Raw genomic sequence first — 56,167 nt, forward strand, 5'->3', positions numbered from 1 at the left:
CAACGCACTCCGTCAATGCTGACTAACACCACTTTAGGTTCAGCCTTTAAGCTCAGTGGCAGTAGTAATACCAGCAATACCAGCCAGTTCAGTTTCATCATTTAGCCCCAACAGCTGTGGATTGAGGCAGATCCTGCCAGTGGAACATGACAACAAAGCTGAAAACTGATGGCAATTCGGTGACAAGGCGCTTAGCAAAGATAAAAAAGCTTGCGTTGGCCTTATTCTGCGATGAAGATAGCCTTCTATAAAAATAGCCGTCTGGAAGTATATCAGGCGATAAAAATAAAAACTCCAAGGTGCGTGTGTATGTCCGATTTTAGTTTTCAGCAGGCTTTTGAATGGTTGAGTTCTGCCATCGCCTCTGTGGTGTTTTATGCCATTCCTATTAATGGCGCTGCTTTGCCTGTCACAGTGCTTTGGCTGGTGCTGGGCGCTATTGTGTTTACCTGTTATTTAGGTTTTATCAATATTCGGGGTTTTCGCCATGCGATACGGGTGGTGCGTGGCGATTACGCCGATAAAACCGACAAAGGCGATATCACGCAGTTTCAGGCCTTGTCGGCGGCGTTATCCGGCACTGTGGGCACAGGCAATATTGCCGGTGTGGCTGTCGCTATCGCTTTGGGTGGGCCGGGCGCAACCTTCTGGATGATAGTGGCTGGCTTTTTGGGTATGACCACTAAATTTGTTGAATGTACGCTGGCGGTGAAATACCGGGTCTATAATGCCGATGGCAGCACTTCGGGTGGCCCTATGTATTACATCAAAGCCGCTCTAGATAAATATGGTTTGCCACGGTTAGGTAGCTTTTTAGCCGCCTTTTTTGCTATTGCCTGCGTGTTTGGTTCTGCGGGTTTTGTCCATGTCAATCAGGGTTTTTCTCAAGTCAAACTGGTGACAGGTTTTGATAATGCCTGGGTCTTTGGCCTGGTCTACTCGTTTTTAGTCGGCCTGGTGATCGTCGGTGGTATTCAAAGTATTGCCCGGGTCACCAGCAAATTAGTGCCTTTGATGTGTGCCATTTATTTGTCGGCCGCTTTTGTATTTCTGGCGATGCACTTCGACGCTATTCCTGCAGCCATCTGGACCATTTTGCACAGCGCTTTTGCGCCTGAAGCCGCTTATGGTGGTGTGATAGGTGTGATTATTCAGGGCTTTCGCCGCGCTGCTTATTCTAACGAGGCCGGTATTGGGTCATCGCCTATAGCGCATTCGGCGGCCCGGACTAAAGATCCTGTGTCTGAAGGTTTTGTTGGTTTACTGGAGCCATTTATCGACACAGTGGTAATTTGTACTATCTCTGCCTTGGTGATCGTGGTCAGTGGCGTTTACCTGCAGCCGGGTTTAGATGGTGTGCAAATGACCTCAGCCGCGTTTGGCTCAGTGTTTGACTGGTTCCCGCTGGTGCTGATGGTGGCATTGTTACTCTTTGGTTATTCCACAGTAGTGAGCTGGTCTTTTTATGGCTTAAAGTCCTGGACTTACTTATTTGGTCACAGCGATTTTACTCAGCGTAGTTTCAAAGTGCTGTTTTGTACCGTAGTGGCGATAGGGGCTGTGCCCAATATGCTGGCAGTATTTGATTTTATCGACTCGATGATCTTTTTAATGGCAGTGCCGAATATTCTTGCCTTGTATTTGTTATTGCCGGAAGTAAAGCAGGATTTAAAAGCTTACCTTTTGAAACATAAGGGCTAAGCAATAAAAAAGGCAGCAATCTCTTGCTGCCTTTTTATCTTGCAAAACAGATCATTTAGCCAGATATGCATAAGCGGTAATGAAGGCTGTTTCCTGAAAACCTTTTAGGCCTGTTTCTTTAAACACTATTGGCACAGGATGACGTGACAGCTGCTCTTTAATAAAAGCGCTGGTCAGAATTTCGGTTTTAACATTAGGCAACAATTGCAGTGCAGCCTCCATCTTAAAACCAACAGCACCTCCGGCAAACTTGCCTTTTTGTGGCCGTTCACGAATGACAAAAGCATCAATTTTGTAATCTTCTGCCAGCTTGGCAAATACAAACTGAAATTTCTTCATCTGCTCGCTGTCCTGATCTTTGAGCAGCGGCAAACGCACAGTACGGCAATCCGGAATATCAAACAGGCCGCTATCAATCGCCAATAAACACAAAATGGCTTCACTGCCTTTCATTTCAACACCACAAACGCGCATAGGATTCTCTCGCTAACTCAAGTTAGGCATATTATGACAGCTTAGCAGGGAAAAACGATAGCCAAATATGCCGCAGCCACATCCTATGCCCTCGCCTGCGTGGCGGCATGTACGGGCATAGATCCCTTAAGTAATTGCTGTCAACTGTAGGGGCGCGGGTTTATCCCCGGCCGTCCGGCGACAAGGGGTTGAGAGGCTGGGAGCATAGTCCACTATGCGACCTGGCCGAAAGCGCGTAGTCAACAAAGCTATGGCAGCACGTCGACGGGGAAAGCCCCTAAGTAATTGCGGTCAGAGCGAGGCGACAAGGGGTTGAGAGGCTGGGAGCATAGTCCACTATGCGACCTGACCGAAAGCGCGTAGTCAACAAAGCTATGGCGGCAAGTACGACGGGGATAAAGGGGAGAAGAAAAAAGCAGACAAACCTGACAGGGGGGGAGGTAGCTTGTCTGCTCACAGTGAGGTCAGATCTTAATTGCGTGCTGTGGCCGGGGAAGCCAGGCATCACTACAACAAGATCTTATTACTGCTGAAAATCTTCGTTTTCGATATCCCACTGGCTTACCGAAATCTGTCGGTAAAAAGACCAGTGCTGTAACAACCAATTTAACCAATGGTGGTGTACGTCGTGATCCTGCGGAATATGGAATGACATATCAATCTCCTGCTAAACCTGAGCGCTTCGACTAACGCGGCGCTCAGTCTAGTCTGCTTAGATGACAATACCTTTTCAGTTCGTCACATTTAAGGTTGAAGCTGTGTACACAGGGCTGAGTGCTTTCATCTTTTCATTTAAAAGCGCCAGGTTGTGCTGGTTGATCTCGCTTTGCTCAAGCATGGTGGCCTGTTGAAAATCAGCTAAAGCTGCAACAGGATCTTGCCCCAGCAAACGGGCTACACCGCGGTTGGTATGAGCAAAAGAGCGCATTTCACGTTTATAGCTGCTGTCGCTGCTTTCGGCGCGACGGGCGGCATAAATGGCTGCACTGCATGCTTGCTCTGCCTGTTTAAACTCTGCCATATGGGTGTATGCCACACATAAGCTCATATGTTTGCTGAATGAGTCTGCTTGCTTGTCTGTCGCTGCTGTTGCTTCAGCAACACCATCCTGATACAGACCGGCTTTAATTTTGCTCACACCTGGGGTGTCTTCAATCAACACCATTTTAAATCCGCTGGTGGCTGCGCTGGCGACAAAAGAACTTGAGGCCAACAGCATCACTGCTACTTTTTTGCCAAAGCTAAGGGATGTCGCTTTCATAATTTACTCTCCAGTACTCTTCAGTCATTTCATTTCAAAGTGCAGCTTCGTTACTGCACTGTGCTTACTTTAGAAAGTTCCTGAAGAACTGACAAAGGATATAAATCCAACTGATAGATGAAGGAAATTCATCTATGGCGCGGTAAAAATGTCATATTCAATTGATAGCTGAGGTTTGAGCTGCGGAGGTGGAACTATAAGTCTGGCTGCAGAGAAGAGAGCTCACCTACGTCCTTGTAGGTAAAAATAGTGGCTAAAATGCGCGTTGAAAGCTTTGTAAGATCCAATTTACCAGCAACTGAATTTGTGGTTTATTCGGGTCCGTTTCGTGTTGTACCAGATAATATTTATCACGGCTTTCCAGTTCTTCACTGAACAGACGTTTTAAGCTGCCGCTGGCAAACCAGGAATGACTGATAGGCCATGGCACCAAGGCTATACCTAAACCTTGCTGAGCAGCCCGGGCGACGCTAAACATGCTGTCGAGCTGGATCACTTGTTTGGGGGTGAATACTTCCAGTTCCAGTTGTTCTGCCCACTGATGCCAGGACCAGGGTCTGGCTTGATGCACCAGGCAAGGGACTTTGGTTAAAGCGTCAAAGCCTAAGCCATCCAGTTGCTGGTACAAGGCTGGATTGCAGGCTGGTACATAGCTGATCGGAAAAAGCTCATAAGCCACTCTGTCCGTAGGTTTACTGCTGGCCAATAATATTTGCAGATCGGTGTGTTTGGCCGGGTCCTGACGGGACTTAATAGTTTCAACTTTTAAGTTGATATCCGGATGTTGTTCCGACCAGCCCACCAGTTTAGGCACAAATAGTTCACTGGCAAAAAACTCTGGCATTGAAATACTGATTTCAGTTGGATTTTTTTGCTGGCTGAAGGTGCGCAAGGTTTGCTCCAGCTCACGCATCAGCGGCAACAACGCCTGATAAAAGGCTTTGCCTTGCGCTGTCAGTTCAACAGAGCGGGTTTGACGCAGAAATAAGTCCAGCCCGAGCTCAGATTCCAATTGTTTAATTTGGTGACTGACAGCCGAAGGAGTCAGATACAACTGACGCGCGGTTTCTTTAAAACTTAAACAGTCGGCGGCGACACAAAAACAGCGTAGGCCGCGCATCGAACTATGTATGGCCATATGAATTCACAGTAGTTACCAAAGACATATCACTTAAGCAAAAATAGAACCACATGTTCATGCTATTGAATATAAAGCAATTTATTATTGTTCGATAGCAGCATTGAACCGAGTCCGGTCAGTGTTGCCCCATTATAGGGCAATGGTGCCAAATGAAAGCAAGCGGCCTGAGTATAACCCCTGAATTATGAATTAAAATGACAACTTGCTTTGATCCGCTCCAGCTCACAGCCAATCAAAAATTGCCAGGTCTCCAGATGTCGTTTGGCGCTGTCGATACTGTCGCCCCAGACGTAAAGGCCATGGCCGCGAATTAACAAGGCATGGGGTAAAGTTTCCCGCTCAAAGCGTTGGTGTAATTCCTGCAACGTTAGTTCAGCATTTTGCGGATCTAAAATTGCCAGAGGGCAACAATTGCGTTGTGGCTCAGAAATAGCTACCAGATTTTGTAACTGATAACCGACAAATAAATGTTGGTCGGCTTTGATTAAACGTGAAAATACAGTAGCTTGCATACTGTGAGTTTGCAGCACTACTTTATGGTGCGGGTTGATTTGATATAAAAACTGATGAACAGCCGTAGCTGTGTCAGTCTGAGCGTGGCTTGTCCAGTGGTATGGCACCAGATCGGCAGGACTTAATTCGCCCTTATCTTTGTCTGTGCTGGTAAAAAGCGCGCTATGCTCAGCGGTGCGGACAGAAAAAAGGCCACTGCCAAAGGGTAGCCATTGGCGCTGTACTATCCAGCGACCTAAAGCGCAAAGCTGGATAGCATAAGGATTTAATTGATTCGTTTGGATAGCTTGATTCATCTTGATGTTTAGACGTCTACACATAAAACTGTCTGGATGATAGCATTCGTTGTTTTGCCAAGCCAGTCCGTTTCTACTGTTTTTGTACTGCTGTGAGATCCCATGATGAAGTTACAAAGCAAATTGCCTGCCTTAGGCACCACTATTTTTAGTCAGATGTCGCAATTGGCAGCAGAACACCAGGCCATTAACCTCTCTCAGGGGTTTCCTGACTTTCCATCCAATCCAAGATTGATTGAATTATTAAGCGAAGCAGCTCGCAGTGGCTTGAATCAGTATGCGCCTATGCCCGGTGTACTGGCGCTACGTCAACAAATTGCAGCTTTAGTGCAGAGTTGTTACCAGCGGCAGTTGTGCGCTGAACAACAGATCACAGTCAGCAGTGGTGCAACCGAAGCGCTTTTTGTAGCGATACAGGCTCTGGTTCGGCCAGGTGATGAAGTGATAGTCTTTGATCCGGCTTATGACAGCTATCAGCCCGCTGTGGAGCTGGCTGGCGGTTTTACTGTGCATGTGCCTTTGTTACCCCCTTTGTATCAAGTGGACTGGGCTCAGCTTGAAAAACAAATCAGTAAAAAAACACGGCTGATTATTGTCAACAGCCCACACAATCCAACAGGAGCTGTATTTAGTCATCAGGACTGGTTGTCGTTGCAGGCGTTGGTATTAAAGCATCGTTTGTATTGCATCAGCGACGAGGTCTACGAGCACCTGGTGTTTGATGGACAACCGCAGTTAAGTGCGAACCAATACCCTGAGCTGGCCGAGCGCAGCTATATTGTCTCCTCGTTTGGCAAGACCTTTCATGTCACGGGCTGGAAGTTGGGTTATGCCGTAGCCAGTGCTGAGCTGACTGCGGAATTTCGAAAAATACATCAGTATGTCACTTTCTCCAGCTTTACTCCGGCTCAGCATGCTATTACTCAGTTGTTGGCTGAGCAGCCGGAGGAAGTGAAACGTCTGGCCGCTTTTTATCAGCTAAAACGTGATCAATTTCGTTTGGGTTTAGCCGGGTCGGCCTGGTCTTTATTACCTTGTCGGGGCAGTTATTTCCAGCTGGCTGACTATAGTGCATTCAGTGATTTGGATGATGTGGCCTTTTGTCAGTGGTTAACCCGTGAACACAAAGTGGCGGCTATCCCGCTGTCGGTGTTTTACCGTCAGGCCCCCAGCCAACGTATCATTCGTTTTTGTTTTGCCAAAGAGCCAGAGACTCTGGCCAGAGCGACGGAGATTTTATGTCAGTTATCCGTGTTGCGTTAATTCAGTCCGAATTGGTCTGGCAGGATAGCCTGGCTAATCAGCGTTCTTTCGAACAGCAGTTCCGCCAGCATCCGGGAGTGCAGCTTTTTGTCTTGCCAGAGATGTTTAACTCGGGTTTTAGCATGGATTCGACGCGTATTGCTGAAACTATGGAAGGCCTTACAGTACAATGGATGCAACAGCAAGCTAAGCTTACAGGTGCTGCGCTTTGTGGTTCTGTCGCCATTGCGGATCAAGGGCAAATTTTTAACAGGTTACTCTTTGTAACTCCGGATGGAGTGGTGCAGTTTTACGATAAACGTCATTTGTTTCGAATGGGCGGCGAACAGCAGCATTATCAGGCAGGGTCTGAGCGGGTCATTGTCTCTTATCTCGGGTTCAGGTTTTGTTTGCAGGTCTGTTACGACTTACGCTTCCCGGTGTTTGCCCGTAACCAGCAGGATTACGATGTACTGATTTATGTTGCCAACTGGCCACAGCCCCGGCGTTTGGCTTGGCGCACTTTGTTACAGGCCCGTGCTATTGAGAATCAGGCTTATGTGTTGGGTTGTAATAGAATTGGCTCGGATGCGAACAGCCTGAACTATAGTGGAGATAGTCTGGTGGTGGATTATCTGGGGCAAATCTGCTCCGAACTGCCTGTTGGGCAGGCCGGGGTGTTAGTGGCTGAGCTGGATCTGGACGCTTTACAACAATTTAAACAAAAGTTTCCGGCTTATCTGGATGCCGATGCTTTTGTGTTAACGCCTTCATTTTAAGGAGAATCCATGTATCAGCGGCAAGTGACGATACTGGTATATTTAAGTTTTATGTTATTGGGTTTACTCAGTATTTTATGGGGTATTTTGCTGCCGGATATTATGGTGCAGTTGCAGATGTCACCCGCTGCCAGTGGTTTGTTTTTCGCCTGCTTGTCGCTGGGGTCTATTACCGGTGCCTTTTTAGGCGGAAAATATGTGCAGAAATTTGAATTTGTGCCCTTATTTGCAGTGTTACTGCTGACATTGGTTGTACTGATTATTGGTGCTTCTTTTGTACAGTTTTGGCCTTTGTTATTGTTTTTTGTGTTTGCTTTGGGCTTAACCTGTTCAGGTTTATTCACCATAGGCCACACGCTGATCGCCCGGCTTTATGTCGAAAAACGCGCCCGCATGATGGGATTTATGGACTTTATGTTCAGCTTAGGCACCTTAGCAGCACCTTTGTATGTGGTGGTGTTGTATTGGGGTGTTGAAGATTGGCGCTGGCCGCTGCGTATTCTGGCGATATTTTTGGCAGGAACCGCAGCTTTTGCCTGGTATCTGGGCCGCACTCATCAAAGCCCAGCTCATATGGCGCACGCTAAAGGTAGTTTGTCCTACCGTCAGGTGATGAAAAAGCCAGTGTTTTTTGCTTTGGCTTTGATGATGTTTGGTTATGGCGCTGTAGAGTGGGGCCATGGTAACTGGTTTGTGACTTATGCCAGTCAGGGCTTAGCCTTAAGTACTGAGCAATCCCGTTTAATTTTTGCCTTTTTCACTGGCGGTATGGTACTGAGCCGGTTAAGTTTTTCATTGTTTTTACGCTGGTTTACCAGCGCTCAGTTACTGATGATCCTGGTCACCTGTGCCTTTTTTGGTGCTGTGTTGGTAAAAGTCACTGCTGTACCAGCTTTGTTGCAGCTGGGTAATTTTGCTTTGGGTTTAGGTTTGGGCGCTATTTTTCCACTGATGCTGACTGCTGCTATGGATCTGGATAGTGCCAATGGCCCTGTGTTGTCCGGTCTTGCCAATATTGGTGGCTCTATAGGTTATCAGGCGGCGGCTTTAGGCACAGGGCTGGCGGCACAGCAAGTGGGTATTGCCACTGCCTATTGGCTGATCCCGATACTTGCCGTCTGGCTATTCGGTACCGTGAGTTATTTCAGTTATTTGTTGCATAAAAAACATACGCAAGCAGTACAAGTTTAACTTTTTTGCTGCATTTGTTGGTTTTATCGCCGGCTTGCTCTTGATTCTGAACGGCTTTAGGCGCATAACCTAAGGCCGTATGACCTGCAAGAAATCAGAGTATGACAACAAGTATCCAATGGGCAGAATTAGCCCGAGCTGCAAAGGCAGCATCCGAACAGGCCTATGCCCCTTACAGTAAATTCCCGGTAGGTGTCGCTGTTCAGGCCCAAAGTGGCAAAATTTATACTGGCTGCAATGTCGAAAACGCCTCTTATGGCGGCACCATTTGTGCCGAGCGTAACGCAATAGCTGCTGCTGTTGTCGCTGGTGAGCGCGAGTTTGTTGGCTTGATGGTGTACACCCCACAAGATCAGCTGACTCCACCTTGCGGTATCTGCCGTCAGGTGATTGCCGAGTTTTTTACACCGGACAGCCCGGTGCGCAGCTGCAATCATGCAGATCAACAACAAGAATGGACGCTGGAGCAGTTATTACCCAGCGCCTTCACGCCGTTGTTTCTGGCTAAGAGCAAAAAATTCTGAATCTGGAGTTCACAGTGTTATTACCTCAGGAAATCATTAAACAAAAACGTAATGGCGGATCATTAACCGAAGCCGCTATCCAGCAGTTTGTCCGTGGTTTAACGGACCAAAGTTTCAGCGAAGGCCAGACAGCGGCTCTGGCGATGGCTATTTACTTGAATGGTATGAGCACAGCAGAAACTGTGGCTTTGACCCGTGCTATGCAGCATTCAGGTGCTGTGATGAATTGGACTAATATGCTCGATGGTCCAGTGGTGGATAAACATAGTACAGGCGGAGTCGGGGATAAAGTCAGTTTAATGCTGGCCCCTATGATAGCGGCCTGTGGTGCTTATGTGCCGATGATTGCAGGCCGTGGTTTAGGTCATACAGGTGGCACTATCGACAAGCTGGAAGCTATTCCGGGTTATCAGTGTCAGCAGCCTTTGGATAAAATCCAGCAGTTAGTCAAACAACAAGGTTGTGTCATAGTCTCGCAAAGTGGTGAGCTGGCGCCGGCTGACCGACGTTTGTATTTAATCCGTGATGTCACTGCCACAGTTGAATCTATCCCGCTTATTACGGCTTCTATTTTGTCGAAAAAGCTGGCAGCTGGCCTGCAGGCTCTGACTATGGATGTAAAGATTGGCTCAGGCGCCATTATGAAAAATGTCGCAGACGCTTCAGCTTTGGCTAAAAGTATCGTCAACACGGCCAAAGGTGCAGGCGTGCCTACTCAGGCCTTGTTAACAGATATGAACCAGACCTTGGGTGCAACAGCGGGGAATGCACTGGAAATACTGGAGACTCTGGATTATTTAACGGGTAAATACCGTGAATCCCGTTTGCATCAGGTGACCCTGGAGCTAGGCGCCAGCATGTTACAGTTAGGTGGCTTATTTAACGACAAAGCCAGCGCTATTGCGGCTTTAGAGCAGAGCTTAACATCAGGTAAAGCGGCGGAAATTTTCAGTAAAATGGTGGCCGCTCAGGGTGGACCTGCGGACTTGCTGGAAAAACCTGAACTCTATCTGGCCAAAGCCAAAGTGGTGTTGGATATCAAAGCTCCGGTGGCTGGTTATCTGAATAAAGCCGATACCACTGCTATTGGTATGGCTGTGGTGCGTTTAGGTGGTGGTCGTGCGCACCCGGATCAGGTGATCAATATGGCGGTGGGTTTCAGCGATGTGAAAGCTTTGGGTGCCAAAGTGGCTGCAGGTGATCTGCTGGCACGGGTTCACGCTGATACCGCAGAAGCAGCAGAACATGCGAACGCAGAGTACCTGGCCGCTTTGAGTATAGAAGCTACAGCTGTAACTATCGATCCTATTATTCATTTAGTCATTGATTAACATTGAAAAACGCGCAAGTAAAAGCTACTGAGTCTGGCTTTTGCTTGCGACGAACGACCTTGTTGCTGTGAAAGGTATTTGTTACTGTACTGGCTTCTATGGATGGAGGCGGGATGAAAAGGTTAAGTTGTTGTATCACATTGATGTTATGGGCCTTTAGTGCGTCAGCTCAACCTGTGATGCAATGGTATACCAGCCATTGGCCGCCTTATCGGATCAGTGAAGGACCTTATGCTGGGCAAGGTTCCTTTGACTTGATGCTGGAGCAATTGATCAAAGCTTTACCTCAGTATAAACATCAGATCAATCAAATTCATCTGGCACGTATTGTCAAAGTGTCTGCGACAACCAATGAGAACCACTGCACCTTTGGTTTACGTTATACACCAGAGCGCGATAAGCGCACCTATTTCTCTCAACCTGCAGGCATGCTGCCTAATCTGGCGATCAATATTCTACCCAATCATAACAAACTTAATGCGCTGAACTCAGTTGAGGCTGTACAGATGAAAGAGCTGGTCAAGGATCCGGATTTACTTGGCTTGATTGAGAATGACAGAGCTTATCCTGCAGTGATTGCTGCTCAGATTAACAAAGCAGGTAGTAATTTGGGCAGTAGCTCTATGACGACTATGAATCCGGTGCAACTACTGGCAGCAAAACGGGTCGATTATGTGGTGGATTATCCGAATCGTTTACGCTATTTCGGTCTGGAAGCACGGCAAGAGGTGCAACTGGTGTTCAAGCCTATAGCTGAAATTCCGCATTTCTCTTATACCTATGTCAGTTGTTCAAAAACAGAGACGGGAAAAAACTGGATAAAAGATATTGATGCTGCTCTGAGTCAACTCAAGCAAAATCCAGATTACAAAAACGCTATGTACCGCTGGTTTTCAGAGCAGGAGCAACAACAACTGGAACCTCATTACAACGGATTTCAGCAGACCCGGCTTTTTGTACCAGAGCAGGCTGAAACCCGTTTTAGTGATTTGTAGCGGGCTGTTAATGCAGCTTTAAGCGTGGCCTGATGATTTTATTGATTTTACCTATCACTGAAATCACCACGGTACGGAACCAGCCGTGTAACGCCACCTGATGCATACGATAGAGTGATATATAAGCAAGACGAGCAATACGTCCCTCAATCATCATAGCGCCGCCGACCAGATTCCCCATCAGACTGCCGACAGTACCAAAGCGGCTCAACGAAATCAGCGAACCATGATCTTTATACTGATAAGCTGATTGTGGTTTACCGGCCAAAGCTGCTGTCAGATTTTTTGCCACATGACTGGCCATCTGATGTGCTGACTGAGCTCGGGGTGGCACCCACTTATTATCAGGTAGCGGGCAGCCGGCACAATCGCCAATCACATAAATCTGACTGTCGATACTGCTTTGCAGCGTAGGTAACACCATCAGTTGGTTAATGCGATTCGTTTCTAAACCATCTAAGTCTTTTAAGAAATCCGGTGCTTTAATACCTGCAGCCCAGACCATCAGTTCTGCCTGTAAATGTTCGTTACCTAGTTGCAAGCCATGTTCATCGGCCGCTGTGACTTTGGTGTTCACCCGCACATCTACGCCTAAATTTAACAGCTCTTTGTGGGCTGCAGCGGCGATACGCTCTGGTAAGGCAGGCAAAATACGTGGACCGGCCTCAATCACAGAGATTTTTAAGCGATCACGTTTCATGTCGTTAAAACCGTACAAATTCAGTTCTGCTGCGGCATGATGCAGCTCAGCAGCCAGTTCAACACCAGTCGCACCTGCGCCTACTATGGCGATATTCAGGTTCTCTTTTGGGTGTAAAGGCGAATTCAACTTTAAATAGGCTTCCAGCAAGCGACGATGGAAGCGATTTGCCTGAGCTGGACTATCGAGGAAAATACAATGTTCCTGCACGCCTGGTGTATTAAAGTGATTCGACACGCTACCAATAGCCAGTACCAGATAATCATAAGGAATGCGGCGTTCTTCCAGTACCACTTCACCTGTTTCGTCCAGTACAGGGGCAAGAGTTACCTGACGTTCTGTTCTGTTTAAACCGGTAAAGGTGCCTAATTGAAAGTCAAAACCATGGGCTCTGGCATGAGCTCGGTAAGTGACCTGGTCAATATCCACATCCAAAGTACCTGTTGCTACTTCATGCAACAATGGTTTCCAGATATGAGTCGGGTTTCGGTCAATCAGAGTAATAGCCGCTTTGCCCTTACGGCCAAATTTATTACCAAGGCGGGTTGCCAGTTCCAGTCCACCAGCGCCACCACCAATGACTACGATCTGCGGGGTTGTCATCTGTTTTTCTCACATAAAAAAAACCGGCAACAAGGCCGGTTTTGGGGGGTTAACTATTTTTTTGCCGTTTCATCGACTCAAAAAACTCGTCGTTGGTTTTGGTCATCGACAGTTTATCGATCAGGAACTCCATGCAATCTGTTTCATCCATTGGATGCAGAATTTTACGCAGGATCCACATTTTCTGTAATTCTTCCGGAGAGGCCAACAGCTCTTCACGACGGGTGCCTGAGCGGTTGAAATCAATAGCAGGGAATACACGGCGCTCAGCAATTTTACGCGACAGGTGTAATTCCATATTACCTGTACCTTTAAACTCTTCGTAAATCACTTCGTCCATCTTCGAGCCTGTGTCTACCAATGCTGTAGCGATAATAGTTAAGCTACCGCCTTCTTCAACATTACGGGCTGCACCAAAAAAGCGTTTTGGTTTGTGTAAAGCGTTGGCGTCCACACCACCTGTTAATACCTTGCCTGAGCTTGGAATTACAGTGTTATAGGCACGGGCCAAGCGAGTAATAGAGTCGAGTAAAATAATAACGTCTTTTTTGTGTTCAACTAAACGCTTGGCTTTTTCGATAACCATTTCAGCCACCTGAACGTGACGGCTGGCTGGTTCGTCGAAGGTAGAAGCGACGACTTCGCCTTTCACCAGACGTTGCATCTCGGTGACTTCTTCCGGACGTTCGTCAATCAGCAATACCATCAACACACATTCAGGGTGGTTTGCAGCAATAGACTGAGCAATGTTTTGCAGCAGTATAGTTTTACCGGCTTTTGGCGGTGCAACAATCAAACCACGCTGACCACGACCAATAGGAGAGGCCAGGTCCAACACGCGGGCTGTGATGTCTTCTTTACTGCCGTTACCACGTTCCATACGTAAGCGGGAGTTAGCGTGCAGTGGTGTTAAGTTTTCAAACAAAATTTTGTTACGGGCTTGCTCAGGACGACCGAAGTTGACTTCGTTCACTTTGAGCAAGGCAAAATAACGTTCGCCTTCTTTTGGCGGGCGAATTAAGCCAGAAATGGTGTCACCAGTACGCAGGTTAAAGCGTCTGATTTGGCTTGGTGAGACGTAAATGTCGTCCGGGCCAGCCAAATAGGAGCTGTCAGAAGAACGTAGGAAACCGAAGCCATCGGTCAGGATTTCAACAACGCCGTCACCAAAAATCTCTTCGCCATTTTTGGCGTGGGATTTTAAGATAGCGAAAATAATGTCTTGCTTACGTAAGCGGGCCATGTTTTCCAGGCCCATAGACTCGGCTAAATCAACCAGCTCGTTAATCGGCTTCAGTTTTAGTTCGGTTAAATGCATATGATGGGTTCTTGTTGGTCAAACAGAATTAAATTGCTTGCCGCTGATTAAAAGGAAGTAGGCTTAGGTTTAGTCAACGGAAAAGCGTGGTTACAGGGATTTGTTGCTGCGTTACACATTAGCAGGATAATTTTCAGTCGTCCAGCCGTAAAAAACAAAAAGGCGTATAAAAAATACGCCTTTTTATCGAGGACTTAGATATTGCTGTCTAAAAACTCTTTTAACTGAGTTTTAGATAAAGCGCCAACTTTAGTCGCTGCAACCTGACCGTTTTTGAATAACAGTAAGGTTGGGATGCCACGAATACCAAATTTTGGTGGAGTGCCAGGGTTATGGTCAATATTGACCTTAGCCACTGTGACTTTACCTGCGTATTCTTGCGCCACTTCGTTGAGGATAGGTGCAATCATTTTGCACGGACCACACCACTCAGCCCAAAAATCGACCAGGACAGGGGCAGCAGCTTTTAACACGTCGGCTTCGAAGCTGTCGTCTGACACCTGCAGAATATGTTCACTCATTGTATTCTCCGTTATTGCTGGGCAGTAGTGTAACTGCAAAAAAGTATTGTCAATTTTATCCGGACTGTTTCTTATTGCAAGCGTAACGGTTATGCTTAGCGTGTATGAATAAAACACACTTAACTCAGCATAAATTTGCCGATTTCGCATTGGCTCCACAGGTTCTTGCCGCTTTGGCCGCGCAAGGTTATGACCATTGTACCCCAATCCAGGCTCAATGTTTGCCTCTTGCGTTAGCTGGCAAAGATATTGCGGGCCAGGCACAAACAGGTACTGGTAAAACTCTCGCCTTTCTGACGGCAACTTTCCATCATTTGTTAACCCATGAGCCAAAGGCTAAAGGGCAACCTCGTGCCATCATTATGGCTCCTACGCGCGAACTGGCCGTTCAGATCCATCATGATGCTCTGGCATTGGCCAAAACATCGGGCTTAAAGCTTGCTTTGATTTATGGGGGCGAGGGTTACGATTCTCAACGCCAATTGTTGGAGCAGGGCGCAGATATTTTAATTGGCACCACAGGCCGCTTAATTGATTACCTGAAACAAGGCCTGTACGACCTGTCACAAATCCAGGTGGTGGTGCTGGATGAAGCCGATCGTATGTTCGATTTAGGTTTTATCAAAGACATCCGTTTTATGTTCCGTCGTATGCCACCAGTGACTGAACGTTTGAGTTTATTGTTCTCTGCCACTTTGTCTTACAAGGTGCAGGAACTGGCATTTGAGCAGATGAACCAGCCCGTGCATATTCACGTGGCGCCTGAACAAATGACCGGCTCACGTATTTCTGAAGAATTATTTTATCCGTCAGACGAACACAAAATGAAATTGTTGCTGACGCTGATGGAAGAGGAATGGCCGGATAAAGCCATAGTTTTTGCCAATACCAAACATTGCTGTGAAGATATTCACGCCTGGCTGGAAGCCGATGGTCACCGTGTTGGTTTGCTGACAGGGGATGTGATCCAGAAAAAACGTTTACGTATTCTGGAGGATTTCACCAGCGGTAAACTGGACATTCTGGTCGCGACTGACGTTGCCGCCCGTGGTTTACATATTCCTATGGTTAGTCACGTCTTTAACTACGACTTACCAGACGATTGTGAAGACTATGTACACCGTATTGGTCGTACTGGCCGTGCCGGTGAAAGTGGTAAAGCTATCAGTTTTGCCTGCGAGCGTTATGCACTGAACCTGACGGCTATTGAAGACTATATCCGTCATGCTATTCCTGTCACTCAATACGACACTACAGCGTTACTGGAAGATTTGACCGTGCCAAAACCACGGGTCAGACGTCGTCCTGGACAAGCGCGCAGTGGTGGACGACCTAACCCTAATGGGCCAAGAAACCCACGTAGCCGCCCGCGCTAAGTCGATGGACGGCGCAGGAAAACCGACACAGCATAATGATATTTATGCTGTGATCGATCTCGGCTCCAATAGCTTTCATATGTTGATGGTGAAAGTGGTTGGTGGCAGTGTTCAGGTGATAGGCCGGGTCAAACGTAAAGTGCGTTTGGCCGCAGGTTTAAACGACAGTTTAGTGCTTAGTAAACAAGCCATGACCCGGGGTTGGGAATGCCTGGCCTTGTTTGCTGAACGTCTGCAAGATATTCCTTCTGCAAATATACGTATTGTGGGTACTGCCACACTTCGATTAGCCCGTAACGTCAAGACTTTTTTGGTGGAAGCTGAGGCTATTTTAGGTCAGCCCATTCAGGTGATTTCTGGCGAAGAAGAAGCTCGTATTATTTATCTGGGCGTCGCTCATACCTCCAATTGTGATTCGAACCGTCTGGTGATCGATATAGGCGGCGCTTCCACCGAAATCATAGTGGGGCAGGGCTTTCAGCCGATTTTGTTGTCCAGTCTGAACATGGGCTGTGTGACTTTTCTTGAGCGTTATTTTGAAAATAATGAGTTAAGCGAAGCCAACTTTAATGCCGCTATTGCCGCCGCAGAACATGAAATCCGCACTATCAGCGAGCAGTATCTGACTCAGGGCTGGCAAAATGCCGTAGGCGCGTCCGGTACTGTACAGGCGATGCAGGAAATCTTAGTAGGTCAGGGCAAAGATGAAGTCATTACCTTGCCACGACTGGAAGCTATTATGCAGCAGGCTTTGGCCTGTGGTCATATGGATCAGCTGAATCTGCCTGGTTTAGCTCAGGAGCGTAAGCAGGTATTCCCTTCTGGCTTAGCGATTTTAATCGCCCTGTTTCGGGTGCTGAATATCAGCGGCATGACGTTATCCGGTGGGGCTTTGCGCGAGGGCGTGCTTTACAGCATGTTACCGCAGTTGCAGCATCAGGATGTACGTGCCCGCACTATGCAAAGTATGATGGTGCGTTATTACATCGACCAGCAGCATGCAGAGCGGGTGGCGGATATGGCCGCTACTTTGGCCTCCCAGCTGCATCAGCAATGGAATTTATCCAGTTTTGAAGGTCTGGCCATGTTGCGCTCAGGCGCTTTATTGCATGAGCTGGGCTTGTTGATTGAATACAAAAATCATCACCACCATGGCGCTTATATTATCAGCCATGCCGAACTACCGGGTTTTACCCGGGCGCAGCAACAGCTGCTGATGGCTTTGGTGTATAACCACAGGGCCGATATTCATAAAGAAATTCTGTCGAAACAAACCATGACTTCAGTGTTACTTGCTGTGCGTTTAACCCGCTTACTGCGCTTGTCGGTGATACTGTCAATGCGTCGTCGCTACGAGGTATTACCTGAAGTGCAGATCACAGCTCAAGCTGAAGCTCTGACTTTAACTTTGCCGCAAGGCTGGTTGGAGCATCATCCGCTGATGCGGGCTGAGCTGGAGCAGGAAGTGGAGTATCAGCAGCAGGCGGGTTGGCAACTAAGCATTGAATAAAGGGTCAGAGCTTTGGCTCTGACCCTGGTGTTTTATCTTTGTAGCCAGATCGCGGCTTTTTTCGCAAAGTAAGTCAGGATGCCATCGGCTCCAGCGCGTTTAAAGGCCAGCAAAGATTCCATTACTATAGCTTCTTCCGCCAGCCAGCCGTTTTGGATGGCAGCCATATGCATGGCGTATTCACCGCTGACCTGATAAGCAAAAGTAGGCACTCCGAATTCGTCTTTGACCCGGCGCACTATATCCAGATAAGGCATACCGGGTTTGACCATTACCATGTCCGCGCCTTCCTCCAAATCCAAAGCTACTTCACGTAAAGCCTCGTTGCTGTTGGCTGGGTCCATCTGATAGGACTTTTTATTGCCGCCTTTTAAATTGCCAGCTGAGCCTACTGCATCGCGGAAAGGCCCGTAATAAGCAGAAGCATACTTAGCTGAATACGCCATAATTTTGGTATTTACATAACCCTCTGCTTCCAAAGCAGAGCGGATAGCACCGATACGGCCATCCATCATGTCAGAAGGGGCTACTATGTCAGCGCCCGCTTCTGCATGAGACAAGGCCTGCTTCACTAAAATGTCTGTGGTAATGTCGTTCAGCACATAACCGTCGTCATCAATAATGCCGTCCTGACCGTGAGTAGTGAAAGGGTCGAGTGCAACATCAGTGATCACGCCTAATTCAGGCACATGTTGTTTTAACATCCGTACCGCACGTTGCGCTAAGGCGTCAGGGTTGTAAGCTTCCTCAGCTAACAGAGATTTTTTCTCTGCAGCGGTCACAGGGAATATCGCAATAGCTGGAATGCCCAAAGTGGCCAATTCTTTTGCTTCTTCCAGTAGCAAATCCAACGACAGACGCTCAATACCCGGCATAGAGGGAATGGATTGGCGCTGGTTTTCACCTTCGACAATAAACATGGGATAAATTAAGTCATCGACCGTCAGACGATTTTCGGCCATTAAGCGACGACTGAAATCAGACTGACGCATACGGCGTAAGCGGCTGGCAGGGAAATACTCGTTAAACTGACTCATCTGGAGTCTCCTGTACTGGGATCACAACCTCAGGGTTACAAACAACCCTGTTTCGACCTTCATTTTTCGCCCGATACAGAGCTATATCTGCGGCTTGAATATAATCAATGCTGACACTGTTGATTTCAGCTACGCCAGCATAACAACCAATACTGACACTGATAGACAGCTCCAGCTTTTCATGCTGAATACGCTGGTTTTCCAAACAAAGCCGTAGCTGCTCTGCTAACAGCATGGCACCTTCGGAATCCGTGTTCGGTAAAATGATGGCAAACTCTTCGCCACCGTATCTGCATAAATAATCGGTGCTGCGTTTGAGCTCTTGCTGGAGGCTTTGAGCAACTTCCTTAATGACTAAATCACCTACCAGATGGCCATGATTGTCATTAAAGGATTTGAAGTGATCTATATCGATCATTAATAGAGCCAAAGTGCTGCGTTCACGACGACTACGTTTAATTTCCGCACTGAGTTTCTGATCAAAAAAAGCCCTGTTTCGCACTCCGGTTAAGGCATCTATAGTACTTTGTTGCTCCAGCAGCTTGTTTTTTTCTGCCAGTTCAATCAGCGTGATCTGTAATTCGAGTGTACGTTGCTGAATACTATCCTCGAGTTGATCCGCAACCGTCATTTGCCATTTTTTTTGCTGCAGGTAAAACAGTAGCCAGGATGCTAAAGCAGTTAAAACTACGCCACTGCTGAATCCGATCAGTAACTGCTGCCAGTTCAGCTGTAGCCATTGCATCATAGAGGGTACTCATCTGCTGTAATTTGAAACAGCACCTGGCTGTTCTTTCTGCTGTATGCAGCGATATCATCGAGGCTGTAGCCAGTTAGACTGGCAAATTGTATTGCTATTTCTGACAGATAAGCGGGTTCATTCCGGCTTGATTTTGGTTTAGGAACCAATGTTTTTGGTAATAAAAAAGGTGCGTCTGTTTCCAGTATCAATCTGTCCAGTGGCAAATAGCGGACAGCTTCTCTCAAACTCTGACCACGTTTTTCGTCACATAACCAACCGGTAATACCAATATACAGGCCCAAATCCAGATAAGCTTTTAGTTGAGCTTTATCGCCTGTAAAACAATGAGCTACACCTGCCAGACCTTGATAACGCTGTAGCATCTGATATTGAGTCGTAAAGGCATCGCGCTCGTGCAGATAAATCGCTTTGTTATGTTCAGAGGCCAGTTGCAGTTGTGCTTCAAACACCTGTATTTGGTTTTGTGGTGTAGAAAAATTCCGATTGAAATCCAGTCCACATTCACCAACGGCAACCACTGAAGGGTGTTGCAGTAAACTGCTTAATCGGCAGATCCAGTCAGCTTGTACCTGGTCGGCCTGATGCGGGTGTACACCAGCAGTGCAATACAATCTTGGATCGGATAAAGCATAAGCTTGTTGCAGCTCAGACTCTTCAATGTCACTGCTAATCAACAACATACCAGATAAACCATGGTGCCAGGCATTGGCCAGTACCTGCTCCCTATCTAGCGAAAAGCGCGGGTTAAATAAATTAATCCCGGCATCAAACCAAGCTTTCATTTATTTGTCCCGACGGACTCTGGTTTTTTTAAACTGACCTTCTTTATTGATAAAAAACGAGTTAAATGCGCCACGCTGCAGTTGATAAGATTCTCCAATCGAAGCGGTGAATGCTTCTTTGATCACCTGGCGCCAGACCTGACCGTTTTCAAAAGTGAAAATCAGTTCTCCGTAAGGAGTTTTGCCGACCTTAGCTAAGGTTAACGTCAAACTTTCTTGTGGGGCTTCCTGCTGCACCCTTTTGTGTTCAAGACCAAACTCCTCAATCGCCTGAGAAGGTGCAGGAGCGGCTTCGGCTACCGTTGCTGTTGTTGCCACTGGCACAGCTGCTGCTACAGGTGCAGTCGCCACTGCAGATGAAGCTGATTCTGCTACCGCAGTGGCCACAGGCGTTGCTACTGGAGCTGCACTTTTTACTACGACTAACTCAATACGGTCAAAACAGGCCAGACGTTGTTCGTTTGACGTGATGCTTTGGCAGTTAATGATTTGATTCTCTAGCACTTGGGATGCATGCAGTGGTGCGATAAAACCCATTACCAATAAAGTCAGGTATTTGTTCATGAATTAGTCTCATCTGTCTCTGTAGAAGTAACATAAAACCGGCTCAGCCACAGACCCAATTCGTAGAGTAAACACATTGGGACTGCCAGCAATGTCTGGGATAATACATCAGGTGGTGTCAGCAACATACCGATAATAAAGGCAAATACAACAAAATAAGGACGTTTTTCAACCAACTGTTGCCTTGTTACTGCACCTGTCCATACTAATAACAACACAGCGACCGGAATTTCAAAAGATAAACCAAAAGCGAAAAAAAGTTTTAAAACGAAATCGAGGTAGCTGCTGATATCCGTCGCTATCGTAACTCCTTCAGGCGCGACACTGGTGAAAAAGCCAAAGACCAGGGGGAAAACCACGTAGTACGCAAAGGCGATGCCACAGTAAAACAGCAGAGTGCTGGAGATGATCAGAGGTGCCACCAGATGCTTTTCTTTTTGATAAAGAGCAGGGGCTACAAATAACCAGATTTGCCACAACATATAAGGCACAGTCAGGCATAAAGCGACAATGAAGGTCAGCTTAAAAGGGGCGAAAAATGGCGCAGCCACATCGGTGGCTATCATAGATGCGCCTGCCGGTAGCACAGCCATCAAAGGTGACGCCATCAGGTGGTAGATATCAGCGGCAAAATACGCCAAAGAGATAAACACCAGCAATACCGCCATCACTGTATTGAGCAGACGGCGGCGTAATTCAATCAGGTGGCCTAACAGGCTGTTAGGGTTTGTGGTTTTTGTCATCTGTTACTACTGGGTCCGATACAATCGAAGAAGGTGCAGCTGCAGGCTCTGCTGGCTGTGTTTGCGCAGAGTGAACCGTAGCCGGATAGGGATTGGTGACATCAGCTGCCGCTTGTCGTAGTTCAGTGATGGCCTGCATCTCTTCAGTGGTCAGGTTTAACAGGCCTTTTTCTTCGGCCTGCTTTAACTTGTCGTGTAGTTCCTGCACCCGTAATTCGTCATTTAATTCCGCCTGCATTTGCTGACCAAATTGTTTTACATTACGAATAAAGCCACTGACACTGCGGATAGCGCCTGGCAGTCGCTCCGGGCCTAACACCAACAGAGCAACTACGGCTATGACCACTAATTCCCAAAAGCTCATTTAGCGTTGTTCAGGAGTTTTAGGTTGTTCAGTGCTGGCAGGAGCTGTGTCTTTCGCTTCCGCCTTTAATTGCGGCTGTTGAGCCTGAACAACCGGTGCTGCCTGATCTGCAGTATCTTCCGGATCTTTGACCGAATTACGGAAACCTTTAATGGCAGAACCTAAATCTGAACCTATACCACGCAGACGCTTTGTGCCAAACAGCAGGACAATAATCACCAGGATGATCAATAACTGCCAAATACTAATGCCACCAAAACCCATGTTATTCTCCTTTCATATACAAACTCAAAACGAACCTGATGGCCCGTCTGTTAATTTTTAAAACAAAAAACCAGCGCAATCAGCGCTAGTCCCGCCGCTGTTATAGACCAGCCAGATGTCAGTAATAAGACAGCTGCTAATAAACTACAACCTGCCAGCACTGCGTTGGCCAGTTTTTTAGTCTGGTGTTGCTGTTGTGCCTGTACTTGCTGCAATTTCGCTAACAATTGAGCTTGTTGTTTGGGGCCTTGTTGCAAATACTGATGCAACAATCCCGGCATTTCCGGCATTTTTTCTGCCCAAAATGGTAAATTCGCTTTCACTTCGCGCCACAAGGCGGCAGGCCCCATCTGCTGTTTGACCCAGTTTTCCAGAAATGGTTTGGCTGTTTGCCATAAATCCAATTGTGGGTATAACTGACGCCCTAAACCTTCAATATACAGCAGGGTCTTTTGTAACAATACCAGTTGCGGTTGAACCTGCATATTAAAACGACGGGCTGTGTTAAACAGATTAAACAGCACCTGGCCAAAAGATATATCTTGTAGCGGTTTCTGGAAAATAGGCTCACAGACGGTGCGTATAGCACTTTCAAATTCTTCGACACTAGTGTCAGGGGGAACCCAGCCTGAATCCACGTGCAACTGCGCCACTTTTAAGTAATCGCGGTTGAAAAAGGCCACAAAATTTTCTGCCAGATAGCGTTTGTCTTCTTTATTTAACGTACCGACTATACCGCAGTCTATGCCGATATATTTTGGGTTGTGCGGTGTTTCAAAAGAGACAAAAATATTACCCGGATGCATATCGGCATGGAAAAAACTGTCGCGAAATACCTGAGTAAAGAACACCTCTACGCCACGTTTAGCCAGCAGTTCCAGATTGGTCCCCTGAGAGCGCAGTGCTTCTAAATCTGAGACCGGAATACCATAAATCCGTTCCATCACCATCACGCCTGGTCTGCTGTGATCGGCGTAAACATAAGGGACATAGAGTGAGTCTGAACCCTCAAAGTTCCGTTTCAATTGAATGGCATTGGCGGCTTCGCGTTGTAAGTCCAGCTCATCCAGAATAGTTTTGCGATACTCCGCCACCACTTCTTTAGGGCGTAATCTTTTGCCATCCGGCAGATAACGGGCCACTAAATCAGCTAAAGCGTCCATCAGCTCTAAATCAGCCAGAATTTGTGGTTTGATATCAGGCCGAATCACCTTAATCACCACATCAGCCAAAGTGCCGTCTGCTTGTTTTAGCTGAGCTGTGTGAACCTGTGCAATAGAAGCTGAAGCCAGTGGAGTTTCATCAAACCGTTCAAATAAGTCGTCAATCTGTTGTAAACCCAGTTGCTGAATGATCAACTGTCTGGCTTGTTCGCCTGGAAAGGCTTCTACTTTATCCTGTAATTTGGCAAGTTCATCCACCCACTGCGCAGGAAATAAATCACGACGGGTGGATAACATCTGACCAAACTTCACCCAAACCGGCCCCAGTTGCTGTAAGGCTAAGCGTAAGCGCTCGCCTTCAGTTTTATCCGGGTGTTTGTTGCGTAACCAAAATGCAGCGCTGCGTACTGCTCGGAAATACCAGGGTTGCCACTGCGATGGGATCAATTGCTCCAATCCGTACTGCAGCAAAGTTTTTAAGATGTGGTAAAAGCGGCGCAGACCCAAAATTACTCCTGCCTGAAGGCGTTATGACGACTTAATACATCTAATCGCGCTTGCAACTGACTGACATCACGGCTGAACTGGTTCATCTCGGCCTGAGTCGGACTCAAAGCCAGCTCGTCCTGAGCCAGTTCGACAGTCGCTTGTTCCAGTTGTTGTAACTGGGTTTGAATGTAAAGCTGTAACTGCTTTATCGCTATGGCCACTTTATGCGCCAGCGCATCCCCCAGCCACTGCGAGAGCTGCTGTTCCCAGTCCGGATTGAGGTGTTGTAGCAAAGAACTAAATTGCTGAGCGACCTGCAGATCGCCTTCAATCTGCAGCTTGTCTTGCTTAATCAGGCGGGTGAGCTGACTGGGATCATTCAGCTTTTGCAAGGTTGTAAGGTCTGTGACTATGACACAATCAACTTTTTCGTTGTGCTGATTCAGTAATAAGCTGTCTGCCGTAGCGGATAAAACAAAACGCCAGGGTAACTCCTGTAACTGCAAAGCCAGTTGTTTACCTTGTACTTTTTGTAATAAAGCCGGGGAGGCCGGATCCATAGCCACAACCTTGTGCAGCACTTTTTCCAAAGTAGCGCAAATCAGTTGTGGCACTAAACTCAACATCAGAATTTATAACCTTTATGCAGAGCTACTATGCCGCCTGTCAGGTTGTGGTAGCTGACATGCTCAAAACCTGCGGTTTCCATCATCTGTTTTAAGGTGTCCTGATCCGGATGCATCCGGATAGACTCCGCCAGATACTGATAACTTTCTTTGTCGTTGGCGACCAATCCACCAATAGTAGGCAGTAGTTTGAAGGAATACAGATCGTAGACTTTGCTCAGCCACTCGTACTCAGGTTTGGAAAACTCCAGCACCAGTAAACGGCCACCAGGTTTTAATACTCTGTACATAGAACGTAAAGCCGCGTCTTTGTCGGTAACATTACGCAGACCAAAACCGATACTGATGATATCAAAGCTGTTGTCGGCAAAAGGCAAGGCTTCCGCATTGGCCTGCACATAATCGATATTATTGACCAGACCTAAGTCGCGTAATTTATCGCGACCGACATTCAGCATAGACTCGTTAATATCGGCGAGAATCACTTTGCCGGTTGGGCCTACTCTTTTAGAAAACAGCGCTGTGATGTCACCTGTGCCACCGGCCAAATCCAATACCTGATGACCAGGCCGCACACCGCTGCAGTCAATGGTGAATCTTTTCCACAGTCGGTGGATGCCCATCGACATCACATCGTTCATCAGATCGTATTTGGCCGCAACAGAATGGAATACATTGGCCACAAGCGAGACTTTTTCAGTCTGCTTTACAGTTTTAAAGCCAAAATGAGTGCTATCAGGTTGCTGGTCAGTCATAAAAAAGCCTTTGGCTGTTCGTTGTGAACTAAAGTGGCGCTAGTGTAAAAGATTCGGCGGCTTACGCCAACTTATCCTGTATCTTTATGCAGCTCTGTCTGTTTCAGATCAATCTCTGGCAAACTGAAAAAAACATTCTGCATAACAATGGCCGTTGAGCATAATTTGCAGATGATGCTGGCCGGGATAATGTTTGCGGGTGGTCAGGTCGGTAAAAGCGTGACGACGTTCAAACTTCAGGTTCTGACCTGTCCAGGCTTTGTTACTTAACTGAAATACCTTGTAATTTAACTGACCGGATTTTTTCCGGTAACCAATTTTGTATTCCAGTCTTAACGCTGCCTGCAACTGTTCTGGACCAGACAGCTCTATCGCAAAATGCAAAGGCTGTTCAGTCGAGACTTGTGCATTGAGCATATTCAGCTGTACCTGCAAAGGTAATTGCTGCAAGCCAAACAAAGTCAGAGCCCGTGGATGCCCCTGCTTAAGCAGGCCCCGTAACGCATGTTTGATGATCCAGTCAGTGACTTGATGCTGCCCAAACCAGCTACACGCTATATCCAACACCAGTTCCGGATGATCTTTACTGATGTCATTTAAGTGGTTGGCCACACTGCGCTGCACATAAGGTTGTGCATCGGTCTTCAACTGCTCCAGTAGTGGTACTAAAGGGCTTGGGTCATTTTTGAAACTTTTCAGCGCCATACCCCAGGGTAAACGAGGTCGTGCCCCTTCACTGGCTAATCGGCGCAGATGCAGATTGTCAGAGCCCGCCCAGGCTTTCATTTGATCTAAGGTAAGTTCGGGGTAGCGCTGGAAAAAAGGCCGGATGGCAAACTCGCCTGTAGAAAAACAAGTGAAATGAGCCAAAGCCTGAAAAGAAGTATGCGGGTCGTCCAGGCCATAGACTTCCACATAGTCGGCAAACACAAAACCCTGCAAACCGGAAAAATGACTGCTGACAGGGATTAACACGGCGATAGCATCTGGATAAGCCAAATTCAGACTTTGGTGCAAGGCCTGACTGATGCAGCGAACTCTGGCTTTGAGTTCCAGTTGCTCCCAGTCTGCGCCTTGGGTGCGCTGCAAAAATGTTTCGCTATCAAAAGCAGGAGACTGGTGTTGGCATAAGGCGGAGAGTTGCTGCAAAAATGCCCTGTTAAAAACCTCTTTTAGCAAGCTGGCCATAATTTAATTGGCCAGCATTAGCTCTGTCGCGACCTGATTACGACCACGCACTTTGGCTTCCAGCAATACTTTACTACTGCGGGATAAAAACTGATGCCAGTTTTCCGCTGTGTTATAGATGCTGACACCGAGCGATATAGTGATTTTAGGTAAGGTCTTTTTACTTTTTGCTGAGACAAACCTTAGTTTCTCTACTCCTTTACGCACTTGTTCGGCGATTTCACCTGCAGTACGTAAATCAACATCAGGTAACAAAATCAGGAATTCTTCACCGCCAGAACGCACAGGTAAGCCACTTTCCTGTACATAACTGGCAATTTTGCGGGCTACTTTACTTAAAATCACATCACCGACGCCAAAGCCATAGTCCTGATTAAACTGGGAGAAATGATCTAAATTCACCGCTATGGCGGCAATACGGCGCCCCGGATTTTCAGTCAGCCATAAATCCAGATGCTCCTGCATCGCCAGCCTATTGTACAAGCCAGTGAGCGGATCCAGTTGACGTTCTTTTTTCAGATGGTCCAGTTCAGAGCGCAGCGTGTGGCACTGCTCGTTCGAAAAGTCGAGTTGGTCTTTGAGTTTTTGCTGACTGGCTTTGATGGCATAAGTCGCGCTAATCACCTTATTGACACTGTCGCGGCTGCGATTGGCGTTATTTGGGTCTAAACCCAGCAGCGCCTGATCCAATACATCAATGTACTGTTGCACTGCTTCGCTGGCAATATCTGTGGTGCCAGATAACTTGCCCAGCATAGTCGTGACCTGGCGGGTGAGTTCTTCCTGACGCTGGTGTTGTGGGCTCAGCCATTGGCTATACAATTCCGCCAGCACAAAATCGTCAAAGTTACTTTGAACTGCCAGTTTTTGTTCTATGGCCTGGCATAGTCCGTCATTTTGACCGTTGATATACTCATAGATCACTGTGTAATTGACCGGATGGGCTGCCAAACGATGCCGCTGCAAAAAAGCGGCAGTCAACGCTGCTTTTTCACTTGCCTGCTCGATTGAGTCCTGATATTTCATGCCAAATACAACTCCACTAAATACTACTGCTAATTTAGCCTTAAAAACGCAATGTTACGCGAAACTTACACAGAGGCAAGCTGACTGATGTTGTTAAGCTGACATATCTGTTAGAAAAAGTCTGCATATCCTGCCTTATTAATGACTTATTTTTTAAGTTTTTTTTCTGATCGCGCAAAAAAGCGCAGATTGTCGGTTAAAAAACGACATTTTTAGCTGTTCTGAGTCAATTATTGCGGCCAGTATCCAAAAAGCGCAGCCCGAAGCGCTGGTCGTCAGAACTGAATGGAGTAGAATCAGGAAAAACACCAGGGAGAAAGAGAATGCGTCAGAGGATTATGTTTTTCTGCATGGCCTTTTTAATGACCGGCTGCAGCAGTCAATCCGCTCAACCTATAGATTTCGATCAGTTTGCCGAGCAGCTATGGCAAGCCGAAAAGAAGTTGGATAACCGCAGCAAGACCAGCTTACCTGATATGTCAGCAGCAACTTTGGCGGCTCAGGCCAAACAAAGACAACAGTGGCTGGATAAACTGCAGCAAATAGATAGTTCTGCTTTGACTGAACAGCAACAAATTAACTATGCGATTTTAAGCTATAGCCTCGAAGACGCCCTGTCGGAATATCAGTATGGCGCGCACATGATGCCTTTGACGTCTGAATCAGGCTTTCACAGCGCCTTGGCATTTATGGTTTCCGGCACTGAATTTAAAACAAAACAAGATTATCTGGACTATCTTGCTAAATTAAAAACAGTCCCGGCTTATATGCAGCAGCAAACGGAGTGGATGAAACAGGGACTTGCCACAGGCATGACTCAACCTAAGGCTGTGCTGGCAGGTTTTGAGCAAAGTATCCTGGCTTTTATCAGCAAAACTCCGGAACAAAATGTGTTCTACCGACCTTTTCATCAAAAGCCGGAATTTATCGATATTGAAAGTTGGCAGGCGTTGCAGTCAGAAGCTCAGCAAGTGGTGACGCTGCAATTGAATCCTGCTTATCAGCAGTTTTATCAGTTTATGGTTGAGCAGTATTTGCCGGGGGCTCGTGACAGTATTGCAGCCAGTGACTGGCCTAAAGGTCGTGAGTATTATCAGAACCGACTGGAGCATTACACCACGTTAAAGCTGACACCAGAGCAGGTGCATCAGATAGGACTTAATGAAGTAGCTCGTATTCGTGCAGAAATGCAGGCCATCATTACCAAGGTTGGATTTAAAGGCAGTTTTGCTGAGTTCATCCAGTTTCTGCGCACTGATCCGCAGTTCTATGCCAAAACCCCAACTGAGTTGCTAAAAGAGGCCTCTTTTATCGCTAAGAAGATTGATGCTGAACTGCCTAAATACTTCAGAACCTTGCCCCGCACTCCTTATGGCGTAGCACCTGTTCCGGCAGAAATTGCGCCTAAATACACTACGGGGAGATATGCCGGCACCAACAGAGATGACAGAGCGGGTTTTTATTGGGTCAACACCTACGCGCTGGACCGTCGTCCTTTATATGAAATGGAAGCTTTAACTTTGCATGAAGCCGTGCCTGGTCATCACTTACAAATTTCGTTAGCGCGTGAACAATCGTCACTGCCCGAATATCGCCGTAACTTTTACACTTCAGCTTTTGGAGAAGGCTGGGGTCTCTATGCGGAATATCTGGGTATTGAAATGGGGTTTTATCAGGATCCCTACAGTGATTTTGGCCGTTTGACTTATGAAATGTGGCGAGCTGCACGTTTGGTGGTAGATACAGGTATGCATACTATGGGTTGGAGCCGTCAGCAAGCTATTGATTTTCTAGCCAGTAATACTGCTTTATCCATGCACAACGTAACCACGGAAATCGATCGTTACATCAGCTGGCCGGCTCAGGCACTGTCTTATAAGTTGGGTGAACTGACGATCAAAAAATTGCGTAAAGAAGCACAACAGCAGTTGGGGCATGATTTTGATCTGCGAGAATTTCATGATGTAGTACTGCGCAATGGCAGTGTGCCCTTGTCAATTTTAGAGCAGCAAGTGGCCAGCTATATTCAGCGGAAAAAGCAATCTTAAAAGTTTTTCATCCAGGGGTCGTTTAGGCTGTGATTCTGTCATAGGATTCTGCCCCTGGCTCTGTTAAAGTGCCGCTGTTTTTGCGTGATCTGGTTGCAGTAAAAGGGAGTGAGTTTTTCATGTGGATGTTGTTATTACTGTTAGCTGTGGCACCTATAGTGTTTTTGGCTTTGAGGTTGGATCAACTAGGCAAAATGCAAAATAGATTAAAAGTGCAGTTACATTTCGCTGAACAACAGTCTGTGCAATTAGAGCATCTGGCGTTTTGGCTCGCTGAAGAACAAAGCCAGCAATTACTGGCTAAAGTCCATCAGGCCGGACGTACTCAGACGAAAGCTCCGGTCTGGTATCTGCACACCGAGCTTTTATGTAAAGCTATTCCGGTGTTATGTAAAGAGCAAGCCAATCACAACATGTTACCGCGGCAGGCTGTAGCCAAATTTCTGAAACAACAGAATCAGTTAACCTTTAATGAGATGGAAAACTTTATTCGTCATCATTCTGCGCTGACTGAACTCTGGCAAAGTAATACGCTGACGTCCTATCTCAAATTATGCCAGCGTGCGGTTGAAATGGTACAGGACTACCAGCCTGTCAATGCCGATCGTTTGGCGGGTTGAAGTGTAGTGAAGAAAGCGGTTAATCGCGCAGGAACACTTTGGGTGCCGTATTGATCTGACCATCTTCAGTAATGCTGGCCATTTTTTGACCGGATTTGAGCACAGCCAGCCGTTGTTGTTCCTGTTGCCGCACAAAAGACAGCTCGTAGCCAAAACGTTGTAACTCAGACACCGAGAATTTCTGCGCCATGCTGAGCATTTCCCAGAAGTAGCTCAGGTCTCTGGGTTCACGTCGTCTCTCTTGCTTCATCGCAGTTCCCCTTGTCCTGACTCATTTTTATTATATGTTGCCATTCTGCTGAACTAACGGGCATGACAGACAATCTGTTGCCTTTTTTCACCAGTGGTAACTGCTCTAGCTTAGTTGACTGTTTGAGTTTGTCGAGTGACAACAGTCGGGTAAATTTCTCTACAAATTGCAGGTCTACTGCCACCCAAGGCGCTTTAGTGCCAGTTGATTTTGCATCAAAATACGGACTTGAAGAGTTAAACTGGCTTGGATCCGGATAGCTGTTTTGTACCACTTTCGCCACACCCGCTATACCAATGTCCTTGCAACTGGAATGGTAAACAAACACCAGATCACCGGTTCTCACCTGATCCCTTAAGAAGTTCCGCGCTTGATAATTTCGCACTCCTTCCCAGACTATGGCTTGATCCGGTGCTTTGGCAAAATCATCAATACTGCATTCTTCGGGTTCAGTTTTAAAAAGCCAGTAGTTCATGATGAGGACTCAGAGATAACAGATAATGCATACTTTAGCCTGAACTACGTTAAGTTCACCAGCCACTTTTGTTCTCTGCTCTGGCGTGCTGCAACTGATTTTTAGCTTTAAACCCAGAGGTTAAAAAGAACAGACATTGTTGTATGGTGTGAGCGACGCGCCCCTGTAGTCCGCCCTGCAGAGGATACAGCTGATATTGGATTAGGTTTTGTGCCTCTATTTGTGCATTTAAATATTAACTAACTTTTTTATTTCAAAATAAATTACATAAATTGATGCTTTGTTCTGAATTAGGTAAAAAATCCTTTTTTTGGAAAACTGCATCATAAAGCTCAGGAATCGATACAGCTACAGGGCACAAGACGATCAAATCTCTAAAACAGAAGACGGTATATTAACTACTCCAACCAGCACAGCGCTGATGGTTGAGCAAACGGCAGTCAATAGCTTTGATAGCAGCAAAGGGTTAATCAGCAAAACGGAGAGCAGCTCCGTGGCCGGTAAAGAGTTTGTCACTCAGTTCAGCTATGACGCGCTAAACCGTTTATCCTGCGAAACCACGCGAATGAACCCGGCAGCGTTCGATAGTCTGCCTGCTTCAGCGTGTAGTTTAGGTACCGAAGGCAGCTATGGTCCTGATCGCGTGGTCCAGCATTGGTACGATACGCTCTCTCGCCTGACGAAAACAAAAGTCGGTGTCGGTACCGTCGATGAAAGCGTGAGCATTGAACTGACATACACATCCAACGGCCAGGTTAAAACCCGTAAAGATGGTAACGGCAATACGACCAGCTATACCTACGATGGCTTTGACCGGCTCAAGCGCACCACCTTTGCTGACTCAAGTTATGAAGAAAATAGCTATGATGCCAACGACAACCTGACGTTCTGGCGCAAGCGGGATGGCACTGTTCACGGGCATAGCTACGATGCACTGAACCTCAGAACCGAGACCTCGGTGCCAGGAGAAAGCAGCCTGAGTTATGCCTACAATGGCAAAGGGCAACAAACTTCGGTCAGCCGTGACAGCCAGAGTGTGGTTACCGCTTACGACGGTCTGGGCCGCATAGGCAGCAGCACGGTATCAGGGCGTACCCTGAGCTACCAGTATGATGCAGCAGGGCGGCGCCGCAGCTTAACTTACCCGGATGGGATATACCTGACATACAGCTATGACGACAGCAACGCTTTACAAAGCATTTTACTCAATGGCAGCAGCCCGCTGGTCAGTTACCTCTACACCAATGACGGTAAACTGAGCAGTATCACCCGAGCTAATGGCCGGGGTTCGGTGTTGGAGTACCATGGTTCGGGGTTACTGAAGAACTTTGACCATCCTGGTGTGAGTCGGGCGAATTTTCAGTACAACCCGGCGCGGCAACTGATAAGCCGGATAACCACGGCAAATTACCAGATAAGTATTCCGCAACCGGGAAGACAGGCGTATGTAGCGAACACGCTGAACCAATACAGTTCAGTGGCAGGCAATCCAATTAGTTATGACAGCAACGGCAACTTAAAAAGCCATGAGGGCTGGACCTACAACTACAACGGCCATAACCGCTTAATCTCAGCCAGCAAATCTGGCACTGCGTTATCACTGGACTACGACGCCACAGGGCGTCTGCTCAGCAGCACGTTAAACGGCAGCAAAACCACATTTTTATATGACGGTGACGAACTGGTGGCAGAATACAACGCCAGTGGGACCATGCTCAGACGTTATGTGCATGGTGTAGGCATTGACGACCCCTTGGTGTGGTTTGAAGGCGCTGGCACCGGTAGCACGAAGTATCTGCTGGCGGATGAACGCGGTTCTATCGTGTCAGAAACCAATGCCAGTGGTGTTGTGGTACAAACTCATCAATATGGGCCTTACGGTGAACTCATCAACCAAAGCACCTCTAGGTTCCGCTATACAGGCCAAATCCTTATTCCGGGCACCGAGCTTTACCACTACAAAGCACGGGTTTATCATCCAAAGCTGGGCAGGTTTTTACAAACCGACCCTATCGGCTACAAAGACGGCATGAACTGGTATGCTTATGTTGGCAATGATCCGATGAATAAGGTGGATCCGAGTGGTAAATATGGAAAAGGTAGAGGCTGGAGCAATGAAAGTTGGAAAAAGTTTGATAAAGCACAAAAGCAATTATCAAAAGATATGAAATCTGTTGCCTCTAAGCTAAAAGGCATAGCCGCAAACTTAAAAGATGGCGAAACAACCAAAGATGGCTATTCGGCAAAACAGCTCAATTCGATGGTTTCAAGCCTTGATAAAGCAACCAACGCTTTAGATAGTGATGGAGCAAAGTCCTCTGGTGGGTACTTTGCACACGCGACCACCGCGGCAGCATCCGGTTGGCAAACTAGAAAATTTGGTGAGGGTATCATTGGTGGAAACAGTATTACTCTAAATACAGACCACCACGATTTTGGTAGCTCCAGGTTCAATTTCATGATCGGTCACGAGGCATTGCATAATGCTGGCTTGGATCATCCAGGTAACATTCGAGGTGTTATGCCATACAGGTTTGGTAGCATACATGAGAACTTGAGGTACAAATCAATCCCAGAGGAACATCAACATACTAATCCTGACTGGGTAATGAGCCAGGTGTATCCATGAAAAAGTTCTACTTACTTCTTACATTATTATTTTCTCTTAGTTGCTTTGCAGAAAGTTGTTCGATATCTGATAAAGAGGTCAAAAGATTAAGTGAAAAAAATAGAGACTATTTCACTTTTGTTTTTACCAATGTCTCAAACAAAATTGCCATAGAAATAAAGGCTCCCAGAACGCTGGAAGACAAAGACCTTGACAATATATTTCTGATAGGGAGAAATAACTTAAGTGAAGAAATTGATTGGGCAATTCCAATAGCAATGTATCCCATATCAACGGATGAAAGCCATGTTACTACCGAGATGCTACTTCCCAATGAAGTAACAAAGCATGCTTTTTTCTCCATAAGTTATGGAAAGGGAGAATGTTTACCTTATATGCAGTATAAGCTCAGCCAGCTAAAGAAGTGAGGTTGCAGTGGCTGTCCTGTCTGAGTGTCCGGCAGTCTGCTCAGTGGGTTTGACAAGCCAGTTTGTTGAATGTTTAAGCGATCCGGCTCCGTTGTTTAGCTAAGGAAGAACCAACGGGGTCACCCATTAGCCTCTCGGTGTCAATAGCGTAACCAAACCCTCGCGCACTGCAAAGTGCGCGTCTTTTTCTTTTCCCCTGTAAACCTACAACCGTCGCATTTTAGTTCTCGCTAGTGGTTGGCGATGTATCGCTCCAGTCACCCATCAGGATCAAGGCTTGGGACTCACTGCGTCCGGCCCCTGGCTACTTGTAGCCCCAGAAAACCCTCTGTTCAGAATACAACGCCAGTGAGAACATGCTCAGACGTTATGTGCATGGTGTAGGCAGTGACGACCCGCTAGTGTGGTTTGAAGGCGCTGGCACCGGTAGCCCGAAGTATCTGCTGGCGGATGAACGCGGTTCTATTATGTCAGAAACCAACGGCAGTGGCAGCGTCACTCAAACCCATCAGTACGGGCCTTATGGCGAGCCAATCAATAGCAGTACCTCACGGTTTAGATACACAGGGCAAATTTTAATCCCTGGTACGGAGTTGTATCACTACAAAGCAGGGGTTTATCATCCGAAGTTAGGGCGCTTTTTACAAACCGACCCCATCGGCTACAAAGACGGCATGAACTGGTATGCTTATGTTGGCAATGATCCGATGAATAAGGTGGATCCGGATGGGCTGGCGAAGAAAAAGATTCTTGCAAAAACTATCGCAGACATCCGAAAAAGAGCTGAAGAAAGAGCTTTAGACAATGCCAGAGCTAGGGGGCGAAGAGCCGCGTTGAAACAAGAAGTTGAGGCACTAGATAGTGGCAGGAAAAGATCTAATCTGTCTCCTGCAAGACAGGAAGAGCTTAGGAATACAGGCAAGCTAAAGGGAATGCATGCTCATCATGAGTCATCAGTCAGCAATGGCAATACGTTAGAAGAAAAAATCGCTATTGCTGAAAACCCTGACCATATACGATTTCTTGAGAAATCTGACCATATCAAGCGGCATCAGGAGCTTGGTGGCACGAGAACGCGTATAACCGAAGCTGATAAAGATGCCATATACAAGACAATGATGGGCATAGCGACAGGTATGGAATTGCTGCAATACGTTCCGGATCCGACCATGCTCATCTCTGATATGGGATGTGCAACAATGGATCCTTGTGGATAGAAGGCATTTGAAATGAATAAAGAATTTTATCAGCGGAACATATTAAAACCTCTTGAAATCTGGAAAGCCAGAGGCGAATCAGTTCACGATAAAGGAGCGATTTTGTTAGGATTTATGCCTGAAGTCGCGCCTAAGGCTTATGCGCATATAATTTTTCCTCCACTTAACGAAAGTTTTATTTCTGAGTTTCAGCAAAGATTAAATGGAAGGAGGATACCTGAAAGCTTGGCTGAGCTGCTTAAGTTGGCTAATGGTATGAGTATATTTTTAGGAGAAATAACTTTAAACGGCTACATACCGCTAAAAGGAGAAAAGAGTAAAGGGTTTTTGGATAACCCGCCCAATATTATGATTGATAATGGTCAATTAATGGTCAAAGGAAGTGATAGCACTGATATCACTATTGGCTGGTATCAAACAGACGGTTCCTACATCAATATCAAATCTGACAGTTCAATTGTCAGATTTAAGCCTGGATTGCCAATGCAAGTTATTCAGAGCTGGCCAGATCTTGAAACTTGGCTTAGCAGCGAAATTGCAAGGCTTAATACAGAATGGCAGCACAAGCTGATTAACAGCTAGGAATCATTAGGGTCAAGTCTTGCGTCTTGCCCTGATGTGTCGTTCAGACTGTTGAACCACGTTGATAATACTCAAAGAGTAACGATAAGCTGGGCTGCATAGTTCGGTATTGGTATACCATGGTTCGGGGTTACTGAAGAACTTTGACCATGCTGGTGTGAGTCGGGCGAATTTTCAGTGTGATTTTTAAGTAGAGCCCAGCCCGACAACTGATAAGCCGGATAACCACGGCAAATTACCAGATAAGTATTCCGCAACCGGGAAGGCAGGATTACGTTACCAATGCGCTGAATCAATACAGTTCGGTAGCCGGCCGGGCACTGACATATGACAATAACGGCAACTTAAAAAGCCATGAGGGCTGGACCTACAACTACAACGGCTGCAACATACGAACCTGATTCTGTATCATTTACAGCTGTCAATTTTGCACTCTGCACTGGCTTGCTGCACAATAGTCACATTACTATTGTTCAGGAGCTGCGTATGAGCCAGGTGTTGTCCGACTTATTATCCCTTTTAAAACTGGAAACCATAGAGCAGGGTTTATACCGCGGTCAAAGTCAGGATCTGGGCTTTAAAGCTGTGTTTGGGGGGCAGGTGATGGGGCAAGCCTTGTCAGCCGCTAAAGAAACAGTGGAAGCAGACCGTAAAGTGCATTCGTTCCACTCGTACTTTTTGCGCCCTGGTGATGCCAGTAAACCTATAGTCTACGAAGTAGAAAATATTCGTGATGGTAAAAGCTTCAGTACACGGCGGGTCAGCGCTATTCAGTTTGGTAAACCCATTTTTTATATGACGGCGTCTTTTCAGGCGGAAGAACAAGGTTTTGAACATCAGGAACTGATGCCTCAAGTGCCGGGTCCTGATGAGCTGGTTTCTGACTTAGAGTTTTACCGTGAGCATGCCCATCTGATCCCAGAATCTTTGCGCAGTAAGTTTATCTGCGAAAAACCAATAGAAATGCGCCCTGTCGCTTTCCATAACCCATTTAACCCTCAAATCAGTCAGGCCAAGCGTTATGTCTGGTTTAAAGCCAATGGGCTAATGCCGGATGATTTGCGGGTGCATAAATATTTGTTGGCTTATGCGTCGGATTTCAACTTCCTGCCGACCGCTTTGCAGCCACATGGTAAATCCTTTATGGCGCCTAATATGCAGGTTGCCACCATCGATCATGCGATGTGGTTCCATCATGATTTTCGTTTTGATGACTGGTTGCTTTATGCAGTGGACAGCCCAAGTGCGTCCGGCGCCCGTGGTCTGGTGAGAGGCCAGTTTTTTAATAGGGATGGTGTGCTAGTCGCGTCCACTATGCAGGAAGGGGTGATCCGCAGTTACGATAAATCCCGTTGATCGCTTTGCGCTGGGACAAAAAACCACCTGCTGAGGTGGTTTTTTATAGCCCTGAGAGTTATGTTTTTTTCACTATGCTCAGCACAGTCTGCAGTATATCTGCTCTTAGCAGGCCGTTTACTGTTTGTTGCAATGGTAACAAAATAGCCGTGGCTTCCAACTCGTTTTGCTCGTTGGTGTGACAATAACCTGCTTCGCGAAGTGCCGTGATTAGAGTCGCAAACAGCTGCTTATCAAGGTATTCCGGAGAGCTGATGCCATGCAAAGTGCTTAAACGCTGTGCCAGTTCATGGCTTTGCTGCTCTAAATCGGCACGCGTCAGCGGGCTATGTAGTTGCAGTAAATTCAGCACCACCGCATAACGCTGCAGCACGTCTTGCGCATTGTGTGCCAATAGTTCCAGCATAAAATGCCCGGCCTGCTGCACCGGAACGGCTTGTAAAGATGCACCCACAGCTTCGATGAGCTGGTGTTTTTGCAGCTGTTCCAGTAGCTGTTCTATATATGCATTAAAGTGCTCTGGCTTTAAAAACAGCTCATGTTGCAGCAAAGGTTGTAACAACTGACAAATATTGATCAATTGTACTTTGCTTAACTGTGGATGCTGTAATAAAGCTGTAGCCAAAATTGCCGGCAGCATAAATAAATGGCAGACGTTATTGCGGTAGTAACTTAATAAAATCGCGTTTTCGGGTGTCAGTTGAATAATCTGACCGAAGCTGTCTTGTGACACCTCAACTTTCTTCAGGCTAATGGCATGATCAATCCATTGACTGACCGAGCCTTCAGGCAGAGTGACACCGGCATGGTAAGGCGCATAGTGTTGTAAGTTACGGTAAAACTCCAACTGACGGGTCAGCTCCTGCCGCGTCAGTGAATGCTGGCGTGTCGCCAGTAAACAGGTGGCGATCAGGTTAATACTATTCAGCGCTGCTGCCTGATTAATCCGCTGCATCATTTCGGTGGCCAGTGTCGCTACCGCAGGATTTAACCAGGCTGGTTTTTGCGTATCGGCCGTCTCCATCGACGCGCGCCAGTCAGGTGCCTGCTGGTTTAAAAACGCGTTCAGTGAAATAGGCTGGCCAAAATTGACATAGCCATAGCCATAATCCCGCAGTTTACGGGCTGCACTAAATACGCCGCTAATGGACTCTTTTTTCTTGCTGGAGCCTTTGAGTTCGGTCAGATAGGTATTGACCTCCATTACATGCTCATAACCAAGGTAGACAGGCACTAAGCTGATAGGTCTGTCTATACCACGCAGTGCAGCTTGCACTGTCATTGCCAGCATACCGGTCTTAGGCTGCAATAAACGACCAGTGCGGCTACGACCGCCTTCCGAATAATACTTTACCGGGTAACCTTTGCTGAACAGTTGGCTTAAGTATTCGCGAAACACCGCTGAGTACAGCTTTTCACCGCTAAAACTACGGCGGATAAAAAAGGCACCACCACGGCGGAATAAGGTGCCGACAGGCCAAAAATTCAGGTTAATACCAGCGGCTATATGAGGTGGAGCTAAACCCTGATGGTAAATGACGTAACTAAGCAGCAAATAATCCATATGACTGCGATGGCAAGGCACGTAGACAATTTCATGGCCTTTTTGCACTAAATCCGTCAGTACCTGACCATTGTGCACTTTTAAACCTGAGTACAGTTTTTTCCATAACCAGCCAAGGAACCGATCGCCTACTCTTAAGGTGGATTCGCGGTAATCCGCCGCTATCTCTTCCAGCAGCTTCAAAGCTCCAGCCCGAGCTTCCCTGATACTGATTTTTTTACTTTGCGCTTCTTCTTCAATAGCTTTTCTTAATGCATCGGAAGCGAGTAAAGAGTTAAATAATGCGGCTCTGTCTGGTAATTTCGGGCCAGTTGCAGCCAAACGCTGGCGATAAAAGTGGAAACGCGCTACTCGCAATAACTTATGGGCCGTGTCTTCGTTGACTGTGGCATTTTCAATAATCTGCCGTACTGAGACGGCTTTACTGAAACGCACCAGGGTATGACGACCGGAAATCAACACAATAAACAGCTTGGCGAGCCAGCTTGGCGATTCAGATTCACCCAGCATAGACTTCACACTGTCTTCTTTACCCGGAGCCCGGCCCCAGAGCACTGAAACAGGGATGAGTTGCGCTGAAAAATTTGGGTCCCGCTGATGCGCCTTTAATAAAGCTAAACCTTGTTGCAAAGCATCGGTGGAAGCGCGACTGCCCCAAAGCACACGAGGTTGTTCGAGGAAAATAGTACGGGGTAAGCTAGTGTTGCCCAATTGCACTGGTGCCATAGGATCAGGCAAGCCTAACTTATGACAGATACGGGCTAAAGTGGCCAAATCGCTGGAGGAGGCGGTTCTGCTGATATAAAACACAGGCTGTTTGGGGTCCAGCGCCAGATTTTCTGCTACAGGTTCTGGCACTATTTTGCATCTGACCAAAGGTTTCAGTGGCCAATACAGCAGCTTTGCTAACCATGTCATTGGTTTTAACATATCAAATCCGTACTTATAAACAGCCGCTAGAATAGCATGGAAGGTCTTACCAGCAAAATGCTTGGCAGACTGCGAAAGGCTGTATATACTCACAGTATCCACTGTATAGGTATTCAGCATTATGCGTCCATTAACACCACGACAAGCCGAAATTTTGCAATTGCTTAAAGATTATCAGGCCGCCTCAGGTATGCCGCCAACACGAGCTGAAATTGCGACTCAGCTTGGGTTTAAGTCTGCCAATGCCGCGGAGGAGCATTTAAAAGCCCTGGCGAAAAAAGGTTTTATCGAAATGATGCCGGGTACCTCCCGTGGTATCCGTTTGGTTGAAGATGACGCTGCCAATGATGTGGAAGAAGAAGAGCCGGGTTTGCCATTGATTGGCAAAGTTGCGGCTGGTCAACCTATTCTGGCGGCAGAACATATCCAGCAGCGTTATCAGCTTGATGCCAGCTTGTTTAAACCTAATGCCGACTTTTTATTAAAAGTGCAGGGCATGAGTATGAAAGACATTGGTATTTTAGATGGCGATTTACTGGCCGTGCACAAAACCACTGAAGCCCGTCAGGGGCAGATTGTGGTCGCCAGAGTTGAAGATGAAGTCACAGTAAAGCGTTTTCGCCGTGAAGGACAGATGGTTTATCTGCACCCGGAAAACAGCGATTTTGATGTGATAAAAGTTGACTTAAGCCAACAGCATTTTGCCATTGAAGGCCTCGCCGTTGGTGTGATCCGCACCAGCAGTTGGTAAAAAATCTACCTGACTCAATAGTTTGCTAATACATCAAGCACTGGTACGACCATTCGGTTTTATCGGTGCTTTTTCATTTTTCGGGTTTACTTCTGTCTGTTCCTTGACTAATTGTTAGATGCAACTGATAACAAAATATACAAATCAGTGCACCGGTTTTAGTTTTCTAAATCGGGATAATAATAAAAATGGCAATTGCGGACTAAAGACGAAGTGGGATGTGAAGTGTCTTTCAATCTGCAATTTGCTTTGTGCAAAGACAGAGGAGAAGTCACGTGGCGAAAACCAGTTATCTGTGTTGGTCGCTGCTAACCTTTTTGCTTGCGTTTTCGACGCAGTCTGCAGAAATGCCTTTGAACATGACTCAAGGGGTTACAGAAATCAGTCAGCAGGTTTACAGCCTGCATATGAAGATTTTTTACATTTGCTGTGCAATAGGGGTAGCGGTTTTTGGGGTGATGTTTTGGTCCATCATCCATCATCGTAAGTCGAAGGGCGTCGCGCCCGCCCAATTTCACGAGAGCACCAAAGTTGAGCTGCTTTGGACCGCTTTACCTGTGGTTATTCTGATTTTAATGGCGATACCCGCCACCCAAACCCTGATCGCAATGGAAGACACTTCTGAAGCTGATGTCACTATTTTAATCACCGGCTCACAGTGGAAGTGGCACTACAAATACATGGACCACAAAGTAGAGTATTACTCGTTGCTGGCCACACCCCGTAAACAAATCGAAAATAAACTCAAAAAGGGTGAAAACTACCTGTTGGAAGTTGACAGGCCTTTGGTGATCCCCACAGGTAAAAAGGTGCGCTTTTTAGTCACATCAGATGATGTGATCCATTCCTGGTGGGTACCTGCTTTTGCTGTGAAAAAAGATGCCAACCCTGGTTTTATTAATGAAGCTTGGACCAAAGTTGATTATCCAGGCATTTATCGCGGCCAGTGTGCTGAACTTTGCGGTAAAGATCACGGCTTTATGCCTGTAGTGGTGATTGCCAAAGAGCAAGCTGATTTTGATCAATGGATAGCTCAGGAAGCCGCCACTCAGGCTGCGGCTAAAGAAGAAGAACAAAAACTGCTGTCGATGAATATGAGCAAAGAAGAATTAATGGCTCTGGGTGAAAAAACCTATATGGGCTACTGCGCTGCCTGTCATCAGCCTACAGGCATGGGGATCCCCGGTGTGTTCCCTGCGCTTAAAGGCAGCAAAATGGCGCTGGAAGATTTACCTGCCCATATCGATATAGTATTGAATGGTAAAACTGGCACTGCCATGCAGGCGTTTGGTAAACAGCTGAGTTTAAGTGAAATTGCAGCAGTGGTTACCTATGAGCGCAATGCCTGGGACAACAATACAGGCGATCTGGTGCAAGCTGCCGACATCGCCAAAGCACAAAAACCATAGGGGGCGCAGATGAGTACTGTTACTACAGATCCACATGCTCATGCTGAGCATGAACATCATCACGGACCAGCCAAAGGCTTAAAACGCTGGCTTTATACCACCAACCATAAAGATATAGGCACTTTGTACCTGCTGTTTGCACTGACGATGTTTTTTATCGGCGGTGCTATGGCTATGGTGATCCGGGCCGAATTATTTCAGCCAGGACTGCAAATTGTTGAGCCGAACTTTTTTAATCAGATGACCACAGTGCATGGTCTGATTATGGTGTTTGGTGCTGTGATGCCTGCCTTTACTGGCCTTGCCAACTGGCTCATTCCTATGATGATAGGTGCGCCTGATATGGCGTTGCCCCGGATGAATAACTGGAGCTTCTGGATTTTACCTTTTGCATTTAGCATCCTGCTGTTGTCTTTATTTATGGAAGGTGGCGGCCCCAGTTTTGGCTGGACTTTTTATGCACCGCTATCCACCACCTATAGCAATGACAGCACTGCACTTTTTGTGTTTTCAGTTCATATCATGGGTATTTCATCCATTATGGGCGCTATCAACGTGATAGTGACCATTATGAATCTGCGTGCGCCAGGCATGACTTATATGAAAATGCCATTGTTTGTCTGGACCTGGTTTATTACGGCTTATTTGCTGATTGCTGTGATGCCTGTACTGGCTGGCGCCGTGACTATGGTGCTGACTGATAAGTATTTTGGCACCAGCTTCTTTGACGCTGCAGGGGGTGGCGATCCTGTATTGTTCCAGCATATTTTCTGGTTCTTCGGTCATCCCGAAGTGTATATCATGATATTACCTGCTTTTGGCATCATTTCAGCCATAGTGCCAACCTTTGCCCGTAAGCCTTTGTTTGGCTACGCCTCTATGGTGTACGCCACTGCCAGTATCGCCTTATTGTCCTTCTTAGTTTGGGCGCATCATATGTTCACCACCGGCATGCCGGTGTTTGCTGAGCTGTTTTTCATGTACTGCACCATGCTGATTGCAGTGCCGACTGGGGTGAAAGTCTTTAATTGGGTGGCCACTATGTGGCGGGGCGCCATGACCTTTGAAGTGCCTATGATGTTTGCCCTGGCCTTTATTGTACTTTTTACCATAGGAGGCTTCTCTGGCCTGATGCTGGCCATTACGCCTGCTGACTTTCAGTATCACGATACCTATTTTGTGGTAGCGCATTTCCATTATGTGTTAGTTACAGGCGCTATCTTCTCCATTATGGCGGCTGCCTATTACTGGCTGCCGAAATGGACAGGCCATATGTACGACGAAACCTTGGGGCAGTGGCATTTCTGGTGTTCGTTGATTTCCGTCAACGTACTGTTTTTCCCTATGCATTTTGTTGGCTTAGCCGGTATGCCTCGACGGATCCCGGATTACGCACTGCAATTTGCTGACTTTAATGCACTTATTAGTATTGGTGGTTTTGCCTTTGGTTTATCCCAGTTGCTGTTTGTCGCTCTGGTGGTGAAGTGTATTAAAGGCGGCAAAAAAGCCACAGCTCAGGTGTGGGAAGGTGCTGAAGGACTGGAGTGGACTATCGCGTCTCCTGCGCCTTATCACAGCTTTACTACACCACCTGAAATCAAGTAGGGGGCGTTATGGCACTGAAGCATCAACCTATAGTGGTTAAATTGTGTTTGCTGACCGCAGCCATGTTTGGTTTTGGTTATGCCTTAGTGCCTTTGTACGACGTGTTTTGTGATTTAACAGGCCTGAATGGTAAAACCTCGACTATGGCAGCGACGGCAGAAGCTGCTATACCGGATAAAAAACGCGAAGTGCTGGTGGAGTTTATTGCCCGTCCGAATAACAACATGCCATGGGTATTTGAGCCTGTGGTACACAAACTTCGGGTGCATCCGGGCGAAATACACCGTATTGATTATCTGGCGCACAATGTCACAGGCCGGGCTATGACAGCTCAGGCTGTACCTTCGGTATCGCCGGGGCAAGCCGCTTTATATTTTAATAAAATGGAATGTTTCTGTTTTACCCAACAACATCTGACGGCAGGTCAGCAGTTACTCATGCCGTTGCAATTTTATGTCGATCCCGCACTACCGGAACAGTTCAGCACTATCACTTTGTCTTACACCTTGTATGAGGTAGACGCTGTCACCCCGGTCACTGCACAGACAGCAACAGGGGATAACAATGAGTGAAAAATACGAACATTATTACGTACCAGAGCAAAGCCCGTGGCCCATAGTGGGCGCAGTCGCCTTGTTTATGATTGCTTTTGGCGCTGGCAATTATGTGAATGAAGTCACCAAAGATCAGCCGGGTTATGGCGGCTACTTACTCCTGGCTGGTGTTGCCACTTTAATTTTTATGCTGGTGGGTTGGTTTCGTAATGTCATAGATGAGTCTATGAACGGCTTGTACAGCAGGCAACTCGACCGATCATTTCGCCAGGGTATGAGCTGGTTTATTTTCTCTGAAGTGATGTTTTTTGCTGCTTTTTTTGGCGCTTTATTCTACGCCCGGATGATCGCAATTCCGTGGTTGGATGGTGCCAGTAATAATGCCAGTACAGCAGCTGTATTGTGGCCAGCCTTTGAAGCGGCCTGGCCTCTACTGAAAACTCCGGGTGGCACTGAAACTCAGGCTATGCCATGGCAAGGACTACCCCTCTACAACACACTGATTCTATTAGCGTCTTCTGTCACTTTGCAGTTTGCCCATATGGGGCTGGAGCAAAATAAAAGAGGCCAACTGAAGCTGATGTTAGGGCTCACTATCCTGCTGGGCGCTTGTTTCCTTGCTTTGCAGGGAGTTGAGTATGTGCATGCTTATCAGGATCTTGGCCTAAAACTGGACTCAGGTATTTATGGCAATACCTTCTTTTTGCTGACGGGGTTCCATGGCTTGCACGTGACTCTGGGGGCCATATTTTTACTGGTGATGTTTTTACGTATTGTACTGAAAAACCATTTTACCGCTCATAAGCATTTTGCTTTTCAGGCTGCGGCCTGGTATTGGCATTTCGTTGATGTGGTTTGGTTATGTTTATTTATTTTTGTTTACGTGCTGTAGAGTCAGAGGCGGGCCACAAGCCCGCTTGCAATCTTAATAGGGGCGGCCATGCGGAGTGATCAAACCAAATTGTAAGGCAAGGATCACTAGCAATAAGACTATGGCCGACCACCAGACACGGCGGCCTAAAAACTTCGACATGCTGGGCTGGTTTTCATCGTTTTTCAGCATCAGAAACAAAGCACGAAATAAGTTAAAAACAATAAAGAGCAGTAGTGCAATGAGTAAAAGTTTAATCCACATAAAACCTCGCTTAGGGCTGGTCACCGTATGACTGCCAGGCCCTTTGTTACTCATTTAAGTCGCAACTGGCTGTTGGCTGTATTCACTCTGGTCGCTTTTGTGCTTTTGATCAAGTTAAGTTACTGGCAATGGCAACGCGCCGAACACAAGCAAACTCAATTGGATCAGTTGCATACTGCAGAGCAACAAGGGCCTGTGCATTGGCTAGATTTAACCTCAGTGCCGGCAGAGCAACAAGATGGCCTGATGCTGCAAGGTAAAGCTGTCTGGCTAAAGCCTGCTGTCTGGTTGCTGGATAATCAGCTTATTCAAGGCAAAGCAGGCTACGACGTGGTGATCCCTGTGCTGGTGTCGAATCAAGGTCCGGCAGTCTTAGTCAATTTAGGTTGGGTTGCCGCACCGCAAAGCCGTGATCAACTGCCCGAACTTAGTATTCCGGAATCATTTGAATTAAAGGCATTGCTACGAACTGAACTGAAAGGCTTTAGGCTTGGCCAGAATTTAGAAGACACAGGACTGTGGCCACAACGAATGCAGCAAGTCGAACCTGCTGAATTGGCAAAAGTACTAGGGCAGGAATTGGCTCCGGTTCTGCTGTATCAACAACAATCCCCTTATCTGTACCACTATAAAGCTGTGGTGATGCCGCCGGAAAAACACCGGGCTTATGCGTTGCAATGGTTATTGTTGGCTGTGGCTGTAGTAGTGATCGGCTGGTTTATGTCAAAGAAGGAGCTTTAAATGGCGAAGAAGAAATTTTTGCTGCTGTTTTTGTTGTGTTCTCTATTACCGCTGGCTTTTGCTCAGGCATTTTTATCTTTGGGTTGGTTTGGTGGCGCCACTACCAATAAAGGTCAATGGCTGAGCGAAGAAATTTTGTTATTACCCAAAGCCGCTGGTGATGTGCATTGGCGGCTGGTCTATGTCAGCGATAAAGCCGATTGTGACGCTCTTTGTCAAAATGCCCATTATGGTATGCAGCAGGTGTATACGGCCCTGGGTCGAAAACAACAACATCTAGAGTTATGGCAATCCGGTGGTACTCAATCGCAAAAATTGCTTTGGCAGGCTAATCCTGTGGGTGTTGCTGCACTACAGCAAAAGCTGGTGCTGGTCGATCTGAATGGGTTGGCATTGATGACCTATCCGGTCAGCGAAGACAAAACTCAAATAGTACAAACCGGCAAAGCTATTCTGACGGACTTAAATAAATTATTGAAATACGACAGGGGGTTGTAATGAAAGCCCTGAAAGTTCTGGTTAGCTCTGCTGTTGTATTGGCGATGTTGGTGATTTTATTGGGGGCCTACACCCGTTTGACCGATGCCGGTTTAGGTTGCCCGGACTGGCCCGGTTGTTATGGTTTTTTAAAGGTACCGGAACAGGCGCATCATATTGAGCAAGCTGAAGCTTTGTATCCAGAGCGACCGGTCGAAAGCCACAAAGCCTGGAATGAGATGATCCATCGTTATTTTGCCGGCACTTTGGGGTTGCTTATTCTGGCCATTTTCCTGTTTAGTCTGAAACAAAAGCGACTGCTGTTACCTTCGCTGCTGTTGGGGTTAGTTGTTTTTCAAGCCGCTTTGGGCATGTGGACTGTGACTTTAGCTCTGCATCCTGTGGTGGTGATGGGGCATTTGCTGGGGGGCTTTAGTTTGCTGTCGTTATTAGCTGTGTATTGGTGGCAATTGCAACCTACACCTTTGATTGCTGTAAAACAAAGCCTGAAGTTACTGTTTTGGCCTGTGTTGCTGGTGCTGGCAGCACAAATTGCGTTAGGTGGCTGGACTGCAGCCAACTATGCGGCTTTAGCCTGTATTCAGTTGCCAGTCTGTGAAGCAGGCTGGACCAGCCAGCTTAATTTTGACGAAGCCTTTTCTTTGCATCTGGGCTACGACAATTACGAATACGGTGTGATGAGCCAAAGCGCCCGCGCTACAGTGCATGTGATGCATCGCGTCGGTGCTGTGATTACCTTGCTGGTGGTCGCTGCTTATGCCATAGCCCTATGGCGCACTAGTGCGGGTCTGATGAGGAACCTGGCTGTTGCTGTGCTGGTGCTGTTGTTACTGCAATTTAGTTTGGGGCTAGCCAACGTGGTGCTGCATTTGCCTTTGGCCAATGCGGTGGCGCATAACTTTGTGGCAGCCAATTTAGTCATGTGTCTGGTGGTCATTGGTTATCAGCTGCACAGAAACAAGGAGTCTGCTTATGCTTAAAGTTCTGGCTTTACCCCAACATTACAGCCAGCAGTGGCGTGATTATTACCAGCTGACTAAACCTAAAGTTGTGGCGCTTCTGGTGCTGACGGCCTGGGTCGGCATGATGCTGGCGCAACCTGGATTACCCCAATTTGGCCTGATGATAGCCGCCACTTTAGGTATAGGCTTATTGTCCGCCGCTGCTGCTGCGATGAACCATATAGTGGATCAGCGTATTGATGCGCAAATGGCCCGTACTTATAACAGGCCTGTAGCACGTGGCCGTTTATCCACACAACAAGCGGTGAAGTTTTCGCTGTTGTTGGCAGGGACTGGTTTTCTGCTGTTATTTATTGCCGTCAATCCACTGACCGCCTGGCTGACCTTAGCAAGTTTGTTTGGTTATGCCGTGGTCTACACCATGTTTTTAAAGCGTGCGACGCCGCAGAATATTGTGATAGGCGGTTTAGCTGGTGCCATGCCGCCGCTGCTTGGCTGGACTGCGATGACGGCCGAAGTACATGCCCATGCGCTGCTGCTGGTGATGATTATCTTCACCTGGACACCACCGCATTTCTGGGCTTTGGCCATTCATCGCCGTGATGATTATGCCAAAGTGAATATGCCGATGTTGCCAGTCACTCATGGTATTGAGTTCACCAAAAGTGCCATATTCCTTTATACCCTGGTGCTGTTTTTAGTCTGCTTGTTGCCTTATCTGGTCGGTATGACAGGAGCTGTGTACCTGGTCGGTAGCACGGTGTTGAACCTAGGTTTTATCTGGTATGCCTGGCAATTAAAATTTAATGCCAAACCTGAAACCGCCATGGCAACTTTTAAGTTTTCGATTTGGCATCTGATGGTATTATTCCTGCTGTTGTTGCTGGATCATTATTGGTTGATTTCAGCGCTTTAACGGGAAAAAACTCTTATGCAGAAGTGGTTATGGGTGGTTGTTGCGGTACTGGCTTTGGCTGCGGGTCTATGGTTGTCAGCCAGTTTTAAATCTACTCCCGCCGAGCCTTTGGCCGCTTTGGTCTATCCAAGTCCCAGAACACTCACTGAATTTAATTTGCTGGATGAACAAAAACAGCAAGTAGGCCTGAAGGATTTACAAGGACACTGGACCCTGGTTTTCGTTGGTTATACTCATTGCCCTGATATTTGCCCTATGACGATGGCCAAATTAGCGGCTATGTATCAGGACTTAGTCAAACTGACGCCGGATCCACTGGAGATTTGGTTTGTCTCGGTCGACCCAAAACGGGATACCCCAGAACAACTGGCCCAGTACATCACCTACTTTAAACAAGCCCCTATCAAAGCCAGAACTGCCGATCATAAAGACCTGTTTCCTTTTATCCGCCAACTCGGCCTGATGTATGCCATTAATGATGGCGGCGAAGAACGTTACACTATCGATCACAGCGCTAGCATAGCGCTGCTAAATCCTCATGGCGAAGTAGTGGCTATGTTTAAACCAGAAATGAAACCAGGCGCTGTGCCGCTGATTAACAACCAGCAGTTTTTGGCTGATTATCCTTTGGTGATAGCGGCGACAACCCGATAATCGGCTATCTATAAAACAAAAATAACTACAGGCTTTACAAGCTCTTGCCAAAGGCCCTATGGTGGAGCTGTATGCATAACAAGCAGTTATGAGACAGACTCCACCACAGAAGCAGAGCCTTATGAAAAAACTCCTATCCAGCGCCTTGGTCCCACTGCTGATTTTAGCTGCGGCATTTAACCTTCATGTCAGGGCCGAAGATTTTAGTCAGTATGGTCCAAAACAATTTACCACCACCAATAAATGGACAGCGATAGTAGCCGCCTATGAGCCTGAGATTAAGGCGATTGATGACGCTTTTGCCAAGCTTAAAGACGCAAAAATTGAAAAAACACTGACCATCCGTGGCGTTAAGTATCAATTAGGCCACTATAAAGGTGAACCTATCGTCATTTTCACTACGGGTGTCAGCGTACCCAATGCCGCCATGACAATGCAAATGGCGCTGGATTATTTCCCTATTGAACGGGTGGTGATGATGGGCATTGCTGGTGCTGTGGATCCACAATTCCAGCCGGGTGATATCGCCATCCCTGAGCGCTGGTACTTTCACGATGAATCTGTGTATGCCAATCCTGATCCTGCAAAACCAAGCCAGTATATTCTGCCCGATTATTATGAACAGGCATTAGCCAGCTACCAACAGCGTAAAAAGCAGGATCCGCATTCACCAGCTTATGAAAACTTTGGCTATATCTTTCCTGAAGAAATGGCCGTAATTAAACAAGGCTGGGACAGCCCGCAGCAAATGCCGTATTTCACCGCAACGCCACAACTTATTGAGCTGACTAAAAAAGCGGTTGCCACTATAGATCCAATAAAAATGCCTTCTGGCCACCCAATCCAGATCAAAGTAGGTGGGAATGGCGTCACAGGCTCGGTATTTTTAGACAATGCAGAGTACCGCCAATGGCTGCAAAAAGTGTTTCATGCAGAAGTGACAGAAATGGAATCGGCCGCTGTAGCTCAGGTCTGTTTTGTTAACGAAGTCGACTGGATAGTGATCCGCTCCGTCAGTGATTTAGCCGGCGGCCAGCAAGGCAAAAATGCCGAAAATGTATTTGACGCCATAGCCTCAGGTACAGGCACTAAATTGCTGTTGGGGTTATTGGATCAAATTGTATTGGTGAGGCCGTAGGTTGCAATCGCCGAAGGCATTGCAACGTTGTGCAATCGAAGGCATTACAACCGCTTATGATTTTATGTGCTGAATTTTTAATCTGTATATAGCTTATCATTTCCCCCTCCAGCCCAATCAACAGAATATACGCCTTGCTTGACCAACAAATGGAAGGTTGAGTAAGGCCAATCTGATACTTGTTCTACCCAGCCATGCTTCACCGGATTAAAATGTACATAGTCCATATGAGCGTTGAAATCGGTTTGATCGCGGATAAGGTGTTCCCAGTATCTGCGTTGCCAGATCCCTCTCTCACCACGTTTTTTTCTGCTTGAATCACAGGGTTCAGTTGCTGGCAAAGCTCTGGAAAATATCAGTTTGATTAGCCGCCAACGTAACGCGAAATTTGCGTCACCCTGCGGCAGTTCGATAATACAATGCAGATGTTCAGGCAACACTACCCAAGCGTGAATGATAAAAGGATGCACCTGTTTTACTTGCCGAACCGCATGACGTAACAGGTCTATATGCTCTGTCAGCAAACAGTTGTTGTGTCTTTGATGTAGGTTGACGGTAAAAAAATACGTTCCGCCTTCAAACCACAAGCGTCGGTAGTCCATAAGACAGAACAAAGTTAGGGATGAAGTTATAGGTGTAGATAAGAAAAACCGGAGAAGCAAGATGCATTGCCCTGCGGGCGAATGCATCCTACGTTTGTAGGTTGTAATCGCCGGAGGCATTGCAACGTTGTGTTACTCCATCACCCAAGGCTGGGAATACCAGTAGAAATAGCCTTTTTTACTTAACGAAGGGGCTGTGCAGTTGTAGCGTTTATGGCTGGTTTTTAGCTTTTGATTTGCCTGAGCGCTAAAGGTATCGGGTTTTAGCCAGGTCACTTTAATCGGCTCGCCATTGCTAAAACAATTCAACTGACTGGTTTTAAAATCTGAGTTATCGATTTGCAAAGTTAAAGTCGGTGGATTTGGGCCTTTCACCGGGTCTGCTGCTATATAGTTTTTCACCGGTAAGGCTAATGTTTTCAGTTTAGGTGTGAAGTGTTTTAACGCCGCATACTGACTGGATGAAGGATAACGTGGCAGGCGGGTCATCAGGCTGTTCAAGCCAACAGCACCGGATTGTTGGCCTATGCCAATAAAGCCCAGTTCTTTCACCATCTGCTCCAGCTCGACGCTAAATTCGCCATAAGGGTAAGCCAGCCATTTGTGCTTAATGCCTAATTGCTGCTCCAGTTGGGTTTGTGCCAGCAAAATATCGGTTTTCACCCGTTTCAGCCAAGCCGCTTTGCTTTCGCCTTTATTCGGCGCTGCCAGATGATCGTGGTAGGAACTGTGGTTGGCAATAATAACGCCGTCTTTTTGCAGTTGTTTGATTTGCTGCCAACTCATCACAGGGCCTTCTTTACGATCTATTAAAGCCGGGCTTAAAAACACTGTGTAAGGAAAACCAAACTGCTGCAAAATCGGGTGGGCCTGCAGATAGATATTGTCAAAACCATCGTCAAAGGTAATCACCACCGCATTATCGGCTGGCTCTTTGCCTTGTTGCAGCTGTGCCAGCAAAGTATCTAAACCTATGACTTGATACTGATTGTCTTTTAAATACTGCAAATGAGTGCGAAACTCTTCTGGCGTCACGCTGGTGGAGCGGGGCGTCTGAGTGCTGACATGATGGTACTGCAGAATAATAGCGGCATGGCTTTGAAAGCTGATGTGAACGCTCAGCAAAGCAAATAAACAGCACCATAGTTTCATTTCATAACTCCTTTGAAATCAATACAACAAAGGCCACATCAAGTGGCCTTTATCGCTTATACAAACAACAGCTTAGTAGTAAGAATGCTCACCACGTTGGTGATCAGTCACATCACGCACTGCAGTTAATTCACCGGCAAAACGTTGCAGCAGTTCTTTTTCGATCCCTTCTTTTAAAGTTAAATCGACTTGTGAACAGCCATTACAACCACCACCAAATTGCAGTACAGCGACGCCGTCGTCTGTCAGTTCTACCACTGAAACACGACCACCGTGGTTGGCTAACTGTGGGTTGATTTCGGCATCAATCACGTATTGCACTTTTTCCTTCAGCGGCGCGTCGTCGTTCACCTTGCGTACTTTGGCGTTTGGCGCTTTTAACGTCAGCTGAGAACCCATCTGATCGGTAACAAAATCGATTTCAGCATCCACTAAAAAGGGTTTACTTTCCGCGTCCACTATCGCCATAAAGCCTTCAAATGGCAGCTGTAAGTCTGTGCTTTCTACCGCGTCGGCAGGGCAGTAGGACACGCCACATTCCGCAGAAACAGTGCCCGGGTTGACCACAAAGACACGAATATGAGTGCCGGCGGCCTGTTTTTCCAGCAGCTTACGAAAATGGCTCTGCGCCTGTTCAGAAATGGTGATCATCGGTAGTACCTGACTAAATTACTAGGTTAATGGCTATGATACTCTGACTTGCTGTGCCTTGCCAGCCCCGCTTGTCGGGCCGGACTTTTTATTGCTAAGGTAGCGGCCAGAAAGGGAGAAGAACAATGTACAAAATAACAACTATCATCAGTGCCTTAGTATTGGGGTTTAGCAGCCAGTTCTCAATGGCAGAACCACAAAGCCCGCAACAATTTTTTGGTTATCCGGTCGGCGAATGGCATTTACGTCATGATCAAATTCAGATGTATTTCCAACAACTGGCCGCAGGCTCAGACAAAGCCCAACTGGAAATTATTGGCCACACCCATGAACAAAAACCTTTGTTACAGCTGATTATTTCATCCCCGGAAAACTTGAAAAAGCTGGAGCAAATTCGCTTACAGCATCTGACTCAGCTATCGACAGGTACTGAACTGGCCGATGATTTGCCACTGATCGTCTGGTTGGGGTATGGTGTGCATGGCAACGAGTCCAGTGGCCCTAATGCCTCAGTGCAGGTTGCTCATCATTTATTAACCAGCACAGATGCTGAAGTACAAGACTGGCTGAAAAACGCTGTTATTTTGATCCAACCCAGTTTAAACCCTGATGGTTTAGAGCGTTTTGCCACCTGGGCCAATATGCATAAAGGCAAATCACCAGTGGCTGATCCTCAAAGTCGCGAGCATATTGAGCCCTGGCCTAATGGTCGTCCTAACCATTATTGGTTTGATTTAAACCGCGATTGGTTACCTTTGGAGCATCCGGAAAGCCGTGCCCGTATCGCGCAGTTTTATAAATGGCGTCCTGCTGTAGTGGGCGATTTTCATGAAATGGGCCCAAACAGTACCTTCTTTTTTCAGCCTGGTATTCCAACTCGCACTTACCCTTTAACACCAACAGCTAACCAGCAACTGACGGCTAAAATTGCCGATTACCATGCCGCAGCTTTGGATAAAAAAGGCCGTTTGTATTACACCGAAGAAAGTTTTGACGATTTTTATGTGGGTAAAGGCTCGACTTATCCGGACGTGAACGCCAGCGTCGGTATTCTATTCGAACAAGCTAGTAGCCGTGGTCATCTGCAGGACAGTATTAATGGGCCTTTGCCTTTTAGTAAAACTGTGGAAAATCAGTACATTACATCGTTATCGACTCTGCGCGGCTCCGTAGCGCAAAAAAATGCGCTGCAAAGCTATCAAAAAGCTTTTGTGCTGGAGTCAGAGCGCCTCGCTGCTGATGACTCAACCCAGGGTTATGTCATTGCTGAAGCAGCGGATAAAACCCGTTTAGAGGCACTGCTTAATTTATTAAAACAGCATCAGATCAAAGCTTACCCCATCAATGAACGATGGCAGCACAAAGGCCAGACGTACCAAAAAGGTCAGGCTTATTATATTCCGCTGCAACAGAGCCAGTATCTGCTGTTAAAAGCTGCGTTCAGCACTCAGACCAACTTTCAGGACAATACCTTTTACGATGTGTCGGCCTGGACTTTACCTTATGCCTTTAATATTGAATTCAGCGCTGTGGGCCGTAAACCCTCAGGTGTGGCAGAAGATCACTGGTCGCCGCAGCCTGAATCCGTGCTGATGCCTTCAGCCGGGGCTTATGCCTATGCTTTTGACTGGGCCGATCAAAGGGCGCCGTTGTTAACACAGGCGCTGCTAGAGCAAGGTGTGGTATTACGCGCGGCCAGCAAGCCCTTTTTTGCTAAAACTGCTAATGGTGAACAAGCTTTTAGTGCCGGAGCTATCGTCATTGCCGCTGGTTTACAGCAGCACAACAACTGGTTTGAACTTTTAGGTAAAGCACAGCAGCAAGCAGGCTTAGCTATCACAGCTCTCACTTCAGGTTTAACCGCTAAGGGCCAGGATTTGGGCAGCAATGGTTTTGTGCCTGTGACTAAGCCGAATGTCTTGCTGGTGGCAGGCCCTGATGTCAATTCCACTGAGGCAGGCGAAGTTTGGTTTAATCTGGAAAAGCTGGCGGGTGTATCGCCAAGTTTGATAGAACCTCAGCGTTTAGGTCGGGTCGATTTATCCCGTTACACTCATATTATTTTACCGGATGGTAGTTACAACAGCTTGCAGCAAAAAGAGCAACAGCAGCTGAACAACTGGGCAAAACAAGGTGGCGTGTTGTGGGGCCATAAAGGCGGAGCGGCATTTCTGGTGCGCTCTGGTTTGCTGAAGGCCAAAGCCTGGAACTCAGCCGATATGAGTATGCTGATTGCTGATCAAGGTTTAAGTTATGCCGATAAAGAAAGTCTGGCTGGTCAGCGCCGTATTGCCGGTGCTATTTACCAGACGCAACTGGATTTAAGTCATCCTTTAACTTTTGGTCTGTCGAATAAAAACTTACCTGTGTTTAAAAACGGCACTTTTTTATTAGCGCCCAGTGAAGAGCCTTTTATCAACGTCGCTTTGTACACAGATAAACCTCAACTAGCGGGTTATACAGCGCCTGAATACGTTAGTCGTATCGCTGAAGGTGCAGCCTTAGTGGCGCATAACCATGGCGAAGGCCGTGTGATTGGTATGACAGATAACCCGGTGTTCCGCGGCTATTTTGTCGGCTCCAGCCGCTTACTGATTAATGCTTTGTACTTTGGCAAAATGTTTAGCGCTGAATCTTCTGATGGTGAAGGGGAAGAAGCCAACGAAGAAGAAGCGCATTAAGCTCTGGTGATGGCCAGAGTCCAGACGCTGACGGTCTGGACTCCTTTGGCTTTGAGCAAAGCGCTCAGATAATCCAGCGTGGCTCCTGTGGTGATCACGTCATCGACTAATGTGATATGAGCAGGCAGAGGGCGTTCCTGCAGCTGAATTTTTCCTTTTAAGTTCGCCAATCGCTCTTTGCGCTTGAGTCCAATCTGATGAGGCACTAAATCCGGGCTCTGAAATAAGCTGACACAGGGTTTGTGCCATGCCCTGGCAAGCTGCTGCGCCAGTAGTTTGGCCTGATTAAAGCCTCTTTCCTGTAATCTTTGGTTGGATACCGGCGTATAGCTAATGCAGTCCGGCAATGGCCTGCCTTGCTGTTGATAAAGTATTGCGCGCTGATACAGCAACTGGCATAACAACTCACCTGCAGCATGATGCTGTTGAAACTTCCACTGACTGATCCAGTGCCGATAAGGTTGCCTGTACCAACTTAAGCTATAAAGACGGTCAAATTTAGGGCGTTTTAAACCTTGTGCGACTTGTGGTAATAGCAACGCATTCTGGTCAACCCAGCTTAAATCCAGACTGGGTAAATGAGCATGGCAAAAATCACAAAGCTGGGTTTGCGGCTGCTGTACCTGCATCTGACACCACAAACAACAATTGGGTGCCAGTCTATGCACCAGTTGCTGCCATAAAGTCGCTTGCATCAGCATCCCTGCTTTGATAAAAGGCCAGACATAACAACAAGTATGGTCGAACGAATGAATGAACAACTAAAATTTAGCCAAAACCCACTAGTGTTCCTGCATGGCTGGGGATTAAATCATCAGGTTTGGTCACAACTGATGCTGGCATTACCAACAGAGCTGGATATCCATACCCCCGATTTACCTGGTTTTGGTTTGTCTCCTTGCCCTGCTTCTTATGATATCGATAGCGTTTTGGCCCAATTGGCTGAGCAAATCCCAGCTCAAAGTACAGTGGTGGGGTGGTCTTTAGGCGGTTTATTGGCGATAGCCTTAGCCAGCCGTTATCCCGACAAAGTGAAAAAACTGGGTTTAATTGCCAGTTCGCCCTGTTTTATGACAAAGGAGAATTGGCCAGGTATGGAAAGCAGAGTGATGCTGCAATTTGCGGGTCAATTGCAGCAGGATTTGGCGTTAACAGTGGAGCGGTTTTTGGCGATCCAAGCGATGGGCAGCAGCACCGCCCGCCAGGATATTAAGTTATTAAAGCAAGCGGTGTTAAGTTTGCCTTTACCTTGCGCTTTGGCGTTACAAGGTGGGTTGGAGTTATTGGCGACTCTTGATTTGCGGCAAGAATTTGCCGCTTTGCCTCAGCCTGTTTTTAGTATTTTAGGGCGTTTAGACTCTTTAGTTCCTGTTGCTATTGCCCCTTTATTGCAAAAGTTA

The 56,167-nt window shown here is 46.9% G+C and carries 58 protein-coding genes (2 of these 58 only partly in view); 29 read left to right on the forward strand and 29 right to left on the reverse strand.

Annotated elements, in window-relative coordinates:
- Positions 1 to 101, reverse strand: the 5' portion of a protein-coding gene (locus IEW88_RS15895; RefSeq protein WP_147905010.1) for an alkaline phosphatase family protein. 1,042 nt of this gene lie to the left of the window's left edge; the window shows 101 of its 1,143 coding nt (coding positions 1-101); its start codon is at positions 99 to 101; its stop codon lies beyond the left edge, outside the window.
- Between the two features lie 208 nt (positions 102 to 309).
- Here IEW88_RS15895 and IEW88_RS15900 point away from each other — a divergent pair, with 208 nt between their 5' ends.
- The gene (locus IEW88_RS15900) at positions 310 to 1,701 is read left to right on the forward strand and encodes an alanine/glycine:cation symporter family protein (protein WP_147905011.1); all 1,392 of its coding nucleotides are present in this window, start codon (positions 310 to 312) and stop codon (positions 1,699 to 1,701) included.
- Between the two features lie 51 nt (positions 1,702 to 1,752).
- Here IEW88_RS15900 and IEW88_RS15905 read toward each other — a convergent pair whose 3' ends face one another.
- The 5 genes from IEW88_RS15905 to IEW88_RS15920 all read right to left on the reverse strand — a co-directional run bounded on the left by IEW88_RS15905 (position 1,753) and on the right by IEW88_RS15920 (position 5,386).
- Entirely contained in the window at positions 1,753 to 2,175 is a 423-nt protein-coding gene (locus IEW88_RS15905; protein WP_053423365.1) for a DUF3010 family protein, read from the reverse strand.
- Between the two features lie 523 nt (positions 2,176 to 2,698).
- A complete protein-coding gene (locus IEW88_RS18815) occupies positions 2,699 to 2,830 on the reverse strand; it encodes a hypothetical protein (RefSeq protein ID WP_260394386.1) in 132 nt (43 codons plus the stop codon).
- Positions 2,831 to 2,905: 75 nt separating this feature from the next.
- Positions 2,906 to 3,436, reverse strand: a complete 531-nt coding sequence (locus tag IEW88_RS15910; protein WP_185148637.1) for a hypothetical protein — start codon at positions 3,434 to 3,436, stop codon at positions 2,906 to 2,908.
- Between the two features lie 253 nt (positions 3,437 to 3,689).
- Positions 3,690 to 4,574, reverse strand: coding sequence for a LysR family transcriptional regulator (locus IEW88_RS15915; RefSeq protein WP_053423364.1), 885 nt, complete (start codon positions 4,572 to 4,574; stop codon positions 3,690 to 3,692).
- A 185-nt stretch (positions 4,575 to 4,759) separates the two neighbouring features.
- Entirely contained in the window at positions 4,760 to 5,386 is a 627-nt protein-coding gene (locus tag IEW88_RS15920; RefSeq protein WP_147905012.1) for a class II aldolase/adducin family protein, read from the reverse strand.
- Positions 5,387 to 5,488: 102 nt separating this feature from the next.
- Here IEW88_RS15920 and IEW88_RS15925 point away from each other — a divergent pair, with 102 nt between their 5' ends.
- The 6 genes from IEW88_RS15925 to IEW88_RS15950 all read left to right on the forward strand — a co-directional run bounded on the left by IEW88_RS15925 (position 5,489) and on the right by IEW88_RS15950 (position 11,448).
- Positions 5,489 to 6,649 (forward strand): methionine aminotransferase, encoded by a 1,161-nt coding sequence (locus tag IEW88_RS15925; RefSeq protein ID WP_229670558.1) that lies wholly within the window; start codon positions 5,489 to 5,491, stop codon positions 6,647 to 6,649.
- Positions 6,625 to 7,407 (forward strand): amidohydrolase, encoded by a 783-nt coding sequence (locus IEW88_RS15930; RefSeq protein WP_147905013.1) that lies wholly within the window; start codon positions 6,625 to 6,627, stop codon positions 7,405 to 7,407. The genes IEW88_RS15925 and IEW88_RS15930 overlap by 25 nt, the downstream gene beginning before the upstream one ends.
- Before the next feature lie 9 nt (positions 7,408 to 7,416).
- Entirely contained in the window at positions 7,417 to 8,598 is a 1,182-nt protein-coding gene (locus IEW88_RS15935; RefSeq protein WP_147905014.1) for an MFS transporter, read from the forward strand.
- Between the two features lie 101 nt (positions 8,599 to 8,699).
- Positions 8,700 to 9,122: a cytidine deaminase gene (locus IEW88_RS15940; protein WP_147905015.1), complete on the forward strand. Its 423-nt coding sequence runs from the start codon at positions 8,700 to 8,702 to the stop codon at positions 9,120 to 9,122.
- A gap of 14 nt (positions 9,123 to 9,136) precedes the next feature.
- Positions 9,137 to 10,453: a thymidine phosphorylase gene (gene deoA / locus IEW88_RS15945; protein ID WP_147905016.1), complete on the forward strand. Its 1,317-nt coding sequence runs from the start codon at positions 9,137 to 9,139 to the stop codon at positions 10,451 to 10,453.
- A gap of 113 nt (positions 10,454 to 10,566) precedes the next feature.
- Positions 10,567 to 11,448 carry a TIGR02285 family protein gene (locus IEW88_RS15950; RefSeq protein WP_185148638.1) on the forward strand — a complete coding sequence of 294 codons (882 nt, stop codon included), beginning with the start codon at positions 10,567 to 10,569 and terminating at the stop codon, positions 11,446 to 11,448.
- Between the two features lie 7 nt (positions 11,449 to 11,455).
- Here IEW88_RS15950 and IEW88_RS15955 read toward each other — a convergent pair whose 3' ends face one another.
- The 3 genes from IEW88_RS15955 to trxA form a co-directional block, all read right to left on the reverse strand.
- Positions 11,456 to 12,751 carry an NAD(P)/FAD-dependent oxidoreductase gene (locus IEW88_RS15955; RefSeq protein ID WP_147905018.1) on the reverse strand — a complete coding sequence of 432 codons (1,296 nt, stop codon included), beginning with the start codon at positions 12,749 to 12,751 and terminating at the stop codon, positions 11,456 to 11,458.
- Between the two features lie 49 nt (positions 12,752 to 12,800).
- Positions 12,801 to 14,069, reverse strand: a complete 1,269-nt coding sequence (rho, locus tag IEW88_RS15960; protein ID WP_147905019.1) for a transcription termination factor Rho — start codon at positions 14,067 to 14,069, stop codon at positions 12,801 to 12,803.
- A gap of 194 nt (positions 14,070 to 14,263) precedes the next feature.
- Positions 14,264 to 14,590, reverse strand: a complete 327-nt coding sequence (gene trxA / locus IEW88_RS15965) for a thioredoxin TrxA (protein WP_046518974.1) — start codon at positions 14,588 to 14,590, stop codon at positions 14,264 to 14,266.
- 104 nt (positions 14,591 to 14,694) lie between these two features.
- On the opposite strand from trxA, the gene rhlB reads away from it, so the two are divergent.
- A complete protein-coding gene (rhlB, locus tag IEW88_RS15970) occupies positions 14,695 to 15,966 on the forward strand; it encodes an ATP-dependent RNA helicase RhlB (protein ID WP_053423354.1) in 1,272 nt (423 codons plus the stop codon).
- Positions 15,932 to 17,476 carry a guanosine-5'-triphosphate,3'-diphosphate diphosphatase gene (gene gppA / locus IEW88_RS15975; protein WP_343898194.1) on the forward strand — a complete coding sequence of 515 codons (1,545 nt, stop codon included), beginning with the start codon at positions 15,932 to 15,934 and terminating at the stop codon, positions 17,474 to 17,476. Before rhlB ends, gppA begins: the two co-directional genes overlap by 35 nt.
- A gap of 32 nt (positions 17,477 to 17,508) precedes the next feature.
- Here gppA and hemB read toward each other — a convergent pair whose 3' ends face one another.
- The 12 genes from hemB to IEW88_RS16035 form a co-directional block, all read right to left on the reverse strand.
- On the reverse strand, positions 17,509 to 18,513 hold the full coding sequence (gene hemB / locus IEW88_RS15980) for a porphobilinogen synthase (protein WP_053423352.1): 1,005 nt from the start codon (positions 18,511 to 18,513) through the stop codon (positions 17,509 to 17,511).
- Positions 18,500 to 19,261 (reverse strand): GGDEF domain-containing protein, encoded by a 762-nt coding sequence (locus IEW88_RS15985; RefSeq protein ID WP_147905020.1) that lies wholly within the window; start codon positions 19,259 to 19,261, stop codon positions 18,500 to 18,502. The genes hemB and IEW88_RS15985 overlap by 14 nt, the downstream gene beginning before the upstream one ends.
- Positions 19,258 to 20,058 (reverse strand): TatD family hydrolase, encoded by an 801-nt coding sequence (locus IEW88_RS15990; protein WP_147905021.1) that lies wholly within the window; start codon positions 20,056 to 20,058, stop codon positions 19,258 to 19,260. Before IEW88_RS15990 ends, IEW88_RS15985 begins: the two co-directional genes overlap by 4 nt.
- Positions 20,059 to 20,622, reverse strand: a complete 564-nt coding sequence (locus IEW88_RS15995; RefSeq protein ID WP_147905022.1) for a hypothetical protein — start codon at positions 20,620 to 20,622, stop codon at positions 20,059 to 20,061.
- Positions 20,619 to 21,365 carry a twin-arginine translocase subunit TatC gene (tatC, locus tag IEW88_RS16000; protein WP_053423348.1) on the reverse strand — a complete coding sequence of 249 codons (747 nt, stop codon included), beginning with the start codon at positions 21,363 to 21,365 and terminating at the stop codon, positions 20,619 to 20,621. The genes IEW88_RS15995 and tatC overlap by 4 nt, the downstream gene beginning before the upstream one ends.
- Positions 21,343 to 21,729 (reverse strand): Sec-independent protein translocase protein TatB, encoded by a 387-nt coding sequence (gene tatB, locus IEW88_RS16005; protein WP_147905023.1) that lies wholly within the window; start codon positions 21,727 to 21,729, stop codon positions 21,343 to 21,345. Before tatB ends, tatC begins: the two co-directional genes overlap by 23 nt.
- On the reverse strand, positions 21,730 to 21,993 hold the full coding sequence (gene tatA, locus IEW88_RS16010; protein ID WP_147905024.1) for a twin-arginine translocase TatA/TatE family subunit: 264 nt from the start codon (positions 21,991 to 21,993) through the stop codon (positions 21,730 to 21,732).
- 50 nt (positions 21,994 to 22,043) lie between these two features.
- A complete protein-coding gene (gene ubiB, locus IEW88_RS16015) occupies positions 22,044 to 23,663 on the reverse strand; it encodes a ubiquinone biosynthesis regulatory protein kinase UbiB (protein WP_147905025.1) in 1,620 nt (539 codons plus the stop codon).
- A 2-nt stretch (positions 23,664 to 23,665) separates the two neighbouring features.
- Positions 23,666 to 24,271 carry a ubiquinone biosynthesis accessory factor UbiJ gene (locus IEW88_RS16020; protein ID WP_147905026.1) on the reverse strand — a complete coding sequence of 202 codons (606 nt, stop codon included), beginning with the start codon at positions 24,269 to 24,271 and terminating at the stop codon, positions 23,666 to 23,668.
- On the reverse strand, positions 24,271 to 25,026 hold the full coding sequence (ubiE, locus tag IEW88_RS16025; protein ID WP_147905027.1) for a bifunctional demethylmenaquinone methyltransferase/2-methoxy-6-polyprenyl-1,4-benzoquinol methylase UbiE: 756 nt from the start codon (positions 25,024 to 25,026) through the stop codon (positions 24,271 to 24,273). Before ubiE ends, IEW88_RS16020 begins: the two co-directional genes overlap by 1 nt.
- A 108-nt stretch (positions 25,027 to 25,134) precedes the next feature.
- A complete protein-coding gene (locus IEW88_RS16030) occupies positions 25,135 to 26,214 on the reverse strand; it encodes a DNA alkylation repair protein (protein ID WP_147905028.1) in 1,080 nt (359 codons plus the stop codon).
- Between the two features lie 3 nt (positions 26,215 to 26,217).
- Complete coding sequence (locus tag IEW88_RS16035) at positions 26,218 to 27,240, reverse strand: GGDEF domain-containing protein (RefSeq protein ID WP_053423341.1); 1,023 nt, start codon at positions 27,238 to 27,240, stop codon at positions 26,218 to 26,220.
- A 323-nt stretch (positions 27,241 to 27,563) separates the two neighbouring features.
- On the opposite strand from IEW88_RS16035, the gene IEW88_RS16040 reads away from it, so the two are divergent.
- On the forward strand, positions 27,564 to 29,288 hold the full coding sequence (locus tag IEW88_RS16040; protein ID WP_147905029.1) for a DUF885 domain-containing protein: 1,725 nt from the start codon (positions 27,564 to 27,566) through the stop codon (positions 29,286 to 29,288).
- 119 nt (positions 29,289 to 29,407) lie between these two features.
- Positions 29,408 to 29,908 (forward strand): hypothetical protein, encoded by a 501-nt coding sequence (locus IEW88_RS16045; RefSeq protein ID WP_053423339.1) that lies wholly within the window; start codon positions 29,408 to 29,410, stop codon positions 29,906 to 29,908.
- A 19-nt stretch (positions 29,909 to 29,927) separates the two neighbouring features.
- Here the strand turns inward: IEW88_RS16045 and IEW88_RS16050 are convergent, their stop codons facing one another.
- A complete protein-coding gene (locus tag IEW88_RS16050; RefSeq protein ID WP_053423338.1) occupies positions 29,928 to 30,158 on the reverse strand; it encodes a hypothetical protein in 231 nt (76 codons plus the stop codon).
- Positions 30,136 to 30,633: an EVE domain-containing protein gene (locus tag IEW88_RS16055; protein WP_147905030.1), complete on the reverse strand. Its 498-nt coding sequence runs from the start codon at positions 30,631 to 30,633 to the stop codon at positions 30,136 to 30,138. The genes IEW88_RS16050 and IEW88_RS16055 overlap by 23 nt, the downstream gene beginning before the upstream one ends.
- Before the next feature lie 421 nt (positions 30,634 to 31,054).
- Here IEW88_RS16055 and IEW88_RS16060 point away from each other — a divergent pair, with 421 nt between their 5' ends.
- The 5 genes from IEW88_RS16060 (at position 31,055) to tesB (ending at position 36,824) form a co-directional block, all read left to right on the forward strand.
- Positions 31,055 to 33,262, forward strand: coding sequence for an RHS repeat domain-containing protein (locus IEW88_RS16060; protein WP_188713515.1), 2,208 nt, complete (start codon positions 31,055 to 31,057; stop codon positions 33,260 to 33,262).
- On the forward strand, positions 33,259 to 33,669 hold the full coding sequence (locus IEW88_RS16065; RefSeq protein ID WP_147905033.1) for a hypothetical protein: 411 nt from the start codon (positions 33,259 to 33,261) through the stop codon (positions 33,667 to 33,669). The genes IEW88_RS16060 and IEW88_RS16065 overlap by 4 nt, the downstream gene beginning before the upstream one ends.
- A 356-nt stretch (positions 33,670 to 34,025) precedes the next feature.
- A complete protein-coding gene (locus IEW88_RS16070; protein WP_147905034.1) occupies positions 34,026 to 34,886 on the forward strand; it encodes an RHS repeat domain-containing protein in 861 nt (286 codons plus the stop codon).
- A 12-nt stretch (positions 34,887 to 34,898) separates the two neighbouring features.
- Positions 34,899 to 35,468, forward strand: coding sequence for an SMI1/KNR4 family protein (locus tag IEW88_RS16075; RefSeq protein WP_147905035.1), 570 nt, complete (start codon positions 34,899 to 34,901; stop codon positions 35,466 to 35,468).
- A 486-nt stretch (positions 35,469 to 35,954) separates the two neighbouring features.
- Positions 35,955 to 36,824 carry an acyl-CoA thioesterase II gene (gene tesB, locus IEW88_RS16080; RefSeq protein ID WP_053423337.1) on the forward strand — a complete coding sequence of 290 codons (870 nt, stop codon included), beginning with the start codon at positions 35,955 to 35,957 and terminating at the stop codon, positions 36,822 to 36,824.
- Positions 36,825 to 36,882: 58 nt separating this feature from the next.
- Here tesB and plsB read toward each other — a convergent pair whose 3' ends face one another.
- Positions 36,883 to 39,318 (reverse strand): glycerol-3-phosphate 1-O-acyltransferase PlsB, encoded by a 2,436-nt coding sequence (plsB, locus tag IEW88_RS16085; RefSeq protein ID WP_147905036.1) that lies wholly within the window; start codon positions 39,316 to 39,318, stop codon positions 36,883 to 36,885.
- Between the two features lie 121 nt (positions 39,319 to 39,439).
- Here plsB and lexA point away from each other — a divergent pair, with 121 nt between their 5' ends.
- From lexA to IEW88_RS16110, 5 genes are all read left to right on the forward strand, one after another.
- Positions 39,440 to 40,069, forward strand: a complete 630-nt coding sequence (lexA, locus tag IEW88_RS16090) for a transcriptional repressor LexA (protein ID WP_185148639.1) — start codon at positions 39,440 to 39,442, stop codon at positions 40,067 to 40,069.
- Positions 40,070 to 40,344: 275 nt separating this feature from the next.
- Entirely contained in the window at positions 40,345 to 41,478 is a 1,134-nt protein-coding gene (gene coxB / locus IEW88_RS16095; RefSeq protein ID WP_229670560.1) for a cytochrome c oxidase subunit II, read from the forward strand.
- A gap of 9 nt (positions 41,479 to 41,487) precedes the next feature.
- Positions 41,488 to 43,083, forward strand: a complete 1,596-nt coding sequence (ctaD, locus tag IEW88_RS16100; RefSeq protein ID WP_147905037.1) for a cytochrome c oxidase subunit I — start codon at positions 41,488 to 41,490, stop codon at positions 43,081 to 43,083.
- 8 nt (positions 43,084 to 43,091) lie between these two features.
- Entirely contained in the window at positions 43,092 to 43,655 is a 564-nt protein-coding gene (locus tag IEW88_RS16105; protein ID WP_053423335.1) for a cytochrome c oxidase assembly protein, read from the forward strand.
- On the forward strand, positions 43,648 to 44,529 hold the full coding sequence (locus IEW88_RS16110) for a cytochrome c oxidase subunit 3 (RefSeq protein ID WP_147905038.1): 882 nt from the start codon (positions 43,648 to 43,650) through the stop codon (positions 44,527 to 44,529). The genes IEW88_RS16105 and IEW88_RS16110 overlap by 8 nt, the downstream gene beginning before the upstream one ends.
- A 33-nt stretch (positions 44,530 to 44,562) precedes the next feature.
- Here the strand turns inward: IEW88_RS16110 and IEW88_RS16115 are convergent, their stop codons facing one another.
- Complete coding sequence (locus tag IEW88_RS16115) at positions 44,563 to 44,772, reverse strand: DUF2909 domain-containing protein (protein WP_147905039.1); 210 nt, start codon at positions 44,770 to 44,772, stop codon at positions 44,563 to 44,565.
- A 27-nt stretch (positions 44,773 to 44,799) separates the two neighbouring features.
- Between IEW88_RS16115 and IEW88_RS16120 the strand changes: the two genes are divergently transcribed.
- The 6 genes from IEW88_RS16120 to IEW88_RS16145 all read left to right on the forward strand — a co-directional run bounded on the left by IEW88_RS16120 (position 44,800) and on the right by IEW88_RS16145 (position 49,681).
- Complete coding sequence (locus IEW88_RS16120) at positions 44,800 to 45,513, forward strand: SURF1 family protein (RefSeq protein ID WP_147905040.1); 714 nt, start codon at positions 44,800 to 44,802, stop codon at positions 45,511 to 45,513.
- A complete protein-coding gene (locus IEW88_RS16125; RefSeq protein ID WP_147905041.1) occupies positions 45,514 to 46,011 on the forward strand; it encodes a hypothetical protein in 498 nt (165 codons plus the stop codon).
- Positions 46,011 to 46,991 carry a COX15/CtaA family protein gene (locus tag IEW88_RS16130; RefSeq protein ID WP_147905042.1) on the forward strand — a complete coding sequence of 327 codons (981 nt, stop codon included), beginning with the start codon at positions 46,011 to 46,013 and terminating at the stop codon, positions 46,989 to 46,991. The genes IEW88_RS16125 and IEW88_RS16130 overlap by 1 nt, the downstream gene beginning before the upstream one ends.
- A complete protein-coding gene (cyoE, locus tag IEW88_RS16135; protein WP_147905043.1) occupies positions 46,984 to 47,889 on the forward strand; it encodes a heme o synthase in 906 nt (301 codons plus the stop codon). Before IEW88_RS16130 ends, cyoE begins: the two co-directional genes overlap by 8 nt.
- A gap of 15 nt (positions 47,890 to 47,904) precedes the next feature.
- The gene (locus tag IEW88_RS16140) at positions 47,905 to 48,543 is read left to right on the forward strand and encodes an SCO family protein (protein WP_147905044.1); all 639 of its coding nucleotides are present in this window, start codon (positions 47,905 to 47,907) and stop codon (positions 48,541 to 48,543) included.
- Between the two features lie 121 nt (positions 48,544 to 48,664).
- Complete coding sequence (locus IEW88_RS16145) at positions 48,665 to 49,681, forward strand: 5'-methylthioadenosine/S-adenosylhomocysteine nucleosidase family protein (RefSeq protein ID WP_147905045.1); 1,017 nt, start codon at positions 48,665 to 48,667, stop codon at positions 49,679 to 49,681.
- Between the two features lie 77 nt (positions 49,682 to 49,758).
- Here IEW88_RS16145 and IEW88_RS16150 read toward each other — a convergent pair whose 3' ends face one another.
- The 3 genes from IEW88_RS16150 to nfuA form a co-directional block, all read right to left on the reverse strand.
- A complete protein-coding gene (locus IEW88_RS16150; protein ID WP_147905046.1) occupies positions 49,759 to 50,283 on the reverse strand; it encodes an REP-associated tyrosine transposase in 525 nt (174 codons plus the stop codon).
- Positions 50,284 to 50,415: 132 nt separating this feature from the next.
- Positions 50,416 to 51,435, reverse strand: a complete 1,020-nt coding sequence (locus tag IEW88_RS16155; RefSeq protein ID WP_147905047.1) for a polysaccharide deacetylase family protein — start codon at positions 51,433 to 51,435, stop codon at positions 50,416 to 50,418.
- Between the two features lie 72 nt (positions 51,436 to 51,507).
- Positions 51,508 to 52,086: a Fe-S biogenesis protein NfuA gene (gene nfuA, locus IEW88_RS16160; protein ID WP_053423325.1), complete on the reverse strand. Its 579-nt coding sequence runs from the start codon at positions 52,084 to 52,086 to the stop codon at positions 51,508 to 51,510.
- Between the two features lie 125 nt (positions 52,087 to 52,211).
- Here nfuA and IEW88_RS16165 point away from each other — a divergent pair, with 125 nt between their 5' ends.
- Positions 52,212 to 54,767 (forward strand): M14 family zinc carboxypeptidase, encoded by a 2,556-nt coding sequence (locus tag IEW88_RS16165; RefSeq protein ID WP_147905048.1) that lies wholly within the window; start codon positions 52,212 to 52,214, stop codon positions 54,765 to 54,767.
- Here IEW88_RS16165 and IEW88_RS16170 read toward each other — a convergent pair.
- Positions 54,764 to 55,462: a ComF family protein gene (locus tag IEW88_RS16170; RefSeq protein ID WP_147905049.1), complete on the reverse strand. Its 699-nt coding sequence runs from the start codon at positions 55,460 to 55,462 to the stop codon at positions 54,764 to 54,766. The genes IEW88_RS16165 and IEW88_RS16170 overlap by 4 nt on opposite strands.
- Positions 55,463 to 55,516: 54 nt before the next feature.
- On the opposite strand from IEW88_RS16170, the gene bioH reads away from it, so the two are divergent.
- A protein-coding gene (bioH, locus tag IEW88_RS16175) for a pimeloyl-ACP methyl ester esterase BioH (protein WP_229670562.1) crosses the window boundary here: on the forward strand, positions 55,517 to 56,167 show its 5' portion. It continues 105 nt past the right edge of the window; 651 of the gene's 756 nt are visible here — the first part of the coding sequence; the start codon lies at positions 55,517 to 55,519; its stop codon lies beyond the right edge, outside the window.

Source organism: Rheinheimera tangshanensis, assembly GCF_014645135.1.
Lineage (GTDB): Bacteria > Pseudomonadota > Gammaproteobacteria > Enterobacterales > Alteromonadaceae > Pararheinheimera > Pararheinheimera tangshanensis.

Bases quoted from the DNA above. Each gene is read 5' to 3' on its own strand.
- IEW88_RS15900 (WP_147905011.1), top strand. From the start codon at position 310: ATGTCCGATTTTAGTTTTCAGCAGGCTTTTGAATGGTTGAGTTCTGCC.
- IEW88_RS15905 (WP_053423365.1), bottom strand. From the start codon at position 2,175: ATGCGCGTTTGTGGTGTTGAAATGAAAGGCAGTGAAGCCATTTTGTGT.
- IEW88_RS18815 (WP_260394386.1), bottom strand. From the start codon at position 2,830: ATGTCATTCCATATTCCGCAGGATCACGACGTACACCACCATTGGTTA.
- IEW88_RS15910 (WP_185148637.1), bottom strand. From the start codon at position 3,436: ATGAAAGCGACATCCCTTAGCTTTGGCAAAAAAGTAGCAGTGATGCTG.
- IEW88_RS15915 (WP_053423364.1), bottom strand. From the start codon at position 4,574: ATGGCCATACATAGTTCGATGCGCGGCCTACGCTGTTTTTGTGTCGCC.
- IEW88_RS15920 (WP_147905012.1), bottom strand. From the start codon at position 5,386: ATGAATCAAGCTATCCAAACGAATCAATTAAATCCTTATGCTATCCAG.
- IEW88_RS15925 (WP_229670558.1), top strand. From the start codon at position 5,489: ATGATGAAGTTACAAAGCAAATTGCCTGCCTTAGGCACCACTATTTTT.
- IEW88_RS15930 (WP_147905013.1), top strand. From the start codon at position 6,625: ATGTCAGTTATCCGTGTTGCGTTAATTCAGTCCGAATTGGTCTGGCAG.
- IEW88_RS15935 (WP_147905014.1), top strand. From the start codon at position 7,417: ATGTATCAGCGGCAAGTGACGATACTGGTATATTTAAGTTTTATGTTA.
- IEW88_RS15940 (WP_147905015.1), top strand. From the start codon at position 8,700: ATGACAACAAGTATCCAATGGGCAGAATTAGCCCGAGCTGCAAAGGCA.
- IEW88_RS15950 (WP_185148638.1), top strand. From the start codon at position 10,567: ATGAAAAGGTTAAGTTGTTGTATCACATTGATGTTATGGGCCTTTAGT.
- IEW88_RS15955 (WP_147905018.1), bottom strand. From the start codon at position 12,751: ATGACAACCCCGCAGATCGTAGTCATTGGTGGTGGCGCTGGTGGACTG.
- rho (WP_147905019.1), bottom strand. From the start codon at position 14,069: ATGCATTTAACCGAACTAAAACTGAAGCCGATTAACGAGCTGGTTGAT.
- trxA (WP_046518974.1), bottom strand. From the start codon at position 14,590: ATGAGTGAACATATTCTGCAGGTGTCAGACGACAGCTTCGAAGCCGAC.
- rhlB (WP_053423354.1), top strand. From the start codon at position 14,695: ATGAATAAAACACACTTAACTCAGCATAAATTTGCCGATTTCGCATTG.
- gppA (WP_343898194.1), top strand. From the start codon at position 15,932: ATGGGCCAAGAAACCCACGTAGCCGCCCGCGCTAAGTCGATGGACGGC.
- hemB (WP_053423352.1), bottom strand. From the start codon at position 18,513: ATGAGTCAGTTTAACGAGTATTTCCCTGCCAGCCGCTTACGCCGTATG.
- IEW88_RS15985 (WP_147905020.1), bottom strand. From the start codon at position 19,261: ATGATGCAATGGCTACAGCTGAACTGGCAGCAGTTACTGATCGGATTC.
- IEW88_RS15990 (WP_147905021.1), bottom strand. From the start codon at position 20,058: ATGAAAGCTTGGTTTGATGCCGGGATTAATTTATTTAACCCGCGCTTT.
- IEW88_RS15995 (WP_147905022.1), bottom strand. From the start codon at position 20,622: ATGAACAAATACCTGACTTTATTGGTAATGGGTTTTATCGCACCACTG.
- tatC (WP_053423348.1), bottom strand. From the start codon at position 21,365: ATGACAAAAACCACAAACCCTAACAGCCTGTTAGGCCACCTGATTGAA.
- tatB (WP_147905023.1), bottom strand. From the start codon at position 21,729: ATGAGCTTTTGGGAATTAGTGGTCATAGCCGTAGTTGCTCTGTTGGTG.
- tatA (WP_147905024.1), bottom strand. From the start codon at position 21,993: ATGGGTTTTGGTGGCATTAGTATTTGGCAGTTATTGATCATCCTGGTG.
- IEW88_RS16020 (WP_147905026.1), bottom strand. From the start codon at position 24,271: ATGTTGAGTTTAGTGCCACAACTGATTTGCGCTACTTTGGAAAAAGTG.
- ubiE (WP_147905027.1), bottom strand. From the start codon at position 25,026: ATGACTGACCAGCAACCTGATAGCACTCATTTTGGCTTTAAAACTGTA.
- IEW88_RS16030 (WP_147905028.1), bottom strand. From the start codon at position 26,214: ATGGCCAGCTTGCTAAAAGAGGTTTTTAACAGGGCATTTTTGCAGCAA.
- IEW88_RS16035 (WP_053423341.1), bottom strand. From the start codon at position 27,240: ATGAAATATCAGGACTCAATCGAGCAGGCAAGTGAAAAAGCAGCGTTG.
- IEW88_RS16040 (WP_147905029.1), top strand. From the start codon at position 27,564: ATGCGTCAGAGGATTATGTTTTTCTGCATGGCCTTTTTAATGACCGGC.
- IEW88_RS16045 (WP_053423339.1), top strand. From the start codon at position 29,408: ATGTGGATGTTGTTATTACTGTTAGCTGTGGCACCTATAGTGTTTTTG.
- IEW88_RS16050 (WP_053423338.1), bottom strand. From the start codon at position 30,158: ATGAAGCAAGAGAGACGACGTGAACCCAGAGACCTGAGCTACTTCTGG.
- IEW88_RS16055 (WP_147905030.1), bottom strand. From the start codon at position 30,633: ATGAACTACTGGCTTTTTAAAACTGAACCCGAAGAATGCAGTATTGAT.
- IEW88_RS16060 (WP_188713515.1), top strand. From the start codon at position 31,055: ATGGTTGAGCAAACGGCAGTCAATAGCTTTGATAGCAGCAAAGGGTTA.
- IEW88_RS16065 (WP_147905033.1), top strand. From the start codon at position 33,259: ATGAAAAAGTTCTACTTACTTCTTACATTATTATTTTCTCTTAGTTGC.
- IEW88_RS16070 (WP_147905034.1), top strand. From the start codon at position 34,026: ATGCTCAGACGTTATGTGCATGGTGTAGGCAGTGACGACCCGCTAGTG.
- IEW88_RS16075 (WP_147905035.1), top strand. From the start codon at position 34,899: ATGAATAAAGAATTTTATCAGCGGAACATATTAAAACCTCTTGAAATC.
- tesB (WP_053423337.1), top strand. From the start codon at position 35,955: ATGAGCCAGGTGTTGTCCGACTTATTATCCCTTTTAAAACTGGAAACC.
- plsB (WP_147905036.1), bottom strand. From the start codon at position 39,318: ATGTTAAAACCAATGACATGGTTAGCAAAGCTGCTGTATTGGCCACTG.
- lexA (WP_185148639.1), top strand. From the start codon at position 39,440: ATGCGTCCATTAACACCACGACAAGCCGAAATTTTGCAATTGCTTAAA.
- ctaD (WP_147905037.1), top strand. From the start codon at position 41,488: ATGAGTACTGTTACTACAGATCCACATGCTCATGCTGAGCATGAACAT.
- IEW88_RS16105 (WP_053423335.1), top strand. From the start codon at position 43,092: ATGGCACTGAAGCATCAACCTATAGTGGTTAAATTGTGTTTGCTGACC.
- IEW88_RS16110 (WP_147905038.1), top strand. From the start codon at position 43,648: ATGAGTGAAAAATACGAACATTATTACGTACCAGAGCAAAGCCCGTGG.
- IEW88_RS16115 (WP_147905039.1), bottom strand. From the start codon at position 44,772: ATGTGGATTAAACTTTTACTCATTGCACTACTGCTCTTTATTGTTTTT.
- IEW88_RS16120 (WP_147905040.1), top strand. From the start codon at position 44,800: ATGACTGCCAGGCCCTTTGTTACTCATTTAAGTCGCAACTGGCTGTTG.
- IEW88_RS16125 (WP_147905041.1), top strand. From the start codon at position 45,514: ATGGCGAAGAAGAAATTTTTGCTGCTGTTTTTGTTGTGTTCTCTATTA.
- IEW88_RS16130 (WP_147905042.1), top strand. From the start codon at position 46,011: ATGAAAGCCCTGAAAGTTCTGGTTAGCTCTGCTGTTGTATTGGCGATG.
- cyoE (WP_147905043.1), top strand. From the start codon at position 46,984: ATGCTTAAAGTTCTGGCTTTACCCCAACATTACAGCCAGCAGTGGCGT.
- IEW88_RS16140 (WP_147905044.1), top strand. From the start codon at position 47,905: ATGCAGAAGTGGTTATGGGTGGTTGTTGCGGTACTGGCTTTGGCTGCG.
- IEW88_RS16145 (WP_147905045.1), top strand. From the start codon at position 48,665: ATGAAAAAACTCCTATCCAGCGCCTTGGTCCCACTGCTGATTTTAGCT.
- IEW88_RS16150 (WP_147905046.1), bottom strand. From the start codon at position 50,283: ATGGACTACCGACGCTTGTGGTTTGAAGGCGGAACGTATTTTTTTACC.
- IEW88_RS16155 (WP_147905047.1), bottom strand. From the start codon at position 51,435: ATGAAACTATGGTGCTGTTTATTTGCTTTGCTGAGCGTTCACATCAGC.
- nfuA (WP_053423325.1), bottom strand. From the start codon at position 52,086: ATGATCACCATTTCTGAACAGGCGCAGAGCCATTTTCGTAAGCTGCTG.
- IEW88_RS16165 (WP_147905048.1), top strand. From the start codon at position 52,212: ATGTACAAAATAACAACTATCATCAGTGCCTTAGTATTGGGGTTTAGC.
- IEW88_RS16170 (WP_147905049.1), bottom strand. From the start codon at position 55,462: ATGCAAGCGACTTTATGGCAGCAACTGGTGCATAGACTGGCACCCAAT.